General features: G+C 72.5%; 54 protein-coding genes (2 of these 54 running past the window's edge). 29 read left to right on the top strand and 25 right to left on the bottom strand.

Annotated features, from left to right (window positions below):
• The 3 genes in view from ACFY5B_RS06975 to ACFY5B_RS06985 are tightly spaced (at most 55 nt apart) and all read left to right on the top strand, a layout consistent with a single transcriptional unit that may run on beyond the window.
• A protein-coding gene (locus ACFY5B_RS06975; protein WP_389965600.1) for an acyltransferase family protein crosses the window boundary here: on the top strand, positions 1–589 show its 3' portion. 533 nt of this gene lie to the left of the window's left edge; 589 of the gene's 1,122 nt are visible here — the last part of the coding sequence; its start codon lies beyond the left edge, outside the window; it ends in the stop codon at positions 587–589.
• Positions 590–644: 55 nt separating this feature from the next.
• Positions 645–878, top strand: coding sequence for a DUF2945 domain-containing protein (locus ACFY5B_RS06980; protein WP_389965603.1), 234 nt, complete (start codon positions 645–647; stop codon positions 876–878).
• Positions 879–884: 6 nt separating this feature from the next.
• The gene (locus tag ACFY5B_RS06985; protein ID WP_389965605.1) at positions 885–1,220 is read left to right on the top strand and encodes a DUF3140 domain-containing protein; all 336 of its coding nucleotides are present in this window, start codon (positions 885–887) and stop codon (positions 1,218–1,220) included.
• 55 nt (positions 1,221–1,275) lie between these two features.
• Here the strand turns inward: ACFY5B_RS06985 and ACFY5B_RS06990 are convergent, their stop codons facing one another.
• The 5 genes from ACFY5B_RS06990 to ACFY5B_RS07010 form a co-directional block, all read right to left on the bottom strand.
• Positions 1,276–1,446 (bottom strand): hypothetical protein, encoded by a 171-nt coding sequence (locus ACFY5B_RS06990; RefSeq protein ID WP_389965607.1) that lies wholly within the window; start codon positions 1,444–1,446, stop codon positions 1,276–1,278.
• Between the two features lie 233 nt (positions 1,447–1,679).
• Positions 1,680–1,910 (bottom strand): hypothetical protein, encoded by a 231-nt coding sequence (locus ACFY5B_RS06995; protein WP_389965610.1) that lies wholly within the window; start codon positions 1,908–1,910, stop codon positions 1,680–1,682.
• Between the two features lie 389 nt (positions 1,911–2,299).
• Entirely contained in the window at positions 2,300–3,358 is a 1,059-nt protein-coding gene (locus tag ACFY5B_RS07000; protein ID WP_389965613.1) for a hemolysin family protein, read from the bottom strand.
• On the bottom strand, positions 3,355–4,698 hold the full coding sequence (locus ACFY5B_RS07005) for a hemolysin family protein (RefSeq protein WP_389965615.1): 1,344 nt from the start codon (positions 4,696–4,698) through the stop codon (positions 3,355–3,357). The genes ACFY5B_RS07000 and ACFY5B_RS07005 overlap by 4 nt, the downstream gene beginning before the upstream one ends.
• A gap of 215 nt (positions 4,699–4,913) precedes the next feature.
• Positions 4,914–5,417 (bottom strand): MarR family winged helix-turn-helix transcriptional regulator, encoded by a 504-nt coding sequence (locus ACFY5B_RS07010; RefSeq protein WP_389965618.1) that lies wholly within the window; start codon positions 5,415–5,417, stop codon positions 4,914–4,916.
• A 116-nt stretch (positions 5,418–5,533) separates the two neighbouring features.
• Here ACFY5B_RS07010 and ACFY5B_RS07015 point away from each other — a divergent pair, with 116 nt between their 5' ends.
• Complete coding sequence (locus tag ACFY5B_RS07015; RefSeq protein WP_389965620.1) at positions 5,534–6,049, top strand: YceI family protein; 516 nt, start codon at positions 5,534–5,536, stop codon at positions 6,047–6,049.
• Between the two features lie 8 nt (positions 6,050–6,057).
• Here the strand turns inward: ACFY5B_RS07015 and ACFY5B_RS07020 are convergent, their stop codons facing one another.
• Positions 6,058–7,764, bottom strand: coding sequence for a hypothetical protein (locus tag ACFY5B_RS07020; RefSeq protein WP_389966450.1), 1,707 nt, complete (start codon positions 7,762–7,764; stop codon positions 6,058–6,060).
• Positions 7,765–8,004: 240 nt separating this feature from the next.
• A complete protein-coding gene (locus tag ACFY5B_RS07025) occupies positions 8,005–12,024 on the bottom strand; it encodes a molybdopterin-dependent oxidoreductase (protein ID WP_389965623.1) in 4,020 nt (1,339 codons plus the stop codon).
• A gap of 192 nt (positions 12,025–12,216) precedes the next feature.
• Here ACFY5B_RS07025 and ACFY5B_RS07030 point away from each other — a divergent pair, with 192 nt between their 5' ends.
• The 4 genes from ACFY5B_RS07030 (at position 12,217) to ACFY5B_RS07045 (ending at position 14,942) form a co-directional block, all read left to right on the top strand.
• Positions 12,217–12,612, top strand: a complete 396-nt coding sequence (locus ACFY5B_RS07030) for a cell division protein SepF (protein ID WP_030838486.1) — start codon at positions 12,217–12,219, stop codon at positions 12,610–12,612.
• A 72-nt stretch (positions 12,613–12,684) separates the two neighbouring features.
• The gene (locus tag ACFY5B_RS07035; protein ID WP_389965626.1) at positions 12,685–13,923 is read left to right on the top strand and encodes an ATP-binding protein; all 1,239 of its coding nucleotides are present in this window, start codon (positions 12,685–12,687) and stop codon (positions 13,921–13,923) included.
• Positions 13,916–14,275: a nucleotide pyrophosphohydrolase gene (locus ACFY5B_RS07040; RefSeq protein WP_361881789.1), complete on the top strand. Its 360-nt coding sequence runs from the start codon at positions 13,916–13,918 to the stop codon at positions 14,273–14,275. The genes ACFY5B_RS07035 and ACFY5B_RS07040 overlap by 8 nt, the downstream gene beginning before the upstream one ends.
• Before the next feature lie 196 nt (positions 14,276–14,471).
• The gene (locus ACFY5B_RS07045; protein WP_389965629.1) at positions 14,472–14,942 is read left to right on the top strand and encodes a DUF6099 family protein; all 471 of its coding nucleotides are present in this window, start codon (positions 14,472–14,474) and stop codon (positions 14,940–14,942) included.
• Positions 14,943–15,079: 137 nt separating this feature from the next.
• On the opposite strand, the gene ACFY5B_RS07050 is transcribed toward ACFY5B_RS07045, so the two are convergent.
• Positions 15,080–15,250 (bottom strand): hypothetical protein, encoded by a 171-nt coding sequence (locus ACFY5B_RS07050; RefSeq protein WP_389965632.1) that lies wholly within the window; start codon positions 15,248–15,250, stop codon positions 15,080–15,082.
• Between the two features lie 239 nt (positions 15,251–15,489).
• On the opposite strand from ACFY5B_RS07050, the gene ACFY5B_RS07055 reads away from it, so the two are divergent.
• The 3 genes from ACFY5B_RS07055 (at position 15,490) to ACFY5B_RS07065 (ending at position 20,567) form a co-directional block, all read left to right on the top strand.
• A complete protein-coding gene (locus ACFY5B_RS07055; RefSeq protein WP_389965634.1) occupies positions 15,490–16,410 on the top strand; it encodes an LLM class F420-dependent oxidoreductase in 921 nt (306 codons plus the stop codon).
• Between the two features lie 156 nt (positions 16,411–16,566).
• Positions 16,567–18,030, top strand: coding sequence for a 3' terminal RNA ribose 2'-O-methyltransferase Hen1 (locus ACFY5B_RS07060; protein WP_389965637.1), 1,464 nt, complete (start codon positions 16,567–16,569; stop codon positions 18,028–18,030).
• The gene (locus tag ACFY5B_RS07065; protein WP_389965640.1) at positions 18,027–20,567 is read left to right on the top strand and encodes a polynucleotide kinase-phosphatase; all 2,541 of its coding nucleotides are present in this window, start codon (positions 18,027–18,029) and stop codon (positions 20,565–20,567) included. Before ACFY5B_RS07060 ends, ACFY5B_RS07065 begins: the two co-directional genes overlap by 4 nt.
• A 50-nt stretch (positions 20,568–20,617) precedes the next feature.
• Here ACFY5B_RS07065 and ACFY5B_RS07070 read toward each other — a convergent pair whose 3' ends face one another.
• Together ACFY5B_RS07070 and ACFY5B_RS07075 are read right to left on the bottom strand one after the other, a co-directional pair.
• Positions 20,618–21,508: a hypothetical protein gene (locus ACFY5B_RS07070; RefSeq protein WP_389965643.1), complete on the bottom strand. Its 891-nt coding sequence runs from the start codon at positions 21,506–21,508 to the stop codon at positions 20,618–20,620.
• Positions 21,505–22,509 (bottom strand): SPFH domain-containing protein, encoded by a 1,005-nt coding sequence (locus tag ACFY5B_RS07075; protein WP_389965646.1) that lies wholly within the window; start codon positions 22,507–22,509, stop codon positions 21,505–21,507. Before ACFY5B_RS07075 ends, ACFY5B_RS07070 begins: the two co-directional genes overlap by 4 nt.
• Before the next feature lie 122 nt (positions 22,510–22,631).
• Here ACFY5B_RS07075 and ACFY5B_RS07080 point away from each other — a divergent pair, with 122 nt between their 5' ends.
• The gene (locus ACFY5B_RS07080; RefSeq protein ID WP_389965649.1) at positions 22,632–23,855 is read left to right on the top strand and encodes an arginine deiminase; all 1,224 of its coding nucleotides are present in this window, start codon (positions 22,632–22,634) and stop codon (positions 23,853–23,855) included.
• Positions 23,856–24,087: 232 nt separating this feature from the next.
• Complete coding sequence (gene argF / locus ACFY5B_RS07085) at positions 24,088–25,095, top strand: ornithine carbamoyltransferase (protein WP_389965652.1); 1,008 nt, start codon at positions 24,088–24,090, stop codon at positions 25,093–25,095.
• 66 nt (positions 25,096–25,161) lie between these two features.
• On the opposite strand, the gene ACFY5B_RS07090 is transcribed toward argF, so the two are convergent.
• Positions 25,162–25,629 carry an ATP-binding protein gene (locus tag ACFY5B_RS07090; RefSeq protein ID WP_389965655.1) on the bottom strand — a complete coding sequence of 156 codons (468 nt, stop codon included), beginning with the start codon at positions 25,627–25,629 and terminating at the stop codon, positions 25,162–25,164.
• A gap of 308 nt (positions 25,630–25,937) precedes the next feature.
• On the opposite strand from ACFY5B_RS07090, the gene ACFY5B_RS07095 reads away from it, so the two are divergent.
• The 4 genes from ACFY5B_RS07095 (at position 25,938) to ACFY5B_RS07110 (ending at position 31,412) form a co-directional block, all read left to right on the top strand.
• Positions 25,938–26,765: an enoyl-CoA hydratase family protein gene (locus tag ACFY5B_RS07095; RefSeq protein ID WP_389965658.1), complete on the top strand. Its 828-nt coding sequence runs from the start codon at positions 25,938–25,940 to the stop codon at positions 26,763–26,765.
• Positions 26,750–29,125 (top strand): bifunctional salicylyl-CoA 5-hydroxylase/oxidoreductase, encoded by a 2,376-nt coding sequence (locus tag ACFY5B_RS07100; protein WP_389965661.1) that lies wholly within the window; start codon positions 26,750–26,752, stop codon positions 29,123–29,125. Before ACFY5B_RS07095 ends, ACFY5B_RS07100 begins: the two co-directional genes overlap by 16 nt.
• A gap of 10 nt (positions 29,126–29,135) precedes the next feature.
• Entirely contained in the window at positions 29,136–30,086 is a 951-nt protein-coding gene (sigJ, locus tag ACFY5B_RS07105; protein ID WP_389965664.1) for an RNA polymerase sigma factor SigJ, read from the top strand.
• A gap of 114 nt (positions 30,087–30,200) precedes the next feature.
• On the top strand, positions 30,201–31,412 hold the full coding sequence (locus ACFY5B_RS07110) for an NAD(P)/FAD-dependent oxidoreductase (protein WP_389965667.1): 1,212 nt from the start codon (positions 30,201–30,203) through the stop codon (positions 31,410–31,412).
• 21 nt (positions 31,413–31,433) lie between these two features.
• Here the strand turns inward: ACFY5B_RS07110 and ACFY5B_RS07115 are convergent, their stop codons facing one another.
• The 6 genes from ACFY5B_RS07115 to ACFY5B_RS07140 form a co-directional block, all read right to left on the bottom strand.
• Positions 31,434–32,504: an ABC transporter ATP-binding protein gene (locus ACFY5B_RS07115; protein ID WP_389965670.1), complete on the bottom strand. Its 1,071-nt coding sequence runs from the start codon at positions 32,502–32,504 to the stop codon at positions 31,434–31,436.
• Positions 32,501–33,352: an ABC transporter permease gene (locus tag ACFY5B_RS07120; RefSeq protein WP_389965673.1), complete on the bottom strand. Its 852-nt coding sequence runs from the start codon at positions 33,350–33,352 to the stop codon at positions 32,501–32,503. Before ACFY5B_RS07120 ends, ACFY5B_RS07115 begins: the two co-directional genes overlap by 4 nt.
• Positions 33,349–34,164, bottom strand: coding sequence for a molybdate ABC transporter substrate-binding protein (gene modA, locus ACFY5B_RS07125; RefSeq protein ID WP_389965676.1), 816 nt, complete (start codon positions 34,162–34,164; stop codon positions 33,349–33,351). Before modA ends, ACFY5B_RS07120 begins: the two co-directional genes overlap by 4 nt.
• Before the next feature lie 144 nt (positions 34,165–34,308).
• A complete protein-coding gene (locus ACFY5B_RS07130; protein ID WP_389965679.1) occupies positions 34,309–35,100 on the bottom strand; it encodes a ribonuclease BN in 792 nt (263 codons plus the stop codon).
• A gap of 219 nt (positions 35,101–35,319) precedes the next feature.
• Positions 35,320–36,132, bottom strand: a complete 813-nt coding sequence (locus tag ACFY5B_RS07135; RefSeq protein WP_344463095.1) for a PaaX family transcriptional regulator C-terminal domain-containing protein — start codon at positions 36,130–36,132, stop codon at positions 35,320–35,322.
• Between the two features lie 15 nt (positions 36,133–36,147).
• Positions 36,148–37,758, bottom strand: a complete 1,611-nt coding sequence (locus tag ACFY5B_RS07140) for an AMP-binding protein (RefSeq protein WP_389965683.1) — start codon at positions 37,756–37,758, stop codon at positions 36,148–36,150.
• A gap of 127 nt (positions 37,759–37,885) precedes the next feature.
• On the opposite strand from ACFY5B_RS07140, the gene ACFY5B_RS07145 reads away from it, so the two are divergent.
• Entirely contained in the window at positions 37,886–39,382 is a 1,497-nt protein-coding gene (locus ACFY5B_RS07145) for an acyl-CoA dehydrogenase family protein (protein ID WP_389965686.1), read from the top strand.
• Positions 39,379–39,777: a RidA family protein gene (locus ACFY5B_RS07150; RefSeq protein ID WP_389965689.1), complete on the top strand. Its 399-nt coding sequence runs from the start codon at positions 39,379–39,381 to the stop codon at positions 39,775–39,777. Before ACFY5B_RS07145 ends, ACFY5B_RS07150 begins: the two co-directional genes overlap by 4 nt.
• Positions 39,778–39,811: 34 nt before the next feature.
• Here ACFY5B_RS07150 and ACFY5B_RS07155 read toward each other — a convergent pair whose 3' ends face one another.
• Positions 39,812–40,012: a DUF5999 family protein gene (locus tag ACFY5B_RS07155; RefSeq protein ID WP_389965692.1), complete on the bottom strand. Its 201-nt coding sequence runs from the start codon at positions 40,010–40,012 to the stop codon at positions 39,812–39,814.
• A gap of 245 nt (positions 40,013–40,257) precedes the next feature.
• On the opposite strand from ACFY5B_RS07155, the gene ACFY5B_RS07160 reads away from it, so the two are divergent.
• The 6 genes from ACFY5B_RS07160 (at position 40,258) to ACFY5B_RS07185 (ending at position 45,901) form a co-directional block, all read left to right on the top strand.
• Positions 40,258–40,704 (top strand): DUF6299 family protein, encoded by a 447-nt coding sequence (locus ACFY5B_RS07160; protein WP_389965695.1) that lies wholly within the window; start codon positions 40,258–40,260, stop codon positions 40,702–40,704.
• Between the two features lie 100 nt (positions 40,705–40,804).
• Positions 40,805–42,394 (top strand): ABC transporter substrate-binding protein, encoded by a 1,590-nt coding sequence (locus tag ACFY5B_RS07165; RefSeq protein ID WP_389965698.1) that lies wholly within the window; start codon positions 40,805–40,807, stop codon positions 42,392–42,394.
• A 20-nt stretch (positions 42,395–42,414) separates the two neighbouring features.
• Positions 42,415–43,383 (top strand): ABC transporter permease, encoded by a 969-nt coding sequence (locus ACFY5B_RS07170; protein WP_389965701.1) that lies wholly within the window; start codon positions 42,415–42,417, stop codon positions 43,381–43,383.
• Positions 43,373–44,269 (top strand): ABC transporter permease, encoded by an 897-nt coding sequence (locus tag ACFY5B_RS07175; RefSeq protein ID WP_389965704.1) that lies wholly within the window; start codon positions 43,373–43,375, stop codon positions 44,267–44,269. Before ACFY5B_RS07170 ends, ACFY5B_RS07175 begins: the two co-directional genes overlap by 11 nt.
• Positions 44,270–44,277: 8 nt before the next feature.
• Complete coding sequence (locus ACFY5B_RS07180; protein ID WP_389966453.1) at positions 44,278–45,255, top strand: ABC transporter ATP-binding protein; 978 nt, start codon at positions 44,278–44,280, stop codon at positions 45,253–45,255.
• Positions 45,248–45,901 (top strand): ABC transporter ATP-binding protein, encoded by a 654-nt coding sequence (locus ACFY5B_RS07185; protein WP_389965707.1) that lies wholly within the window; start codon positions 45,248–45,250, stop codon positions 45,899–45,901. Before ACFY5B_RS07180 ends, ACFY5B_RS07185 begins: the two co-directional genes overlap by 8 nt.
• Before the next feature lie 4 nt (positions 45,902–45,905).
• Here the strand turns inward: ACFY5B_RS07185 and ACFY5B_RS07190 are convergent, their stop codons facing one another.
• From ACFY5B_RS07190 to ACFY5B_RS07215, 6 genes are all read right to left on the bottom strand, one after another.
• Positions 45,906–46,217 (bottom strand): ArsR/SmtB family transcription factor, encoded by a 312-nt coding sequence (locus ACFY5B_RS07190; RefSeq protein ID WP_389965710.1) that lies wholly within the window; start codon positions 46,215–46,217, stop codon positions 45,906–45,908.
• Between the two features lie 67 nt (positions 46,218–46,284).
• Complete coding sequence (locus ACFY5B_RS07195; protein WP_389965713.1) at positions 46,285–46,584, bottom strand: hypothetical protein; 300 nt, start codon at positions 46,582–46,584, stop codon at positions 46,285–46,287.
• Positions 46,585–46,736: 152 nt separating this feature from the next.
• Positions 46,737–47,498, bottom strand: coding sequence for a class I SAM-dependent methyltransferase (locus ACFY5B_RS07200; RefSeq protein ID WP_389965716.1), 762 nt, complete (start codon positions 47,496–47,498; stop codon positions 46,737–46,739).
• A 90-nt stretch (positions 47,499–47,588) separates the two neighbouring features.
• A complete protein-coding gene (locus ACFY5B_RS07205) occupies positions 47,589–48,785 on the bottom strand; it encodes an aminotransferase class V-fold PLP-dependent enzyme (RefSeq protein WP_389965719.1) in 1,197 nt (398 codons plus the stop codon).
• A gap of 5 nt (positions 48,786–48,790) precedes the next feature.
• Complete coding sequence (locus tag ACFY5B_RS07210; protein ID WP_389965722.1) at positions 48,791–50,110, bottom strand: pyridoxal-phosphate dependent enzyme; 1,320 nt, start codon at positions 50,108–50,110, stop codon at positions 48,791–48,793.
• Positions 50,107–51,600 (bottom strand): alanine racemase, encoded by a 1,494-nt coding sequence (locus tag ACFY5B_RS07215; protein ID WP_389965725.1) that lies wholly within the window; start codon positions 51,598–51,600, stop codon positions 50,107–50,109. The genes ACFY5B_RS07210 and ACFY5B_RS07215 overlap by 4 nt, the downstream gene beginning before the upstream one ends.
• A 297-nt stretch (positions 51,601–51,897) precedes the next feature.
• Between ACFY5B_RS07215 and ACFY5B_RS07220 the strand changes: the two genes are divergently transcribed.
• Together ACFY5B_RS07220 and ACFY5B_RS07225 are read left to right on the top strand one after the other, a co-directional pair.
• Positions 51,898–52,971 carry a type I phosphomannose isomerase catalytic subunit gene (locus tag ACFY5B_RS07220; protein ID WP_389965728.1) on the top strand — a complete coding sequence of 358 codons (1,074 nt, stop codon included), beginning with the start codon at positions 51,898–51,900 and terminating at the stop codon, positions 52,969–52,971.
• Between the two features lie 126 nt (positions 52,972–53,097).
• A complete protein-coding gene (locus ACFY5B_RS07225) occupies positions 53,098–53,730 on the top strand; it encodes a hypothetical protein (protein WP_389965731.1) in 633 nt (210 codons plus the stop codon).
• 4 nt (positions 53,731–53,734) lie between these two features.
• Here the strand turns inward: ACFY5B_RS07225 and ACFY5B_RS07230 are convergent, their stop codons facing one another.
• Positions 53,735–54,280, bottom strand: coding sequence for a DUF488 family protein (locus tag ACFY5B_RS07230; RefSeq protein ID WP_389965734.1), 546 nt, complete (start codon positions 54,278–54,280; stop codon positions 53,735–53,737).
• 527 nt (positions 54,281–54,807) lie between these two features.
• Here ACFY5B_RS07230 and ACFY5B_RS07235 point away from each other — a divergent pair.
• Positions 54,808–55,323, top strand: coding sequence for a hypothetical protein (locus ACFY5B_RS07235; RefSeq protein ID WP_389965737.1), 516 nt, complete (start codon positions 54,808–54,810; stop codon positions 55,321–55,323).
• A gap of 12 nt (positions 55,324–55,335) precedes the next feature.
• On the top strand, positions 55,336–55,909 hold the 5' portion of the coding sequence (locus ACFY5B_RS07240) for a hypothetical protein (protein ID WP_389965740.1). It continues 434 nt past the right edge of the window; the window shows 574 of its 1,008 coding nt (coding positions 1–574); its start codon is at positions 55,336–55,338; its stop codon lies beyond the right edge, outside the window.

Below are 55,909 nucleotides of genomic sequence, written 5' to 3' on the forward strand. Positions count from 1 at the left end.
CGGACACGACCTCGATCTGCAGCGCACCCTGCAGTTCCTGCCGTACTTCGTGTTCGGTCTGCTGCTGGGGCCGGAGCACTTCCGGCTTGCGCGACGGCGCAAGGCGCGGCTCCTCGCCGTGCCGGTGGCCGTCTGCGCCCTGGGCCTGGCGTACTGGGCGGTTCCGCGGATGGACTACGCCTGGTTCTTCCACGCGGACAGCGCCCGGGAGCTGGGGGTCCCCCTCTGGTACGGGCCCCTGATGACACTGGCCGTCTTCGGCTGCTCCCTCGTCCTGGTCGGCTGTTTCCTCGCCTGGGTGCCCGGGCGGCGGACCTGGTTCACGGTGCTGGGCGCCGGCACCCTGTCCGGCTACCTGCTGCACGGTTTCGTCGCGCAGGCCGCGAAGCACTGGGGCTGGTACGAGCCGGCCTGGGTCCGCGGGCCGGCCGGGGTGATCGCCGCCACCCTGGTCGCGGCCGTCGTCGTCACCGCACTGTGCACACCGCCCGTACGGCGCGCCGTCCGCCGTGTGACGGAGCCCCGGATGGCGTGGGCCTTCAACGACACGGCCACCGGGCGGGCGGGCGCCCGCCGAGCTGCGCCCTGACCGCCCAGCCCGCACGCTGGAAGGACATCACACGTCTCGGCGAGGGAGTACCGGCATGGCGAAGGGCCGCAGCGAGGGCGGGAAACCGAAGAAGGGCGACAAGGTCACCTGGAGCAGTCACGGCAGCCGCACCGAGGGCGAGGTGGAGCGGGAGATCACCGAACGGACCGAGGCGTCCGGCCGCACGGTCGACGCCTCGCCGGACGATCCGCAGTACGAAGTGCGCAGCGACAAGTCCGGCAGGACCGCGGTGCACAAGCCGTCCGCGCTCAAGAAGAAGAAGAAGTGAGGCGGCGTGGACAGCGGGGAGCGCGAGGAGACCTGGAACGACTTCCGTGAGCTGGTGAACATGACACCGGCCGGTCTGGAGAAGTGGCTGGAGTCCGACGACTCGCGAAACGCCGGGCAGCACCAGGACGGGGGCGAGTCCACCGGACACGCCTCCGGCCGTCGGATCGTGGCGATCCTGCGGGCCAAGAAGGCCGACCTCACGGACGACGACTACCGGCACATGCGCAAGGTCGTCGGCTACGTCCGCCGTCACCTGGCCCAGCGGCCCTCCGGGGACGTACGGGACTCACGCTGGCGGCACTCCCTGATGAACTGGGGCCACGACCCGCTCGCCGGGTGACGGGCCGGCGGGGGAGCGACCGCACGGATCCCGGGAGGCGCGATGCCCCCCGGGGTCACGCCGCGCCGGTCTCCTGCGGGGCCGGTGCGACCCCGTTCAGCGCCTGGCTCATCTGGTGCTGGGTCTCTTCGGCCACCACACGGGCCTCCTCCACGACGTCGCCGCGTTCGCGTATGAGGCTCTCGTAGATCGGGAGTTCTCCGGTCGAGATCGAGTCGGTCTTCACAGGGGTGTTCCTATCGCTTTGCAGGCGGGATCTGAGGGGTCCGAGTAAGTCTGCGTCACGCCCTCTCGCCGTGTTACTCACCCCCGGGGTGTCCAGATTTCCGTCACGTGTTTCGCAAATCCCTCACGTGTGCCGCCGGCTTCAGGGCGAGGTCCGCTGCCGTGGCCGACACACGGCCCGCATGCGAAAAGGGCCCCGGGAATCGCTTCCCGGGGCCCGCTGCGCGGATGTCGTCAGAGCGACGTCGTGTGGATGCCCGCGTTCGCGCCCGCGGCCGCGCCCTCCGGCGAGACGACCGCCTGCACGGCGGCGCAGGCCTCGCCGGCCAGGGGGCCGACCAGGTTGGCGGAGAGGCCGCCCACGAGGCCCGCGGAGACATCGACGCCGCCCGCGTTGCCGCCGGCGACGGCGTCCAGGTCGGCGTCGGTGAGCTCGGCGGTGTCGACCCGAGGAGTGAGGTTCATGGGGGTGTTTCCCTTCGCGTGAATGTCTCGCAGTGGCGGTGAGCGCGGGTGCTCGCAGGAATCCGGAGTCCACGATTCCGTCCCGGTCGCTCCCGCCGTGCGCAGGATCAAAGCACTCCCCGGAGAAGAGATCCAACCGCCCGCCGACGCCACACGCCTCCTCGCGGCCACCGCCTTCACCGCTGTGACCACCGGGTCACGGGATGCACCCACTCCTTCACACAGCCCGTCGCCCGGCCGGGCGCGGGACGCTTGCGCCCCGATTCCCGAAGCGGGCACTTCACCGCCAAGTCCCCGGGGCGCGGCCGGGACGCGGCGGTGGCCCGGGCACCTGGCGACATCCCGGCGCACGGTGTGCAGATGTGCTGGATGTTCGGGCCCCAGCCCCGTCATGCCCCGGGCCCCGACCTCCGGTCGGGCGCGGGCTCGTCCCGGCCGGCCGGCTGCAGCAGCCGGGCCAGCAGGTCGTCCAGGGTGACCAGGCCCGAGAGCCGGCCGGAGTCGTCGCGGACCACGGCCAGGGACGAGCGGCGGCGGCGCAGCACCTCGATGGCGTCGGCGACCGTGGCGGTCTCCGCCAGCTCGGGCACCGGCCGGGCGAGGTCCCGCGCGGTCGTGGCCCGGCCCCGGGCCCGGGCCACCAATGCGTCCCGGGCGTGCACCGAGCCGAGGACCGTGCCGTTCTCCCGGACCAGCATGCGGGTCCGGTCGTGCTCGGCGGCGAAACGCAGCAGCGCGTCGAGGTCCGCTTCGCCCTCGACCCAGGTGATCTCGGCGGCCGGGATCCGCAGCGCCGCGACCGGGGTCTCCGGCTCGGTCAGCGAGCGGGTCAGCAGCTCCGAGTCGGTCGCGCTGATCAGACCCAGCCGCTCCGACTCCTCCACCAGGTGCGTCAGCTGCTCCCGGTTGTGCACGGAGGCCAGCTCGTCCCGCGGGGCCACCCGGCACAGCCGTACCAGGGCGTTGCTCACCCGGTTGAGCAGCCGGATCAGCGGGCGTACGGCCCGCACCACGGCCCGGAAGGGCGGCGACAGCAGCATCGCCGAACGCTCCGGGTGGGCGATCGCCCACGACTTGGGCGCCATCTCGCCGACCACCATGTGCAGGAACACCACCACGACCATCGCCACGGCGAAGGCCACGCCGTAGCTCACGGAACTGGGCAGGCCCAGGGCGTGCAGCAGCGGGTCGAGTTCGTGCGAGATCGCCGGCTTGGACACCGAACCCAGGCCCAGCGTGCACACGGTGATGCCCAGCTGGGCGCCGGCCAGCATCAGCGACAGCTCGCGCATCCCGGCCAGGGCCGCCCCGGCACCGCGCCGCCCCTCGGCGGCCGCCTTCTCCAGGCGGTGCCGTTTGGCGGCGACGAGGGCGAACTCGGCCGCGACGAAGAATCCGCTGCCGGTCAGCAGCAGCACGGTCACGAAGACCGCCATCGGGAAACTCACGCCATCTCCCCGGCTTCCACGGCCTCCACGAGCAAGGCGATCCGGACGCGGTCGGCCACGTGCCGGTCCAGCGTGCGGACGTCGATCACGGCCCGGCCACCCTCGGGCAGCTCGACCGTGACCCGGTCGCCGACCGTCGGGAAGCGGCCGAGCCGGTCCACGACCAGGCCGGCCACGGTGTCGTAGTCGTCGTCCTCCGGCAGCCGGACCCCGGTCGCCTCGGCCACCTCGTCCACCCGGCGGCCGGCGTCCACCAGCCAGCCGTCCCCGTCCGCGACGGCCAGCAGGATGACCTTGTCGGACTCGTCGGCGATGTCACCGACCAGTTCCTCGGCGATGTCCTCGTACGTGACGACGCCGGCCACGCCGCCGTGCTCGTCCAGGACGACCGCGAACTCGTCGTCGTGCTCCCGCATCCGCGTCACCGCGTCGGGTAGTGCGAGCGTGTCCGGCAGCAGCAGCGGTCGCCGGGCCACCTCACCGGCGCGCGCCCCGGCCAGTCGGGCGGCGGGCAGCGCCATCAGCTCGCGCACGCCCAGCACGCCCACGATGTCGTCCGGGTGGTCGCCGAGCACGGGGTAGTTGGAGTGGCCGTGCCGGGCGATCAGGTCGATCGCCTCCTCCGCGCCGGCGTCCTTGCGGACGAACACGGCGTCGGCGCGCGGCACCATCACCTCGTCGAGGGCACGCTCGGAGAATTCCAGCGCGTGGTCCAGCAGCGCGGCGGTGTCCTCCGGAAGCTCCCCCCGCTCATGGGACTCGCCGATCAGATGGCCCAGCTCCTCCAGCGTGGCGCCGTGGTGCAGTTCCCCGACGGGCTCGATCCCGGTCTTGCGCAGCAGCCGGTCGGCCGCGCCGTCGAAGATCCGAACGACCGGGCCGACGACCCTCAGGTACGCCAGTGTGGACGGGGCCAGCGCCTTCGCCAGCCGCTCGGGCACGGCGATCGCGAGGTTCTTCGGGGCGAGTTCGCCGAGGACCATCTGTACGACCGTGGCCAGCACGAAGGCGAGTGCGACGGCGACGGTGCCGACGGCCGCGTCGGGCAGCCCGAGGCCCGACAGGGTGGGCCTGAGCAGCGCGGACACCGACGGTTCGGCGATGAAGCCGACCACCAGGCCGGTGACGGTGATGCCGAGCTGCGCGCCGGACAGCATGAACGACAGCCGCTCCAGCACCGTGAGGGCACGGGCGGCCTTGCGGTCCCCGGCCTCGGCCTCACGGGCGAGGGTGAGCCGGTCGGCGGAGACGTAGGCGAACTCCTGGGCGACGAAGTAGCCGGTGCCCGCGGTCAGCACGAACACGGCGAGCAGGCCCAGCAGGGCCTCGGCGGCACTCATCGAACACCACCCCGCCGTGTGCCGCGATCAATGGTGCCGTGGCGGGATGGTCGGGGACTGTGCCCCGGAGGGTCCGTCGATCTGGCGGACAAGAACGTGCTCCTCAGTCGTGTGGTGTGGCATCCGGTTCAACGCTCGCCGTCGCGCCGGTGTTCCCGGATTCTACGGCCCTGTAGATGAAGCGATGAGGGGACCGGAGTCCGGCTGGATCCGGCTCACCCCCCGCCTGAGTCCCCCGCCGGATCCGGCACCAGCCCCCGCATCGCCGCACACTGGTCCGGCCCCATGAAGCGCGCCAGGGACTCGGTGACCGTCTCGGCCAGCGGGGCGGAGGCTTCCTTCAGCAGGCGGCGGGCCTTGTCCGTGAGGGCGACCTCGACGCCCCGCTTGTCGCCGCAGACCGATCTGCGGGTGACGAGGCCGGCGTGCTGGAGGCAGGCGATCTGGTAGGTGAGGCGGGTCTTCGGACGGCCGAGGAGCTCCGCGACACGGGTCATGCGCAGGCCGCCCTCGGGCTGCTCCGCGAGCAGGCACAGCACCAGGAACTCGTCGTGTGAGACGTCCAGCCTGTCCTTCACGGCCGCGCGCAGCCGTTGTTCCACCGCTCCCGTCGCGGCCAGCAGCAGCATCCAGGCGCGCAACTCCGGCGGCAGCAGCCCGCCATCGCCGCTGGACGGGCATTCGGGCAGGTCGGTGGGGTGCTCCTCCGGGTCGGACATGCCCTCGAGTCTACCTGTCGTCCAAATTTGGAGAAGAAGGGTTGTTCAAATTTGGATGAGCGGCTAGCGTGCCCAGCAGTCATCCAAATTTGCACTACTTGCCGAGGAGAACGATCATGACCGTCGCCGTGGAAACCGGACAGTGGCAGCTCGACGCGACCGCCTCGACCGTCGGCATCCGGCACAAGACCATGTGGGGCCTGGTCACCGTGAAGGGCACCTTCGGCGCCCTCGGCGGGACGGGCGAGGTCCGGCCCGACGGGTCCGCCGTCGGCACCCTGACCTTCGACGTCGCCTCCCTCGACACCGGCAACGCCAAGCGCGACACCCACCTGAGGTCCGAGCACTTCTTCGACGCCGACCACCACCCCGAGATCACCTTCGCGGCCCGCAGCGCCGAGCTCCGCGACGGGGACCAGGTGCACGTGGTCGGACAGCTCACCGTGCGCGGCATCAGCAGGCCGCTGTCCCTGACCGCGCGCGTGACGGAGAGGGACGCCACGGGCCTCACCCTCGACACCGAGTTCGGCGTGGACCGCGAGCAGTTCGGCATGGGCTGGAACCAGCTGGGCATGATCCGCGGCCGCACGACTGTCACCGCCGGCCTCCGCTTCACCCGGGCCACCGCCTGACACCCGGGTCAGCCCGGGCGCGCGACCTTCTGCACATCCGCGCTCGACAACGTCTGCGGCGACGCCGTGAACGCGCGCAGGCGGATCCGGGCTCCGGGGCGGGGCAGTGGGAAGCGGCCCGCGGGCGGGCGGAGTTCGTAGGGGGCGGTGCCGTGCGCGGACAAGGTGCGCGGGCCCCGGACGACCCGCCAGTACGGGCCCATGCCCTGGCCGGTGGTCAGCATGAAGTGCGGGGTGAGCGCGGTGTCACCGGTGTTGGTGACCTGGAGGGCGAGGCGGGAGACGGTCGCCGCGGTGGGGTGCCGGACCGCCGTGACCCGCATCAGCAAGGGCGGTGTGCCCGTCGCCGCCACGGCCGCGCAGGCCGCCGCCGGCGCCAGCAACAGCACGGTCGCGGCCACACGCGCAGGACGGCCGCGCACTCCCCTCGGCAGGCCCGCACGAGGCTGCCACGCCCGGACGAACGCCGACGCCGGAGCGGTCACCGCCGCCGCCAGCCACAGCGGCGTCATCAGCAGGTAGTAGCCGTCCTGCGACCGGGTCGCCAGGTAGAAGACGCACCAGGGCAGCACGGTCGCCGCCGGCCCCAGCCGACGTACGAACAGCGCGAACAGGGCGAGCAGCCCCGCGAAGAGCAGCAGGCTCGCGTGGGAGTACCAGCCGATCCGGTCGCTGCCGTCCGTGAGGTACAGCGAGATGCCGACCACGCCCTGGCCGTGCAGCACGGCCCCTTGGGTGAGCGGCAGGGCGATCCCCGTGAGCCAGCGCCCCGGCTCGCTCACGACGAAATAGGCGTTGATCAGCAGCCACCCGCCGGCCGCCACCCCGGCGAACCGCAGCACCACCAGCGCCGCCGCCCGGCCGCCCAGCTCACCGCGCCGCACCGCGTAGATCCCGGCCAGCAGGAACGGTGCCAGGAACCAGGGGAGTTGCTGCGCCGCGCACGCCGCACCCAGACACACCGCCCGTCCCAGGCCCGCGGCCCCCAGCCGCCCGCCCTCACCGGTACGGGGCCAGCGCACCACCACCGGCACCAGCAGCGCCAGCGCCACGACCGCCGGGTAGCCGAGCCGCCCGTACGACGGCAGCATCCCGAAGCCCAGACACACCAGGGTCGCCGCCGACCGCCACGGCGCCGGAAGCATCCGCCACAGCACGACCGTCCCGGTGATCAGCGCGCCCGTGCTCACCGCCGTCGCCGGAGTGCCCCCGTGGCCCAGCCACAGCAGCGGCACCGTCAACAGCGGGGCGAGCGGCGGGTAGCCGTAGGTGAAGTCGTAGCCGCCGGTCACCGTCGGGGTGAGGGCCACGCCGTGGCCGAAGAGCCAGGGCCACGGCTGCCCGTACACCGGGCGCCCCGCGGCCAGTTCCCGCGCCGCCTGGGTGGTGAGCAGAGCCTCGTCGGAGCCGTTGTGGAGCATGATCCACGCGCACAGGGTGAGGGTCACGCCCGTCACCAGCACGCACAGATCCACCCTGGCCAGCGACCGGACCCGGCGGACGACCAGGGCCAGCACCCCGCACGTCAGGATCGAGGCGTAGCACAGCGAGATCACGGCGGCCACGGCAGGACGGTGACCGGCCGCCGACGTCCACACCGCCCGCGTGCCGATCAGCAGACCGATGTCGGCGAGCAGGGTCAGGACGCGGTGCCACTGGGCCGGGGGAGCCGGCGGCGTGGAGACCGCCGACTGGGTGCGCGGGCCGGGCACCACCAGCGTCGTTTCTGCCGAGTACACGCCGCAGGACGCTAATCGCCGCCGGTGAGCGGGACCCGGAGGGAGGTGAAGATTCCGGTGTGCTCCGGGTAAGGGGCCTGTTCGGTCAGCGCACGGCTCGGTGCAGTGCACGGGCTCGGTGCAGTGCACGGGCTCGGTGCAGTGCACGTCCCAGCTCAGTCCGTCTCACTTCAGTACACGTCTCACTCCAGTGCACGGCTCGGCTCGATGCACCGCTCAGTACACGTCCCGCACGTACCGCTTGTCCGCCGCGAGCTGCTTCACGTAAGCGGCGGCCTCGGCCTCGCCCAGCCCGCCGTGCGCCACCGCGATGTCCCGCAGCGCCCGGTCCACGTCCTTCGCCATCCGGGAGGCGTCACCGCACACGTAGAAGCGGGCCCCGTCGCGCAGCCAGTGCCACAGCTCCGGCCCGTGCTCGCGCATCCGGTCCTGCACGTACACCTTGTTGCGCTGGTCCCGGGAGAAGGCGGTGTCCAGCCGCGTGAGCCAGCCCTCGTCGAGCAGCGCCGTCAGTTCCTCCTCGTAGTAGAAGTCCGTCGCCCGGTGCTGCTCCCCGAAGAACAGCCAGGAGGGGGCCCGGTGGCCGAGCGCCCGCCGCTCCTCCAGGAAGCCCAGGAAGGGCGCCACACCGGTGCCGGGGCCGACCATGATCATCGGTGTCGAGGCGTCCGCCGGAGGCCGGAAGTGCGGTGAGCGCTGCACGAACACCGGCACCTCCGTGTCCGGGTCGGCGTCCGCGAGGTACGGCGAGCAGACCCCGCCGCGCGCCCGGCCGTGCAGGTTCTCGTACCGCACCACGGACACCGTCAGCGACACCCGGTGGGGGTCGGCCAGCGGGCTGGACGATATGGAGTACAGCCGCGGCTGCAGCCTGCGCAGCACCGCGGCCCACTCCTCGGCGCTCGCCCGCACCGCGTACTCGGCGAGCACGTCCACGGCCTGCCGACCCCAACTCCACTGCGCCAGCCCGTCCTTGTTGTCCGGCCGCAGCAGCCTGCGCAACTCGTGCTTGTCCCGGGCGCGTTCGGCGACGAAGCGGAGCAGATCGGGGGTGATCCGGGTGATGTCGAGATGCCGGTGCAGCGCCTCACCGAACGGCACCTCGCCGACACCGTCGACCGTCACGGCCGCCCCTGCGTCCACCCCGGTCACCGCCAGCCACTCCTCCACCAGCGAGGGCGCGTTGACCGGCCGCACACCGAGCGCGTCCCCGGCCTCGTACGCCAGGTCCGTCCCGCTCGTGTCGAGGGTGAACCGCCGGACCTCCTTGCCCGCCCCGGCCCGGCTGAGCAGCCGGTTGCCGACGAGCCGGGCCGTGGTGACCGGCTTGGACCCGGCCCTGGGCTTCGCGACCGGGGCCGCGGATTTCTCACCCAGCGCCGAGAGCACCTGGTCGAGCCACTGCCCGGCGGACGGCTCGAAGTCCGGCTCGCAGTCCGTGCGCGGGGCCAGCCGCACCCCGCCCAGTTCGTCGAGGCGCGCGTCCAGCCGCCGCCCGTGGCCGCAGAAGTCGTCGTACGAGGAGTCGCCGAAAGCCAGCACCGCGTACCGCACCCCGTCCAGCCGCGGGGCCAGCTCGCCGGAGAGCGCGTCCCAGAAGCCGGAGCCGTTGTCGGGCGCGTCGCCGTCCCCGAAGGTGCTGGTGATGAACAGCAGGTCGGCCGTGCGGGCGAGCGTGCCGACGTCGGCGTCGTCCATGCCGACGAGGGTCGTACGGTGCCCCGTCGAGGTCAGCCGCTCGGCGGTCGCGGTGGCGAACTCCTCCGCGTTCCCGGTCTGCGAGGCCCACAGCACGACGACCTCACGCCCGGGCCGGTCCTGCGGCGCCGCCGCCCCGGTGCGTGAGTACATCCCGGCCAGGACCCCGTTGACCCACAGCGCGTGCTCGGGCGAGAAGGGCGCGTCGGGCGGCAGCACCGGCACCCCGGGGGCGCCCGAGCCGAGGCCCGCGAGAAATCCGGTGAGGTACTGCCGCTCCTGGGCGGAGAGCACCGGGGGAGGGGAAGGGTCCAGTCCGAAGGGGTTCGCGGTGCCCGGCGTCACGGCCGTGGGCGTCAGGGCCGGGGCCTGCGGCGCGGGCGCCGCCACCTTCGCCAGCGACACCGCGCACGCCTTGAACTCCGGCTGGAACGACAGCGGATCCACCGCGTCGCTCGTCACCGCGTTGACGCTCAGGTACTCGCCGAACAGGTCGTTCCAGTGGAACGGCGCGAAGCAGCACCCCGGCCGCACCCGGTCCGTCACCACGGCCGGCAGCACGGCCCGCCCGCGGCGGGAGGCCACCTCCACGAGGTCGTCCTCGTCGACCCCGAGCGCCGCGGCGTCCTCCGGGTGCAGCTCCACGAACGGCCCGGGATTCAGCTTGTTGAGCTTGGCGACCTTCCCGGTCTTGGTGAGGGTGTGCCACTGGTGCTGCACCCGCCCGGTGTTGAGCACGAACGGATAGTCGTCGTCCGGCAGTTCGGCGGCGGGCAGATGCGGCCGCGCGAAGAACACGGCCCGTCCGGAAGCCGTGGGGAAGCGCAGCCCCTCGTCACCCGCGTACCGGATCGGATTGCGCTCCGGCCCGTCCTCCCGCGCGGCCGGCCACTGCACGGGCGTCTGGCGCAGCCGCGCGTAGGAGACCCCACGCAGATCCCAGCCGGTCTTCGGGTTCCAGAACCGCCGGATCTCCTCGAAGACCTGCTCGGCGCTGTCGTACGAGAACCCCTTCTCGTAGCCCATCGCACACGCCACCTCGGCGATGATCCGCCAGTCGGCCATCGCCTCCCCGGGCGGGTCCGCCGCCTGCTGGGTCAGCGTGAGGTTGCGCTCGCTGTTGACGAACACCCCCTCGGCCTCGGTCCACATCGCGCCGGGCAGGACGACATCGGCGTACGCGTTCGTCTCGGTGTCCGCGAACACGTCCTGCGTGACGACGAACTCGGCGGCTTCCAGACCCTCGATGACCGTACGGCGATTGGCGACCGAGGCGACCGGGTTGGTGCAGATGATCCAGCAGGCCTTGATCTCCCCGTCGGTCATCCGCCGGAACATGTCGACGGTGCCCTGCCCGGCCCCGTCGGCGCGCAGCGTGCCCGGCGGCAGCTCCCACACCTCCTCGGTGAAGGCCCGCTCCTCGTCCACGAGCACCGACCGCTGCCCCGGCAGCCCCGGCCCCATGTAGCCCATCTCACGCCCGCCCATGGCGTTGGGCTGCCCGGTCAGGGAGAACGGCCCGGCGCCGGGACGGCAGATCGCTCCCGTCGCCAGATGCAGATTGACCAGGGCGTTGGTGTTCCAGGTGCCGTGCGTGGACTGGTTCAGCCCCATGGTCCAGCAGCTCATCCACCGCTTGCCCGCCGCACCGATGATCCGGGCCGCCTCGCGCAGGTCGTCCTCGTCGACGCCGGTGATCCCGGCGACGGCGGCCGGGTGGTAGTCGGCGAGGAAATCGGGCAGGGCTTCCCAGCCCTCGGTGTGGGCCGACACGAACTCCGGGTCGGTATGCCCTCCCTCATGCAGCAGATGCAGCAGGCCGTTCAGCAACGCGAGATCGGTCCCCGGCCTGACCTGCAGGAACAGATCCGCCTTGGCGGCCGTCGCGGTCCGCCGGGGGTCGACGACGATCAGCTTGGCGCCCGCTTTGACCCGCTCCATCATCCGCAGGAACAGGATCGGATGGCAGTCGGCCATGTTGGACCCGATGACGAGAAAGGCGTCCGCCCGGTCGAAGTCCTCGTACGACCCCGGCGGCCCGTCCGCGCCCAGCGACAGCTTGTAGCCGGTGCCGGCGCTCGCCATGCACAGCCGTGAGTTCGACTCGATCCGGTTCGTGCCCACGAACCCCTTGGCCAGCTTGTTCGCCAGATACTGCGCCTCCAGGCTCATCTGCCCGGACACGTAGAAGGCGACCGCGTCCGGCCCGTGCTCGTCGACGATCGCCCGCAGCCGCGCCGCCGTCTCGGCGATCGCGTCGGCGACGGGCGCCGGGACCGCCTCCTCGCCCCGGACGTCCCGCACCAGGGCGCCGGTCAGCCGCCCGGGCGCGGCGAGCAGGTCGGCCGTGGTGGCGCCCTTCGTGCACAGCCGCCCCGCGTTCGCCGGATGCGCCTTGTCACCGGACGCCTTCAGCACCGTGCGCCGCCCGTCCGGGCCCGCCCCCACATCGAGCACGAGGCCGCAGCCGACACCGCAGTACGAGCAGACGGTGCGCACCTGCCGTGTGTCCGGCCGGTCTCCGGGGGTCGTGGTCATGCCTCGACGGTACGAATCGCCCGTTACGCCTCTGTCACACGGCTTGATCATCGGGAGTTACGCCCGTCACACAGCCGCCTTCCGGCCGTTGTGAGGTGCATTGAGGTCGCGGAGCGTGTCGCATTGGGCCGAACGGGTGACTCTGCGCAAGAATTGCCCGATGCAGACAGCGAGCGCGAGCCAGGACGGAGCATGCCGGTGAACAGCCACGATGTCACCGACGAACAGTGGGAGGGGCTCGCCCAGGTCGTGCCGCTGCGGGGCCGGGACGCCTGGCCGTCCGCCGTCGGCCACCGGTCCATACCGGAGGCCGAGACCGAGACCCGCCGCCGTTTCGTCGTCCTGCGCGTGAACGTCTTCGCCGATGCCCGGGACGTCGCCGAGCGGCTGATGGCGGGCGTTCCCGTCCTCCTCGACCTCACCGGCGCGGAGACGGAGGTCGCCAAGCGGGTCCTCGACTTCAGCACGGGCGTGGTCTTCGGCCTGGCCAGCGGAATGCACCGGGTGGACCGCAACGTGTTCCTGCTGACGCCGGCGGGGACCGAGGTGACGGGGCTGATGGAAGGGGCGGGCCTCCCAGGGGTGTGACCGTAGCTCGTTCGTAGGAAGCCCTCGACGACGGAACGGTTCGTCCCGCCGACGGAGCCCTACCGTCCGGACATGACCCAGCCCGCTCGTCCGGACATGACCCCACCCGCTCTCCCCGACCGGCCCGCGCCCCCTGACCGGCCGGCCCTCCGCGACCGGTCCGCCGCACCCGTCCCACCCGCTCTCCCCGTCCACCCCGACCGCCCCCGCGTCACCGAACTGCGCCTGGCCGCCTTCACCACCCACCGGCGCGCCGCGTTCCCGCTCGGGCCCCTCACCCTGCTCGCCGGTCGCAGCGGCTGCGGCAAGACCAGCGCGCTGCGGGCGTACGAGGCCCTCGCCCGGCTCGGGGGCGGCGCCGAGCTCGGTGAGGCGTTCCCCGACCCGGTCGCCTGTGTGCCGGAGCGGGCCCGGCCCGACGCGCAGCGCCGCCGCGGCTTCCGCATCGGCTGCACGGCCGACGGCCCCGCCGGCCCGGTCCGTCTCGACGTGGCCGTGCAGGCCGAGCCCGAACTGCGTGTCGTGGGTGAGCGGTTGACGGCCGACGGGCTGGTCCTCCTGGAGACCGCCCTGCGCGACCCGGGCAAGCGCGCCGTGCAGGCCGCGTGGCACACGGCCGGGCCGACGCCCGTGACCCGCGGCCCGCTCCCGGACGACCGGCTCGGCACCGCCCTGCTGCCCCTGCGCGTCGCCGGCAAGACACCGGGGCAGCGCAGGGTGCTGGCGGCGGCCGAGCAGATGGTCGTCGCCCTGCGCTCCGCCTTCGCCTGCGACCCCGAACCCGCCCGTATGCGCGACCCCGTGGTGGCCGGCTCCGGCCGCCTCCGGGGTGGCTGCGGCAACCTCGCGGACGTGCTGTGGCGCACCCGGGCCGAGTGCGGGCGGCGGCACGCGCAGCTCGTGGCGGCGGTGCGGGCCGGATGCGGCGGGCCGGTGGAGGACGTGCTCGCCCGGCTGAACGGCAACGGAACGGTCGCCGCAGCCGTCGACCGGGGCGACGGCTTCCACACGGACCTCGGCCGGCTCGGCCACGGTGAACTCCGCTACCTCGCCTTCGCGTTGGTTCTCCTCACCGGACCCGGTGTGCTGGAGGTCGACCCGGTCGGCGAGGTGCCCGCCGCCCTGCAGTCGCTCACGATCCTCGCCGACGGTTTCGACCGGGGTCTGGACCCACGGCAACGACGCGAGTTGCTGGGCCTCGCGGCCCGGATGTGCGAGCGGGGGCACATCCGGCTCGTCGGCGCGGTCAGCGACGGTTCGTGGGCCGCCGGGACGGCGGGGGCCACGGTGGTACACCTGGACCGTGACTGATCCACTGGACGCATCGCAGCCCGGCCCCCACGGCGAGCCCCTCGACGTGGCGACACTGCAACGCCGGCTGGCCGAGTTCGCCGCCGCGCGGAACTGGCAGCCGTACCACACCCCCAAGAACCTGGCCACGGCCCTCAGCGTCGAGGCGTCCGAACTGGTCGAGATCTTCCAGTGGTTGACGCCCGAGGAGTCGGCCCGGGTCATGGCCGACCCGGACACCGCGCACCGCGTCACCGACGAGGTCGCCGACGTGCTCGCGTATCTGCTCCAGCTGTGCGAGGTGCTCGGCGTCGACCCGCTGGCGGCGCTGGACGCGAAGATCGACCGGAACGAGCGGAGGTTCCCGATCTGACGGACGCCCCGTCGCCTGGAACAAAGAAATCCAGTTGTACTCTGCGTAATTGAAAAGCGGCCCGCATCCGAATCGTTGTCCGCAATTTTCCGCCTTCCTCTGGCTTTTCGTCTCACACCCCTTCACTCTGGGTAGTGAACAAGGGAGTGCGGGCAGACGGACGCGCGCAGCGCGTCGGACAAGACGGGGGCAGCGCATGGACGCGGTGCGGCTCATCGTGACGAGCAGGCGGTCCCTGACGGCGGGCAAGGACGCGCGGGAGACCCTGGCCGAGGTGTGGCAGGCGCAGGCCCTCGCGCAGGCCATAGGCAGCCGCCTCGCGGTCGCCGGACCACCCGAACTGCGCGGCGAGGCACTGGGGTTGACGGAGCTGGCGGGCCGGGGCTGCGGTGTCCTCGACCCGCCGGTGCTGGCCCCCGGTGAGCTGCGGGCGGGCCAGCTCACCGAGTTGGGCGACGCCCGCCACACCCTGATGCACCTCGGCGGCCTCCTCGGCGAGGTCGGCATCGCCCTGGTCGCCCTGGCCAGCGCCGCCGACGACGAGGGCACGTACTGGCAGTGCATGGAGGCCATCGACGCGGCGGACGAGTCCCGCGACCGCGTCCTGGAGATGCTCCGCAGACTCGCGGACCGGGAACAGGCGTTGCCGGAGCGAGAAGCGGGGTAGGGCGCGGGGCAGGGAGGCGCAAAACCCTTTCGAGCCGAAGCAGGCGCGGGTCCTGAGCCGAGTGGGAGGAGGCGGGGGTCCTGAGCCGAGTGGGAGGAGGCGCGACCCGCTCGGCCGGCCGTGCGGTCCCCGGCCCCCTAGCCCGCTTGTCCCTCCTCGACGACCCTCCGTTCCACATCCCCCACCTGAAGGTCCGCGTCCAACGCCGACAGATCCGCGTTCAACGCCGCCATCAGCTCCTCCATCTGCTGCAACAGCCCTTTCGGCTGCCCGGTCCCGCCCTGCTGCGGCACGGTCTCTTCGGACATGACGGCCTCCTCGGCCCCCGGCCCCCGGGGAGGCCGACGCGGGTGACGCCCCGGCGGTCCACCCCCCGGTGCGGAAGCCGGGGGCTCCGGCTCCGCCCGAGCCAACGATCACCATCGGGGCCGGTCACTGGCCCGGTCGCCAGGGCCCCGCGGTATTGACGTAATTTCACCCGACCGGGGACCGGACGGTACGGGGGACCGACCGCGTGATCGCACACCCCGGCGTGCAGGATGGAAGCATGGATCTGCGCATCTTCACCGAGCCCCAGCAGGGGGCCACCTACGACACTCTGCTCACCGTCGCCAAGGCCACCGAGGATCTCGGCTTCGACGCCTTCTTCCGTTCCGATCACTATCTCCGCATGGGCAACGTGGACGGCCTGCCCGGCCCCACCGACGCCTGGATCACCCTGGCCGGACTCGCCCGCGAGACCAAGCGCATCCGGCTCGGCACCCTGATGACCGCCGGCACGTTCCGGCTCCCCGGCGTGCTCGCCATCCAGGTCGCCCAGGTCGACCAGATGTCCGGCGGCCGGGTCGAACTCGGCCTCGGCGCCGGCTGGTTCGAGGAGGAGCACAAGGCCTACGGCATCCCCTTCCCGAAGGAGAAGTTCGCCCGCCTCGAGGAGCAGCTGGAGGTCGTCACCGGCCTGTGGGGGACGGACCCCGGCAAGACCTTCGACTTCCACGGCACCTACTACGACCTCACGGACTCTCCCGCCCTGCCCAAGCCGGCCCAGCGGAAGATCCCCGTGCTCGTCGGCGGCCACGGCCCGTCCCGCACCCCGCGGCTGGCCGCCAAGTACGCCGACGAGTTCAACATGCCCTTCGGCTCCGTCGAGGACAGCGAGCGCCAGTTCGGCCGGGTCCGCGCCGCCGCGGAGGAAGCGGGCCGCGGCGACGAGCTGACGTACTCCAACGCCCTCGTGGTCTGCGTGGGCCGGGACGACGCGGAGGTCGCCCGCCGGGCCGCCGCGATCGGCCGTGAGGTCGACGAGCTGAAGCTCAACGGCCTGGCCGGCTCCCCGGCCGAGGTCGTCGACAAGATCGGCCGCTACGCCGAGATCGGCTCCCGCCGCATCTACCTCCAGGTCCTCGACCTCGACGACCTCGACCACCTGGAGCTGATCTCCGCGCAGGTGCAGTCGCAGCTCTCGTAGAGGGCCCGCCCGACCGCCCTCGATAAACGAAGGCGCTGGTGGGCACAGGTGTGCGAAGCTGTGGACGTCGTCCTGCCGAGCCCCCAGGATCACCCTTCCTGGGGGCTCTCGCGCGTACGGCACCGAAAACATCCACCAGCCGGAGAGGCCCTCCGCATGTTCCTGACCATCACCACCACCGGCACTCCCGAACGCCCCGCCACCGACCTCGGCTACCTGCTGCACAAGCATCCCGACAACGCGCAGGCGTTCTCCACCTCTTACGGCACGGCCCACGTCCTCTACCCCGAGGCCGAGGCCGGGCGCTGCACGGCGGCGCTGCTGCTGGAAGTGGACGCGGTGGCACTGGTCAGGCGCGGCAAGGGCAAGGGCCGCGGCGGCGCCCCGGACGCGGCCCTCGCGCAGTACGTCAACGACCGCCCCTACGCGGCCTCCTCCCTGCTCGCCGTGGCGCTGAGCAGCGTCTTCTCCAGCGCGATGAAGGGCGTCTGCAACGCCCGGCCGGAGCTGCCCGGCCAGGCCAGGCCACTGCGCGTCGAGGTGCCCGCCCTGCCCGCCCGTGGCGGCCCCGACCTCGTACGCAAGCTCTTCGAGCCGCTCGGCTGGACCGTCACCGTCGAACCGGTGCCGCTGGACAGCGAGTTCCCCGACTGGGGCGACTCGCGGTACGTGAGCCTGGTCCTGGAGTCGGACGCGCTCACCCTCGCCGAGGCCCTGCGGCATCTCTACGTCCTGCTCCCCGTCCTCGACGACGCCAAGCACTACTGGGTCGCCCCCGACGAGGTCGACAAGCTGCTGCGCGTCGGTGAGGGCTGGCTGCCCGCACACCCGGAGCAGCGGCTGATCACCAGCCGCTACCTGTCGCGCCGCTGGTCGCTGACCCGGCAGGCCACCGAGCGCCTGGAGCTGGTGCGGCTCGCCGAGGCCGACGACAGCGAGGTCGAGGAGATCGACAACGCGGTCGAGGCGGAGACCGAGGCCGAGGAGAAACCGACCCCGCTGGCCGTGCAGCGCCGCGAGGCGATCGTCACGGCGCTCCGGCAGTCCGGCGCCGCCCGCGTCCTCGACCTCGGCTGCGGGCAGGGCCAGTTGGTGCAGACCCTGCTCAAGGACCCGGCGTTCACCGAGATCGTGGGTGTCGACGTGTCGATGCGCGCCCTCACCATCGCCTCCCGGCGGCTCAAGCTGGACCGCATGGGCGAGCGGCAGGCCTCCCGCGTCCGGCTCTTCCAGGGCTCCCTCGCCTACACCGACGTCCGGCTCAAGGGCTACGACGCCGCCGTGCTCAGCGAGGTCGTCGAGCACCTCGACCTGCCCCGGCTGCCCGCCCTGGAGTACGCGGTGTTCGGCTCGGCCCGGCCGAGGACGGTCCTCGTGACCACCCCCAACGTCGAGTACAACGTGCGCTGGGAGTCCCTCCCGGCCGGCCACGTCCGGCACGGCGACCACCGCTTCGAATGGACCCGCGCGGAGTTCCGCGCCTGGGCGGAGGCGGTCGCCGAACGGCACGGCTACGGCGTCGAGTTCGTCGCCGTCGGCCCCGACGACCCCGAGGTGGGGCCGCCCACCCAGATGGCCGTGTTCACGATGACCAGCCCGAAGGAGGCGAAGGCGGCATGACCGACACACAGCAGGGGCGCGTGCTGCCCGTCACCGACCTGTCCCTGGTGGTGCTGGTCGGGGCCACCGGCTCCGGCAAGTCCACCTTCGCCCGCAGGCACTTCAAGCCCACCGAGGTCATCTCCTCCGACTTCTGCCGCGGCCTCGTCTCGGACGACGAGAACGACCAGAGCGCCACCAAGGACGCCTTCGACGTCCTGCACTACATCGCGGGCAAGCGCCTGGCCGCCGGCCGCCGCACCGTCGTGGACGCGACCAGCGTGCAGTCCGACGCCCGCCGCCAGCTCATCGACCTGGCCAAGCAGTACGACGTGCTGCCCATCGCGATCGTGCTCGACGTGCCCGAGGAGGTGTGCGCCGAACGCAACGCGGCCCGCACCGACCGCGCCGACATGCCCCGCCGGGTCATCCACCGCCACACCCGCGAACTGCGCCGCTCGCTGCGGCACCTGGAGCGCGAGGGCTTCCGCAAGGTGCACATCCTGCGGGGCGTAGAGGAGGTCGAGCACGCCACGGTCGTCACCGAGAAGCGTTTCAACGACCTCACCCACCTCACCGGCCCGTTCGACATCATCGGCGACATCCACGGCTGCGCCGCCGAACTGGAGGCGCTGCTCGGCAAGCTGGGCTACGTCGACGGCGTCCACCCGGAGGGCCGTACGGCCGTCTTCGTCGGCGACCTGGTCGACCGCGGCCCGGACAGCCCCGGCGTGCTGCGCCGCGTGATGGCGATGGTGAAGTCCGGCAACGCCCTGTGCGTGCCCGGCAACCACGAGAACAAGTACGGCCGTTACCTGCGCGGCCGCAAGGTCCAGCACACCCACGGCCTCGCCGAGACCATCGAGCAGATGGCGGGCGAGAGCGAGGAGTTCCTCGCCGAGGTACGGGAGTTCCTCGACGGCCTCGTCAGCCACTACGTCCTCGACGGCGGCCGGCTGGTCGTCTGCCACGCCGGTCTGCCCGAGAAGTACCACGGCCGCACCTCCGGGCGCGTCCGCAGCCACGCCCTGTACGGCGACACCACCGGGGAGACCGACGAGTTCGGCCTGCCCGTGCGCTACCCGTGGGCGGAGGACTACCGGGGCCGGGCCGCGGTCGTCTACGGCCACACCCCGGTGCCGGAGGCGACCTGGCTCAACAACACCATCTGCCTGGACACCGGCGCGGTCTTCGGCGGCAAGCTCACCGCCCTGCGCTGGCCGGAGCGCGAGCTGGCCGAGGTCCCGGCGGAGCAGGTCTGGTACGAGCCGACGAAGCCGCTGCGCTCCGAGGCGCCGGGCGGGCAGGACGGCCGTCCGCTGGACCTGGCGGACGTGCGGGGCCGCCGGGTCGTCGAGACCCGGCACCAGGGACGCGTCGCGATCCGCGAGGAGAACGCGGCGGCGGCCCTGGAGGTCATGAGCCGCTTCGCGGTGGACCCGCGGCTGCTTCCGTACCTCCCGCCGACCATGGCCCCGACGGCCACGAGTCACGTCGAGGGCTACCTGGAGCACCCCGAGGAGGCCTTCGCCCAGTACAAGGACGACGGTGTCGCGCGGGTCGTGTGCGAGGAGAAGCACATGGGCTCGCGGGCGGTGGCCCTGGTGTGCCGCGACGCGGAGGCGGCCCGCAAGCGGTTCGGCGTGGACGGGCCCACCGGAGCCCTCTACACCCGCACCGGACGGCCCTTCCTCGACGACGACGGCCTCACCGAAGAGATCCTCGACCGGGTGCGCAAGGCGGCCGACGAGGCCGGCCTCTGGGACGCGCTGGAGACGGACTGGCTGCTGCTGGACGCCGAGCTGATGCCCTGGTCGCTGAAGGCGTCCGGACTGCTGCGCTCGCAGTACGCCGCCGTGGGCGCCGCGTCCGGCGCGGTGCTCCCGCAGGCGCTGGCCGCCCTCCAGGGCGCGGCGGCACGCGGCGTGGACGTGGCCGGTCTGCTGACCCGCACCGGCGAACGCGCCACCGACGCCGCCGCGTTCACCGAGGCGTACCGCCGCTACTGCTGGACCACGGACGGCCTGGACGGCGTGCGCCTGGCACCGTTCCAGATGCTCGCGGTCCAGGGACGCAGCCTCGCCGGCCTGCCGCACGACGAGCAGCTCGCCCTGCTCGACCGGCTCGTGGAGCACGACGGCAGCGGCCTGCTCCAGACCACCCGTCGCCTCTACGTCGACACCGCCGACCCGGAGTCGGTGCAGGCCGGCGTCGACTGGTGGCTGGAGATGACCGGCCGCGGCGGCGAGGGCATGGTCGTCAAGCCGGTCGGCGCGGTGGTCCGCGACGGCCAGGGCCGCCTGGTGCAGCCCGGCATCAAGTGCCGCGGCCGCGAGTACCTGCGGATCATCTACGGCCCGGAGTACACCCGCCCGGAGAACCTCGCCCGCCTGCGCTCGCGGTTCCTCAACCACAAGCGGTCCCTGGCGATCCGCGAATACGCCCTGGGCCTGGAGGCCCTGGACCGCCTGGCCGAGGGCGAGCCGCTGTGGCGGGTGCACGAGGCGGTGTTCGGGGTGCTGGCGCTGGAGTCGGAGCCGGTGGACCCGCGGCTGTGAGCCCTGGGCCCGGGCGTGCGGGGTGAGGGGGTGACCCACCGGCCACCCCCTCACCCCACCAGCCGCAACCGCTCCCGGCAGACTCCCACCTCCACCGTCTGCCCCCACGTCAGCTCCACCGCGTCGCTCTCCATCCCGTCCCCGAAGGCGATCAGCCGTTCGGACTCGACGGTGAGACGGAGGCGGGCGGGGGCGGGGAGTTCGCCGGCGGTCAGGGAGGTGCCGGTGGCCGGGGAGGGCCAGGCCTCGCGGACGAACCAGAGCAGGCGGTTCTCCGTCGGGGCCGGCAGCCGCAGGGCACCGCCCCGCTCCTGCCACAAGGACCGGAGCCAGCCCGTGGCCCCGGTCCCCGTCCCCACCAGCACCCCGGAGGAGGCCTGGGCCTCGACGACACCCCCGTCGCCCTCCAGGCCCAGGCGGTATCTGGCTGTCTGGTGGCCCGCGGCGCCCAGGTAGATCTCGTTGAGGGCGACCAGCCGCTGGGTGTCGTCCGCGACGGCCTCGACCATCGTCAGCTCGTCGACGCTCGCGCCGGCCACCGCCAGCAGCTCCGCCGTGTCCCGCGGGCGGTGCCGTACCAGGACACCGGGGTTGCGGCCGGGCTCGGTGTCGATGCCTAGCACCGGTTGACCGGACAGGTACTTGGCCGCGTTCGCCACCAGTCCGTCCTGGCCGACCACGATCACCACGTCCTCGGGAGCGAACAGGAAACGGTCCAGGTCGGCCCGCTCCACCCGGGCCTGACGCCAGGTCAGCGGAATCGCGGAGGTCACCTCGGCGAGCGCCCGGCGGGTGCGCTCATGGCGTTCGGCGACCTCCCCGATGTCCCGGCCCCGGGAGGCGAGGAAGAAGGCGGCCTGGCCGTGGGTGCCGTGGTGGGCCACCAACTCCTCGTACTCCGTGGTGCGATGGACCAGAACGGCCCGCGGCGCGAGACTCACTCCGGCTCCCGTGCGCCCAGCTTGGCCAGGAGCCCCGTCAGCACGTCCGGGGAGATCGTCAGGCTGTCGATGTTCGGCAGGTTCTCCGCGAGCCGGGTTCCGGTGAGGGCGTGCAGCGTGGCGACCTCGACGTCCTCGTGCACCTTCAGCCAGGCGGCCTGGGCCTGCGCCTTCGCGTCGCCGACCGCGCGCACTCCCTCGGCCTCCGCGCGGGCCAGCCGTACCGAACGTGTCGCCTCCGCCTCGGCCCGTACGGCGTCCGCGGCCGCGTGCTCCTCCGCCTCCCGGCGGGCGTTGGTGCCCCGCTGCTCGACCAACTGCTCCTCGCGGCGGGCGAGTTCGATCTGGCTGGCCAGTTCGTTCTCGGCGATGGTCCGCTCGCGCTCCACGGCGACGGCCCGCCGTTCGTAGGTCGCCCGGTCGGCCTCCTGCTGGATCTGTTCGCGGGCCGGGGTGCGCATGGCCCGTTCCACCTCCGGTTCGGGTCTCAGTGCCATCACGCGGACGGCGACCACCTCGATGCCGGTGGCCGGCAGCCGGGGCTCGGCGTCCAGGCCCGCCGCGACCCGCTCGCGCACCGCCGTCACCCCGTCGACCAGGGCGGAGGACAGGGGGGTGCGGGCCAGTACGTCGAGCGCGTGCTGCTGGGCCGTCTCGGTGAGCAGTGTGCCCAGTTGCTCCAGGGGCGCGCCCCGCCAGACCCCGGTGTCCGGGTCGATCGAGAAGTCCATGCGGGCGGCGGCGAGGGCCGGGTCACCGATCCGGTAGGTCACGGTCGCCTGCACCGCCACGTCCTGGAAGTCGGACGTACGGGCACGGAAGGTCATGGCCAACTCGCGGTCGTCCATCGGGACTTCGGAAAGCGCGGCCGTCAGCGCGCGGAACCAGAAGCTGAGCCCCGGACCGTCGTGCAGCAGCTTGCCGCCGCGGTGGTGCCGGATGTGCGCCGTGGGCGCCCCGCGCAGATGGCGCCAGCCGAGGCGCCGGGTGATGTCGGCCATCGAACCCCCTCTTTTCGTCTGCTAGACGATAACCGGAGGGCGGGATTGTCGTCAAGGGGACGAGAACAGAATGCCGGGCGGGCGGAGGGGTCAAGAGGCGCCCCGTTGGTCAGGATGGAGGCATGGCATACCACGTCCACTCCGAGGCCGGGCGGCTGCGCCGCGTCATCCTGCACCGGCCCGATCTCGAGCTCAAAAGGCTCACCCCCAGCAACAAGACCTCGCTGCTCTTCGACGACGTGCTGTGGGTGCGCAGGGCCCGCGCGGAGCACGACGGATTCGCCGACGTGCTGCGCGACCGGGGCGTCGCCGTCCATCTCTTCGGCGACCTGCTGGCCGAGACCCTTGAGGTCCCGGCGGCCAGATCCCTCGTCCTGGACCGGGTCTTCGACGAGAAGGAGTACGGCCCGCTGGCCACCGACCCGCTCAGAGCCGCCTTCGAGAACATGCCCGCGCGGGACCTGGCCGAGGTCCTGATCGGCGGCATGACGAAACGCGAGTTCCTCGACGTGCACCCGGAGCCGACCTCCGTGCGCTTCCACGTCATGGAGCTGGACGGCTTCCTGCTGGGCCCGCTGCCCAACCACCTCTTCACCCGCGACACCTCCGCCTGGATCTACGACGGCGTGTCCATCAACGCCATGCGCTGGCCCGCCCGGCAGCGCGAGACCGTGCACTTCGAGGCGATCTACCGGCACCACCCGCTGTTCCGCGACGAGACGTTCCACGAGTGGTCGAAGGGGCAGGCCGACTACCCGTCGACCATCGAGGGCGGGGACGTGCTGGTCATCGGCAACGGAGCCGTGCTCATCGGCATGAGCGAGCGCACCACCCCGCAGGCCGTGGAGATGCTCGCCCACAAGTTGTTCGCCGCCGGGTCCGCCGAGACGATCGTGGCCCTCGACATGCCCAAGCGGCGTGCCTTCATGCACCTCGACACCGTGATGACGATGGTCGACGGCGACACCTTCACCCAGTACGCGGGCCTCGGCATGCTCCGCTCGTACACCATCGAGCCCGGCGTCGGCGAGAAGGAGCTGAAGGTCACCGACCATCCGCCGGAGCACATGCACCGCGCGATCGCCGCCGCCCTCGGCCTGAACGAGATCCGCGTGCTGACCGCCACCCAGGACGTGCACGCGGCCGAACGCGAGCAGTGGGACGACGGCTGCAACGTCCTCGCCGTCGAACCCGGGGTCGTGGTCGCCTACGAGCGGAACTCCACCACCAACACCCACCTGCGCAAACAGGGCATCGAGGTGATAGAGATCCCGGGCAGCGAGCTGGGCCGGGGCCGGGGCGGGCCGCGATGCATGAGCTGCCCGGTCGAACGTGATCCGGTGTAGGAGGCCCCTGATGCCCCTGATGCCCCTGATGCCTCTGAGGGCGGCCCGATGAGCCCTCAGACCCTGAGACCCCCATGACCCTTGAGACGCCCATGAGCTCTGAGGCCCCTGCAACCCCTGTCCCTGCCACCCCTGTCCCTGCCACCCCCGTCCCGAGAGGCTCTCGTATATACATGCCGAGGTTCGTATAGTATTTCAGCAGTTAGTGTCCCCGTATCCCTGGAGCGCCCTCATGGCGACTGTCCCGACCGCCCTCGCCGGCCGCCATCTCCTCAAAGAGCTGGACTTCACCGCGGAGGAGTTCCGCGGTCTGGTCGAGCTGGCCGCCGACCTGAAGGCCGCCAAGAAGGGCGGGATCGAACCGCGCTACCTCCAGGGCCGGAACATCGCGCTGATCTTCGAGAAGACCTCCACCCGCACCCGCTGCGCGTTCGAGGTCGCGGCCGCCGACCAGGGCGCCTCGACCACGTACCTCGACCCCTTCGGCTCCCAGATCGGGCACAAGGAGTCGGTCAAGGACACCGCGCGGGTGCTGGGCCGGATGTACGACGCGATCGAGTACCGGGGCGACAGCCAGCAGAAGGTGGAGGAGCTGGCGGCGCACGCCGGTGTCCCCGTCTACAACGGGCTCACCGACGACTGGCACCCCACCCAGATGCTCGCCGACGTGCTGACCATGACCGAGCACTGCGCCAAGCCGCTGAGTGAGGTCTCCTTCGCCTACCTCGGGGACGCCCGCTTCAACATGGGCAACTCCTACCTGGTCACCGGCGCCCTGCTCGGGATGGACGTACGGCTCGTCGCGCCCAAGGAGTACTGGCCGGCCGAGGAGATCGTCGACCGGGCCCGTGCGCTCGCCGTGACCAGCGGCGCCCGCATCACGCTCACCGAGACCGTGGACGAGGGCGTCCGCGGGGCCGACTTCGTCGCCACGGACGTCTGGGTCTCCATGGGCGAGCCGAAGGAGGTCTGGGCCGAGCGCATCACCGCCCTCGCCCCGTACGCCGTGACCATGGACGTCCTGCGCGCCACCGGCAACCCGGACGTGAAGTTCCTGCACTGCCTGCCCGCCTTCCACGACCTCGGCACCAGGGTCGGCCAGGAGATCCACGCGGCGTACGGCCTGGAGTACCTGGAGGTCTCCGACGAGGTCTTCGAGTCGGCCCACTCGGTCGTCTTCGACGAGGCGGAGAACCGGATGCACACCATCAAGGCGGTCATGGTGGCGACCCTGGCCTGATCAGGCCCTGCCGCGCGGCCGGTCCCTGTGGCCTTCAGGGGCGCCGGGCCTCCCGGCTCGCCCCGGTCACACCGGCCGGCGCCGCTGAGCCGGTACCGCCGACAGCCTGAACCAGACCGCCTTGCCCGACTCGGTCGGCCGGTGCCCGCAGGAGGAGCTCAGGGCGCGGATCAGCAGCAGCCCGCGTCCGTGCTCCTGCCAGGGGTCGGGCGGTCCGCCGGCCGGACAGGTGAGGTCGCCGGGCGGAGCCGGGTCGGTGTCGTGCACCTCCACCTGGCAGCCCGACGGCATCAGCTCCACGACCAGCTCTATCGGTGTCTCGCCCGTGGTGTGCTCCACCGCGTTGGCCACCAGCTCCGCCGTCAGCAGCTCCGCGGTGTCGCAGTCCGCCCCGTGGTCGAGCTCGGCCAGCGCCGTACGGACCAGGGCGCGGGCCACGGGCACCGCCGCTGCGGTGTGCGGCAGCGCGATGCGCCAGGAGGCGGGGGCTGAGGGCAGTTCGTACACGGCGGGTCCGTTCATGGAGCAGGACATCCTGCTTTCAACCTGATGAATGGTACGGCGCCGCTCTTCGGAGGCGTCCGAGGGGCACCGTCGGAGGCGCCCTTGCCCCCTTGCCGGACGGCTTACCCAGGTGAACGCGCCGCCGCGCACAGCTGCTCCCGCCGTTACGCCGGTGTGGACGATCTGTGACGGATGTAACCGGGCCAGGTCACGCCGGGCCCGCACCGAAGTCCTACCCGCACGGTCTATCGCGCACTCATGACGACAGTCACGGATGAGTGATAGCTTCGAGGGGTAGAGCTCAGTGAGGCAGTGCCCGCCCGAGGAGGCCGCACGTCATGAGTCCCTTCACCGGCTCCGCCGCCCGCACCCCCGGCTGGGAGCATCTGCGCGTCGACGTCGCCGACGGCGTCGCGACCGTCACCCTCGCCCGCCCCGAGAAACTCAACGCGCTCACCTTCGGCGCCTACGCCGACCTGCGCGATCTGCTCGCGGAGCTGTCCCGGGAGCGGTCCGTACGGGCCCTGGTGCTGGCCGGCGAGGGCCGCGGCTTCTGCTCCGGCGGCGACGTCGACGAGATCATCGGCGCGACGCTCGGCATGGACACCGCACAGCTGCTGGACTTCAACCGGATGACCGGCCAGGTGGTCCGCGCCGTCCGGGAGTGCCCGTTCCCGGTGATCGCCGCCCTGCACGGCGTGGCGGCGGGCGCCGGAGCGGTCCTCGCCCTGGCCGCGGACTTCCGCGTCGCCGACCCCACCGCACGCTTCGCCTTCCTCTTCACGCGCGTCGGCCTCTCCGGCGGCGACATGGGCGCGGCCTACCTGCTGCCCCGGGTCGTCGGACTGGGCCACGCGACCCGCCTGCTGATGCTGGGCGACCCGGTCCGCGCCGTCGAGGCGGAGCGCATCGGTCTCATCAGCGAACTGACGGAGGAAGGCCGGGCGGACGAGACCGCACAGCGACTGGCCCACCGCCTGGCGGAGGGCCCGGCCCTGGCCTACGCCCAGACCAAGGCCCTGCTGACAGCAGAGCTGGACATGCCTCTCGCAGCTTCAGTGGAATTGGATGCTTCCACCCAGGCACTACTGATGAACAGCGCGGACTACGCGGAATTCCACGCCGCTTTCACGGAGAAGCGCCCTCCCAAATGGAGCGGACGGTGACCGCAACCCCTCCAGGGGCGCGGGGAACTGCGCGACCAGCCCCAACGCACCCGCAGCCGCACCACGACAACGGCCACCCACTACGCGTGGCAATCATCGGCGGCGGCCCCGGTGGCCTGTACGCCGCAGCCCTGCTGAAACGCCTCGACCCGTCCCGCGACATCACCGTCTGGGAACGCAACGCCCCCGACGACACCTTCGGCTTCGGCGTGGTCCTCTCGGACGAAACCCTCGGCGGCATAGAGCACGCCGACCCGGAGGTCTACGAGGCCCTCCAGCAGCACTTCACCCGCTGGGACGACATCGACATCGTCCACCGCGGCACCCGCCACACCTCCGGAGGCCACGGCTTCGCGGCCCTGGGCCGCCAACGCCTCCTGGAAATCCTCCACGCCCGCTGCCGCGACCTCGGGGTCGACCTCCGCTTCCACACCGAGGCCCCCGAAGACCTGCCGCACACCCACGACCTGGTCATCGCGGCGGACGGCATCCACAGCATCACCCGCGAGACCCACGCGGACGTCTTCCGCCCGCGGGTGACGACCCACCGGTGCCGCTACATCTGGCTCGCCGCCGACTTCCCCTTCGACTCCTTCCGCTTCGAGATCGCCGAGACCGAACACGGCGTCATGCAGCTCCACGGCTACCCCTACGCCCCCGACGCCTCCACGGTGATCATCGAGATGCGCGAAGAGGTCTGGCACGCGGCCGGTTTCGACGAGCTCGGGGAAGCGGAGTCGATCGAGCGCTGCGCCAAGATCTTCGCGGAGGCGCTCCGCAGCCGCCCCCTGCAGTCGAACAACTCCACGTGGACGACGTTCCGCACAGTGGTCAACGACCGCTGGTCGCACGGCAACGTCGTCCTCCTCGGGGACGCGGCCCACACCGCGCACTTCTCCATCGGCTCCGGCACCAAGCTCGCCGTCGAGGACGCGCTCGCCCTGGCCGCCTGTCTGGAGGAGCGGGACACCCTGCCCGAGGCCCTGGCCGCCTACGAGGCGGAGCGGCGACCGGTCGTCGCCTCCACCCAGCGTGCGGCCCGGGCCAGCCTGGAGTGGTTCGAGAACCTCCCCCTGTACCTGGACCAGCCGCCCCGCCAGTTCGCCTTCAACCTCCTCACCCGCAGCCGTCGCGTCACGCACGGCAACCTGCGGCTGCGCGACGCCCACTTCACACAGAAGATGGAGCGCGAGTTCGGCTGCCCGCCCGGCACACCCCCGATGTTCACGCCGTTCCGGCTGCGCGGACTGACCCTGCGCAACCGGGTCGTCGTCTCGCCCATGGACATGTACTCGGCCGTCGACGGTGTCCCCGGCGACTTCCACCTCGTCCATCTGGGCGCCCGGGCGCTGGGCGGGGCCGGGCTGGTGATGACCGAGATGGTGTGCGTCAGCGAGGAGGGCCGCATCACGCCCGGCTGCACCGGCCTCTACACCGGACGGCAGGCCGAGGCCTGGAAGCGGATCACGAACTTCGTGCACACCCGGGCGCCCGGCACCGCCATCGGCGTGCAGCTCGGCCACAGTGGCCGCAAAGGCTCCACGAAACTGATGTGGGAGGGCATGGACGAACCGCTGGAGGAGGGCAACTGGCCGCTCGTGGCCCCCTCGGCGCTCCCGTACAAGCCGTTCAGTCAGACACCTCGCGAGCTGTCCCGCGCGCAACTGACCGACATCCGAGAGCAGTTCACGGCGTCCGCGGTCCGCGCCGCCCGGGCCGGCTTCGACCTGCTCGAACTGCACTGCGCGCACGGCTACCTGCTGTCCGGCTTCCTCTCCCCGCTGACCAACCGGCGCACCGACGCCTACGGCGGCTCCCTGGAGAAGCGGCTGCGTTTCCCGCTGGAGGTCTTCGACGCCGTACGGAACGTGTGGCCGGGGGAGCGGCCCATGACCGTCCGCGTCTCCGCCACCGACTGGGCCGAGGGAGGGACGAGTGCCGAGGACGCCGTCGAGATCGCCCGGGCCTTCGCCGCGCACGGCGCCGACGCGATCGACGTCTCGACGGGCCAGGTCGTCGCGGACGAACGGCCGGAGTACGGGCGGTCCTACCAGACGCCGTTCGCGGACCGGATCCGCCACACCACCGGCATCCCCGTGATCGCCGTCGGCGCGATCTCCTCCTGGGACGACGTCAATTCCCTGATCCTCGCGGGCCGCACCGACCTCTGCGCCCTCGCCCGCCCCCACCTCTACGACCCCCACTGGACCCTGCACGCGGCGGCCGAGCAGGGCTACACGGGCCCGGGCGCGCCCTGGCCGGCCCCGTACCGCGCGGGCAGCCGCCGTCCCCAGACGGGCCGCCTGGACGCCCCCAAACCGCGACTGGATCTCGGAGGCGCCGACGCCCGGGGACGTTAGGATCCGTGGCATGCCCCTGACCCTGGACGACGTGGACCGGTTCGAAGCCTCCCGACCGCGCCTGGAGGCCGTGGCCTATCGGCTGCTCGGGTCGGCGAGCGAGGCCGAGGACGCCGTTCAGGAGACGTTCCTGCGCTGGCAGGGCGCCGACCCCGACCGCATCGAGGTCCCCGAGGCCTGGCTGACGAAGGTGCTCACCAACCTGTGCCTGAACCAGCTCACCTCGGCCCGTGCCCGGCGTGAGACCTATGTGGGGCAGTGGCTGCCCGAGCCGCTGCTCGCCGGGGACCCGATGCTGGGGCCCGCCGACACCGCCGAGCAGCGGGAATCGGTCTCGTACGCGGTGCTCGTCCTGCTGGAGCGCCTCTCCCCGAACGAGCGGGCCGTGTACGTCCTGCGGGAGGCCTTCGACTATCCGCACCGGGAGATCGCCGAGATCCTCGACATCACCGAGGCCTCCAGCCAGCAGATCTTCCACCGCGCGAAGAAGCGCGTCGCGGACGGCAGGGCCCGCACCCGCACCGAGATCGACGAGACCGCCGCCCGGCGGATCATCGACGAGTTCCTCGCGGCCGCTTCCAGCGGCAGGACCGAGCCGCTCGTGCAGCTGCTCACCGGGGACGCCGTCGCGATCGGCGACGGCGGCGGGAAGGTCCCGGCCCGCGCCAGGGCGTTCGAGGGCGCCCTCGCGGTCGCCAAGTTCATGCGGGGCCTGTTCAAGCCCAGCGCGGCCAAGCGCGCCCTGGTCGGCGGCTCGCCCGAGGTCTACGCCTGGACCGCCAACGGCGACCCCGCCCTCGTGGTGGTCGTCGATGGCCGGGTCATCGGCGTCATGTGCCTGGAGGTCGCCGCGGACGGCATCGCCGCGTTCCGCAACCAGGTCAACCCCGACAAGCTCGAACGCGCGACCCGGCTGTGGGCCGCAGGCGACCACGGAGAACCCCTGCTCACGGTCTTCTGACCCGACCGACCATGGTGTGACGTGCATCACGCCACGTTCCTGTCAGGAAACGGCGGGCCGCCCGGTTCAAGAGGCGAACCCGCTGAAGACAGCCGTCATGACAGGAGCCACGCCATGCAGCACCGCATCGTCGTCCTCGGGGCCGGCTACACCGGAGCCACCGCCGCCGGGCGCCTCGCCAAGCGACTGCACCGCGAAGACGTCGCCATCACCCTCGTCAACGCCGAGCGCGACTTCGTCGAGCGTGTCCGGATGCACCAGCTCGCAACCGGGCAGGACCTCGCATCCCGGCCCTTCGACGAGATGTTCGAGGGCACCGGCGTCGCGCTGAAGCAGGGGAAGGTCACCGCCGTCGACGTGGACCGCCGGACCGTCACCGTCGCCGCTCCCGAAGGCGCGGGGCAGGGGGCGGACGAGGTCCTGCCGTACGACACCCTCGTGTACGCCCTCGGCAGCGGCTGGAACGACCAGGGCGTGCCCGGTACGGCCGAGCACGCCCACGAGATCGCCGGCCGCCCCGGAGCGCTCCGGCTGCGCGAGCGTCTGGCCGGCCTGGCCGCCGGGGAGTCCGTGGTCGTGGTCGGCGGCGGCCTCACCGGGGTGGAGGCGGCGACCGAGATCGCCGAGGCCCGGCCGGACCTCGACGTCGCCCTCGCCGTCCGCGGCGGATTCGGCGACTGGCTCTCGCCCAAGGGCACCGGGCACCTGCGGAAGACCTTCGACCGGCTCGGCATCACCGTCCACGAGCACACCGCCGTCACCGCCGTCGACGCCGACCGCGTCACCACCGCCGACGGCACGACCCTCCCGGCCGCGGTCACCGTGTGGACCACGGGCTTCGCCGTCCACCCGATCGCACAGGCCACCACCCTGGAGGTCTCCGGCACCGGACAGATCGTGGTCGACGAGACCATGCGCTCGGTGTCCCACCCGGACGTGTACGCCGTCGGCGACGCGGCCCTGGCGATGGGCCCCGGAGACAAGCCGCTGCGGATGTCGTGCGCCTCGGGCGTCCCCACCGCCTGGCAGGCCGCCGACGCCATCGCGGCCCGCCTGACCGGCGGGAAGGTCCCGACCGTGCCGGTGCGCTACTTCAACCAGTGCATCTCCCTGGGCCGCAAGGACGGCCTGATCCAGTACGTCACCGCCGACGACCGCGCGAAGTCCGCGGCCCTGACCGGCCGGCTCGCCGCGCTCTACAAGGAGATCATCTGCAAGGGCGCGGCCTGGGGCGTCGCCCACCCGACGCTCCTGCCGGTCCGGCGCCGCCGCGTCGTGCAGGGGACCGTCGTCCCGGAGGGCGCGCCGGTCGGGACGGCGGCCTGACCCGTGGGGACGCCGAGCGCCTCAGACCGGGTAGGCGTGGGTCTGCGTGGCCTTCACCGTCGCCCAGACCTCCGCCCCCGGGTGGAGATCGAGCTCGGCCGCTGCGACCGTCGTGAGGTCGGCGGCGAGCGGGAGTTCACCGGTGAGGTCGGCCCGGATCTGGTCGCCGTGGGTCTCCAGGCCCGCCACCTCGCAACGCCACAGGTTGCGGGCGCTGGAGCCGGTGGGCCGCTCACGGTGAAGGGTGACCGCGCTCGGCGGGAACGCCACGAAGACCGGGCCGGACAGCACCTCGGTGGTGGTGAGGGACGGGCCGTCCGTGAGCCGGACGGCGTGGCCGTCGGCCTCGCCCCGGTAGAGGTTCAGGCCCACCAGCTGTGCGATGTAGTCCGTGCGGGGGTGGCGGGCGATGTCGGCCGGGGTGCCCTCCTGCACGACCCGGCCGTGCTCCACGACGACCAGCCGGTCGGCCAGCACCATCGCGTCGAGCGGATCGTGGGTGACGAGCACGGCCACCGCCTCGAAGTCGGCCAGGTGGCGCCGCAGCCGGGCGCGCACCTCCAGCCGGGTGCGGGCGTCCAGGGCCGCCAGCGGCTCGTCGAGCAGCAACAGCCGGGGCCGGGTCGCCAGGGCCCGGGCGAGGGCGACGCGCTGGGCCTGGCCGCCGGACAGCCTGCGCGGTTTGGCGCCGGTGTGCGCCGCGAGGCCCAGGCGGTCGAGCCATTCCGCGGCCTGCGCCCGGGCCTCGGCCTTGGTCGCGCCCTGGCAGCGGGGGCCGAAGGCGACGTTGTCGAGGGCCGTGAGGTGGGGGAAGAGCAGATAGTCCTGGAAGACGACACCGACGGGACGGGCCTCCGGCGGCGTACGGTCCAGCTCGGCGCCGTCCAGCCGCAGATGGCCGCCGGAGAGCGGCGTCAGACCGGCCAGGGCCCGCAGCGCGGTGGTCTTGCCGGCGCCGTTCGGCCCGAGCAGGGCGACGACCTCGCCGGGCGCGACGGTCAGCGCCACGTCGAGGCGGAAGCCGCCCCGGTCCACGACGAGATGGGCGTCGAGCCCGTCGATGGAGGTGCCGGCGGCGGGGGTCGGGGTCATCCGGCGCTCATCCATCGGTCGCGCAACCCGGCGAGCACCGCGATCGACACCGCCAGCAGCACCAGGCTGAGGGCGATCGCGGCCTCCGGGTCGCTCTGCAGGGCCAGGTAGACGGCCAGGGGCATGGTCTGGGTGCGGCCGGGGAAATTGCCGGCGAAGGTGATCGTCGCGCCGAACTCGCCGAGCGCCCGGGCCCAGGCGAGGACCGCGCCCGCCGCGATGCCGGGTGCGATGAGGGGCAGTGTGACGCGGCGGAACGCCGTGAAGCGGGAGGCACCCAGGGTGGCGGCCGCCTCCTCGTAGCGCGGGTCGGCGGCCCGCAGGGTGCCTTCGACGCTGATGACGAGGAAGGGCATCGCCACGAACGCCTCCGCGATCACGACCCCGGCCGTGGTGAAGGGCAGCGTGACCCCGAACCACGCGTCGAGCCAGTGCCCGACGATGCCGTTGCGGCCGAGTGCCATCAGCAGCGCCACACCGCCGACGACCGGGGGCAGGACGAGGGGCAGGGTGACGAGGGCGCGTACGAGGCCGCGGCCGGGGAAGTCGACGCGGGCCAGCAGCCAGGCCAGCGGCACGCCGATGACCAGGCTCACGCCGGTGGCAAGGGTCGCGCAGATCAGGGAGAGCTTGAGAGCCTGCCAGACGTCCGGGCTGGTCAGCTGCGCGGGCAGGCTGTGCCACGGGGTCCGCACGAGCAGGGCGATCAGCGGCACGATCAGGAAGGCCAGCCCGATCAGCGCGGGGATCAGCAGAGGCAGCGGAACCCCCGTGCGGACGCGCCGGCGCCGCGGACCGCCCCGGAGGGTGTCGGTCGCGGCGCGAGGCTGGTCGGTCGGGAGCGTCACGGCTTGAGGAACCCGGCCCCGCTCAGGACCTTCTGGCCCTCGGCGGACCGCACCAGCGCCATGAACGCCTTGGCCGCCTCGGCGTTCCGCGCGTCCTTGAGCAGGACGATCGGGTAGTCGTTGACGGCGTCGGCCGACTCGGGGAACTCCACGCCCTCCACCTTGTCACCCGCCGCGCGCACATCCGTCTGGTAGACGACGGCGGCGTCGGCCTCCTTCAGCTCGACCTTCGTCAACGCGGCCTTGACGTCCTGCTCGTACGACACCGGCGTCAGCTTCAGACTGCTCGCGTCGAGGGCCTTCTGCGCCGCGGCGCCGCACGGCACCTCCTTGTCGCAGAGCACGACCTTCAGGCCCGCCTCGGTGAGATCCGCGAGCGAGGAGATCTTGCCGGGGTTGCCCGGCAGGGTGGCGATCTCCAGCCTGTTGCGGACGAAGGTCGCGGGCGCGCCCGAGGCGTCCCCCGCGTCCGTGACGATCTTCATCGTCTTGGGGCTGGCCGCGGCGAACACGTCGGCCGGGGCGCCGCCCGTGATGCTCGCGGCGAGGGAGTCGCTGCCGCCGAAGCTGAAGGTGACCTTCGTGCCCGGGTGGTCCTTCTCGAACCGCTCGCCCAGCGTCGTGAAGCTCTCCTTCAGCGAGGCCGCGGCGAACACGGTCACCTCGCCGGAGAGCCTGCCCGGCCCGGAGGAGTCCGGTTTCGCCGAGGAATCCGAGCCGGACGACGAGCAGGCACTCAGGGCCAGCAGGGCGGCGGCTCCCACGGCGGCCGCCTGGAGCGGGCGGCGGGTCCGGCGCACGGTACGGGTCATCACGGGGCTTCTCCCTCTGCTGGGTATGCGCCGATGATAATGCCGCAGATGCGAGGGAAAGGCCCCCTGTTGATTCGCATGAGCCGGGATTGAGGGCCCCGGGGGTGGCATGTGCGTTCGTACAGAAGGGGGACGGGGCCGGCTCTACCCGGTGCGGTTCCGCTGCCCGTGGTGCTCCAGGGCCCAGCGGCCGAGGAGCGCACCGCCGTAGACGACGTAGCCCACGCCGATGAGCCAGGACTCCACGACGAGGACGACGCCGACCGCTCCGTAGCTGATCGCGTTGGTGACGATGAGGGGCGTGAAGACGAAGTAGGAGAACATGCGCAGGCCGCCCAGCCCCAGCATGGTGGCCAGCGCCCCCGGGAGCAGACAGCGCCAGGGGACCTGCCCGCCCAGCAGGAAGCGCTGCCCCCACCAGAAGAACAGCACGCCGGACGCCGAGCTCAGCGCGATCCGCTCCGGCCCCGAGACGAGGCCGCGCGTCTGCACCTCCTGGTACAGGTACGCGGTCATCGCGATCATCCACACCGCCTGCCGCCAGACACGGTGCCACGGGCCCGAGGGCAGGCCCCAGATCCGCTCGTAGCCGTTCTGCACGCTCCCGCCGAAGGCGACACCGAAGACGGCCAGCGCGACCCCGCCCAGCACGCTCGTGGTGCCGATGACCTTGCGCGGCGGGCTGATGATGTCCGTCAGCACCCGCGCGGACCGCCCGGACAGCCCCATGCCGTCGGCCAGCCACGAGGCGAACCCGCCCCGCCCCAGAGGGTCGGCGGCGGCGACCACGATCAGCAGGGGTGCCAGCGTGACGAGCGCGAGCGTGGCGAACCCCATGGCCCGGTGCATCAACTCCACCTCGCGGCCCTGCCGCACGAGGGTGTGGGCCCCGGCCCGCCGCCACCCGCCGTGCACCGAGCGTCCCAGCCGCCTCACGGGAGCCGGTCCGCGTCGGCGCCCGCCGCTCTCGGGAGCCGGTCCGCGCATTGGCCCGCCGTCCTCCAGAGCCGGTCCGCGCGGGCGCCCGCCGTCCTCGGTGGTGTGGTGACGGTCATCCCTCGGTCCGCCTCCCGCCGCATGCTCCGTCCACTCACGGACATCGTCGACCGTTCCACAGCGGAGCAGACGCGGCAATCCGGGCGGCGCCCGCGGGTGTCAGAGCCCCACGAACCCCGCCCCCGCGTCCCGCAGCCGCTCGTGCAGCCCCCGGAACACGGCCGACGAGCGGACCCCCGGCCAGTCGGCGGGAAGCAGCTCGGACGGCAGGCCCGGGTCGGTGTAGGGGAGGTGGCGCCAGGAGTCCAGCGCGAGGAGGTAGTCCCGGTAGGCCTCTTCGGCCGGGGTGTCCTCGCGCTTCTCCCAGTCGCGCAGCACCCGCGCGTGGCGGTCGAGGAACGCCTCGTGCTCCTTGGCGATGGCCGCCAGGTCCCACCACCGGGCGACGGCCTCGGCGGTCGGGGCGAACCCGAGGTGGTCACCGCGGAAGAAGTCGACGTACCCGTCGAGCCGCAGCCGCTGGAGCGTGTGCCGGGTCTCCTCGTACAGTCGCGCCGGCGCGATCCACACCCCCGGAGCGGCCGTGCCGAAACCGAGCCCGGCCAGCCGGGAGCGCAGCACGTGCCGCTTCTGCCGCTCCGACTCCGGCACGGAGAACACCGCGAGCACCCAGCCCTCGTCCTCGGGCGGGGCCGAGGCGTAGATGCGGCGGTCGCCGTCGTCGAGCAACTGGCGGGCGTCCGGGGACAGTTCGTAACCGGCCGCGCCCTGGGCGGTGCGGGCCGGAACGAGCAGTCCGCGTCTCTTCAGCCGCGACACCGAGGAGCGTACGGACGGGGCGTCCACGCCGGCCGCGGCCAGCAGCCGGATCAGTTCGGCTACCGGCACGGGGCCCGGCACGAAGCGGCCGTACGCGCCGTAGAGCGTGACGATGAGAGACCGTGGTGCATGCTGGTCGGACACGTTGATCATCTTAGGTCGTACGGATCATTCCCGGTCGCGTTCCGGTACCCCCGGGGCGCGCAGTCTGAACCGCTGGAGCTTGCCGGTGGCCGTGCGCGGCAGCGCGTCCAGGAAGACGATCTCCCGCGGGCACTTGTACGGCGCCAGCTCGCTCTTCACGAAGGCGCGCAGCGCCTCGGCGTCCCGTTCCGCGCCCTCCTTGAGGACGGCGAAGGCCAGCACGACCTGCCCGCGGGCCTCGTCGGGACGGCCGACCACCGCCGCCTCCACCACGTCCGGGTGCCGCAGCAGCGCGTCCTCCACCTCGGGGCCGGCGATGTTGTACCCGGCCGAGATGATCATGTCGTCGGCGCGGGCGACGTAGCGGAAGTAGCCGTCGGGATCGCGGACGTAGGTGTCGCCGGTGACGTTCCAGCCGCCGCGCACGTAGTCCCGCTGCCGTGGGTCGGCGAGGTAGCGGCAGCCGACCGGGCCGCGCACGGCGAGCAGGCCCGGCTGCCCGTCGGGCACGGGTTCGCCGTCGGCGTCCTGCACGCGCGCGTGCCAGCCGGGCACGGGCACGCCCGTGGTCCCGGGCCGGATCCGGTCGTCGGCCGCGGAGATGAAGATGTGCAGTAGCTCGGTGGCGCCGATGCCGTTGATGACGCGCAGGCCGGTGCGCTCGTGCCAGGCCTGCCAGGTCACCGCGGGGAGGTTCTCGCCGGCCGAGACGCAGCGGCGCAGGGAGGAGAGGTCGTGCCCGTCGAGTTCGTCGAGCATCGCGCGGTACGCCGTGGGGGCGGTGAACAGCACGGAGGCCCGGTGCCGGGCGATGGCGGGCAGCAGCTGCCGGGGCCCGGCCTGTTCGAGGAGCAGCGCGCTGGCCCCGGCCCGCAGCGGGAAGACCACCAGGCCGCCGAGGCCGAAGGTGAAGCCGAGCGGGGGGCTGCCCGTGAACACGTCGTCGGGGCCGGGCTTCAGCACGTGCCGCGAGAAGGTGTCGGCGATCGCCAGCACGTCCCGGTGGACGTGCATGCAGCCCTTGGGACGGCCGGTGGTGCCGGAGGTGAAGGCGATCAGCGCCACGTCGTCGGCCGCCGTCGCCACGGCCGCGTACGGTGTGCCGGGCGCCGGGCGGTTCAGGAGGTCGTCCGGGGCGTCACCGCCGTAGGTCGTGATCCGCAGGCCCGGTACCTCGGCCTTGGCGAGGTCGTCGACGGCCCGGATGTCGCACAGGGCGTGCCGCACGCGGGCGATCTCGCACATCGTGCTCAGCTCGTGCGGGCGCTGCTGGGCGAGCACCGTCACCGCCACGGCCCCCGCCTTCAGCACCGCCAGCCAGCAGGCCGCGAGCCACGGGGTGGTGGGGCCGCGCAGCAGCACCCGGTTGCCGGGGACGACGCCGAGTTCGCCGGTGAGCACGTGGGCGACGCGGTCGACGCGGGCGCGCAGATCGCCGTAGGTCCACCGCTCGCCGGTGACGGTGAGGAACGCCGGGCGGTCGTCGGGCGGGCCGTTCAGCAGTTCGGCGGCGCAGTTGAGCCGTTCGGGGTAGTGCAGCTCCGGCAAGTCGAAGCGGAGCTCGGGCCATTGGTCCGGGGGTGGCAGATGGTCCCGGGCGAAGGTGTCGACATGGGCCGTGCCCCGTGGATTCATACGGTTCGCCCCCTTGGCGTGGTGGGCTCGCCCCTGGAGCGTATCGTGTTGGTGACGACAGTCAACGGTCCGCGATAGCCTCGGAGTGGCCCAGCCGGAACGCAGGGTGGCGGAGAAGGGATCGGCGATGACCGCATTCTCACTCGAACCGGCACAACTCGCCTGGTGCGCCGAACTGCGTGCCCTGGCCGCGGAGCGGCTCCGTCCGCTGGCCGACAAGGGCGAACCGGGGCGGGTGAACCGCGCCCTGGTGGCCGAACTGGGCAGCCTCGGGCTGCTCGGACGCCTGTTCACCTCGGGCGCGCTCGACCTGTGCCTGATGCGCGAGTCCCTGGCCTACGCCTGCACGGAGGCCGAGACGGCCCTGGCCCTCCAGGGCCTCGGCGCCCACCCGGTCCACGCGTACGGCACACGGGCCCAACGCGACCACTGGCTCCCCCGGGTGACCGCCGGCACGGCGATCGCGGCCTTCGCCCTGAGCGAGCCCGGCGCGGGATCGGACGCGGCGGCACTGGAGCTCCGGGCGGAGACGGACGGCGGCCTGGGTGGCGGCCGGTCGCCGCAGGCGGCGGAGCGGGCGCTGCGGGTGGAGGAGACGGGCGGGGACCGGCAGGGTGGCCGGTCGTCGGACGCGGTGGCGCAGGGCCTGCGGGCGGAGGCGGACGGCGGCCTGCGGTGCGGCCTTGCATCGGACGCGCCGGGGCGGGCGCTGCGGGTGGAACGGACGGGCGGGGAGCGGCAGGGTGGCCGGTCGTCGGACGCGGCGCCGCGGGCGGATGCGGATACCGACCTGCGGGGTGGCCCGGCACCGGACGCGCCGGGGCGGGCGCTGCGGGCAGGGAAGCACGACGCCTCGCGGGACGGCCGCCCCCCGGAGAGTACCGCCCTCACCGCCGCCCCCGACGGCCCCGCCCGCTGGCGGCTCACCGGTGAGAAGTGCTGGATCTCCAACGCCCCCGAGGCCGACTTCTACACCGTCTTCGCCCGCACCACCCCGGGTGCCGGGGCCCGGGGCGTCACGGCCTTCCTCGTGCCCGCCGACCGTCCGGGCCTGACCGGCCGCGGTCTCGACATGCTCTCGCCGCACCCGATCGGCGCGCTCGACTTCGACGCCGTGCCGGTGACGGCCGACGACGTGCTCGGCCAGGCCGACCGCGGCTTCCGGGTCGCCATGGGAACGCTCAACCTGTTCCGCCCCAGCGTCGGCGCGTTCGCCATCGGCATGGCGCAGGCGGCCCTCGACGCGACTCTCACCCACACCGCCGGACGGGACGCCTTCGGGGGCAGACTGAAGGACCTGCAGGCCGTCGCCCACCAGGTCGCCGAGATGGCCCTGCGTACCGAGGCGGCCCGGCTCATGGTCCACGCGGCGGCATCGGCGTACGACGCGGACGACCCGGACGTGCCCCGGCGCTCCGCCATGGCGAAACTGCTCGCCACCGAAACCGCCCAGTACGTCGTCGACGCGGCCGTCCAGCTGCACGGGGCCCGGGCCCTGCAACGCGGCCATCTGCTCGAACACCTCTACCGCGAGGTGCGCGCCCCGCGCATCTACGAGGGGGCCAGCGAGGTGCAACGCGGCATCATCGCCAAGGAGTTGTACGCCCGCCAGGAGGCCCGGTGAGTACCGAGCGCGTCAACCCGCCCGAGCTGTCCCCGCCGGCCGGCTTCTCCCACGCCGTGGTGGCCTCCGGGTCGCGGGTGGTGTTCCTGGCCGGTCAGACCGCCCTCGACGCCGACGGCAAGCTGGTCGGCCGCACCCTGCCCGAGCAGTTCGAAAGGGCCCTCGCCAATCTGCTGGCCGCCCTCACCGCGGCCGGCGGCACACCGTCCGACCTGGCGCGTGTCACCGTCTACGCCACGGATGTCGAGGCGTACCGCGCGCACGCTCCCGAACTCGGACGACTGTGGCGTGCGGCGGCCGGTCGCGACTACCCCGCCATGGCGGTCGTCCAGGTCGTCCGGCTGTGGGACGCGGAGGCGATGGTGGAACTGGACGGCTTCGCGGTCCTGCCGTAGCGGGACCGTCGTGCCGCCGTGAAGCGGCCTCGGGTCAGGCCGCGACGGCCAGGCCCTGCGCCGTCACCCGGCGGGGCTGCACCACGCGTCCGTCGGGGAGCAGCTCGCCGGTGTCGTCGAAGACGACCGTCCCGTCGCACAGCAGGCTCCAGCCCTGCTCGGGGCGGGACGCCACGATGTGCGCGGCGGGGGAGGGGGAGTCGGTCGCGGGGCACTGGGGCTGGTGGGCACACATGGCGCACCTCCACGTCGGTAGGGCCATCCGAAGGGTTCGTCTGACTCGTACAGACAGACCATCCTCCCGTCCCGGGCTCATCGGAACGGCCCGGCGGGAAGCGTGACACGCCCCGGACATTCCCGGGACGGTTCCACGACGGCCGGCGCGGTCGAGCCACCGAAGGGTGAGGATGACGGGCGCCGGGCCCGTGGGGCGGGTACGAGTGGAAGCCGCAATCCAACCCTTTTCGGGAGGTTTCCTTCATGCGTGTACGTCCACTTCTCGGCACGGCGGCCGGTGCCGCGCTGCTCCTGCTCGCGGGCGCGGCGCCCGCCACCGCGTCCACCCTCGCCCCCACCGGCTCCGTGAAGGTCGACGCCGTGGGCCGGATCGCCGCCGACGGCACCGTCACCCTGTCGGGCACCTACCGCTGCGCCGGCTCCAGCGGCCCGGTCTTCGTCGGCTCCTCCGTGAGTCAGGGCGCCTCCACGACCCGTTACGGCATCGGCGGCACCCGGGCCGTGTGCGACGGCGCCGAGCACCGCTGGGTGAACTCGGGCCGTACCGGATCCAGCGCGCTGGTGGCCGGGGCTGCCCACGTCCAGGCCACCGTGGTGGAGCTGCGCAGCTTCGGCGTCCTGCCGCTGCCCGTCTTCCTCGCGGTCCAGGACCAGGACGTCACGCTGACGCAGGCCCGAGCCCGGCGGTGAACCGTTCGGCGGGCGTTCGATTCCGGGGCGCCCGCCGATCCTGTTTAATTGCGAGGTCTTTGCAACAACAGGATCAGGGCAACAAAGGGTGTGAGGTCACATGTCGACCCGTCGGATACGAGGGGCCGCCGTCACGGCGGCGCTGGCCGCGGCGGTCACCGCCTGCTCGGCCCCCGGTGGCGGCGGCTCGGGCGACGGCAAGTCCGCAGGATCGGTCGTGCTCGGGGTGGCCTCCGAACCCGACACCCTCAGCCCGCTGCTCGGCTACGGCAAGGACGGCAACTCCAAGATCTTCGACGGGCTCCTCGCCCACGACGCCGACCTGAAGCTGAAGCCCGCGCTGGCGGCCGAACTGCCCGAGATCACCGACGGCGGCCGCACGTACACCTACACCCTGCGCGACGGCGTCGAGTTCAGCGACGGCGAACCGCTGACCGCCGCCGACGTCGTCTACACGTACCGGACGGCCCTCGACCCGAAGACCAACAACACCTTCAAGAGCGAGCTGGACGCCGTCAAGAAGGTCGAGGCGAGCGGCGACGACAAGGTCGTCTTCACGCTCAAGTACCCCTACGCCCCCTTCGCCGCCCGCACGGTCCTGCCCATCGTCCCCGAGCACATCGCGGGTGAGCAGGACCCCAACACCGGCTCCTTCAACACGAAGCCGGTCGGCACCGGACCGTACGTCCTCGCCAAGTGGAGCAAGGGCGAGAAGCTCACCTTCAAGGCCAACCCCCGCTACTGGGGCGGCGAGCCGAAGGTGAAGACCTTCACCATGGCGGTCATCGGCGACGACAACGTGCGCGCCACCCGCCTGCGCTCCGGCGACCTCGACGGCGCGGTCCTCCCGCCCAACCTCGCCGCCACGTTCAAGGGCGACGACGCCAAGCGCACCTACGAGGCCCGGTCCTACGACTTCCGGGCCGTCACCCTCCCCACCGGGAACAAGGTCACCGGCGACCGCGCGATCCGCCGGGCCCTCGACGCCGCCGTGGACCGCGAGGCCATGGTCGACAAGATCCTGGACGGTGCCGGCCGCCCGGCCTACGGACCGCTGCCCGTCGACGACCCCGCCTTCACCGAGGACATCGAGCGCGCCCAGGACCTCGGCAAGGCCGGCAAGATCCTGGACGAGGCCGGCTGGAAGCCCGGCGAGGGCGGCATCCGCACCCGGGACGGACAGCGGGCCGCCTTCACCCTCCTCTACCCCTCCGGCGACAAGGTCCGCCAGGACCACGCCCTCGCCTACGCCTCCGACGCCAAGAAGGCCGGCATCGAGGTGAAGGTGGAGAGCGCCACCTGGGAGGTCATCGAGCCCCGCATGAAGGACACGGCCGTCCTCGCGGGCTTCGGCAGCACCGGCGACCCCGACTTCGGCCTCTACACCCTGTTGCACTCCTCCCTCGCCGGCGACGGCTTCAACAACATGGCGCGCTACGACAACCCGGCCGTGGACCGCGCCCTCGACAACGGCCGCCGCAGCCAGGACCCGGCCGAGCGCACGTCCGCCTACGACAAGCTCCAGCGCGCCCTGGTGCAGGACCCCGGCTACACCTTCCTCACCCACATCGACCACCTCTACGTGCTGGCCGACCGCTGGGAGAACCTGAACACCCAGCTGGAGCCGCACGAGCACGGCTTCGCCAGCGGACCCTGGTGGAACATCGAGGACTGGCAGCCGAAGAAGTGACCCGCCTCCCCTGGGGAGCGATGGCACGACTGGCGGGACGGCGGGCCCTGTTCGCCGTCCCGGTCCTGCTCGTCGTCACCTTCGGCGTGTTCGCCATCGCCGCCGCCTCCCCCTTCGACCCCGTCAAGGCCTACGCCGGCACCGCCGCGCTCGGCGCCGACCAGCAGACCCTGGACCGGCTGCGCGAGAACCTCGGCGTGGACCGGCCCTTCGCCGCCCGCTGGTGGCACTGGCTGACCTCCGCCCTCACCGGCGACCTCGGCCACTCCAGCGTCATGCGGCAGCCGGTCGCCCAGGTCATCGGCGAACGGCTCGTGTGGTCCGCGCTGCTCTGCGCGCTCGCCTTCGCCGCCGCCGTACTGGTGGGCACGGTCCTCGGCGTGCTCGCCGCCCGCCGCCCCGGCTCGCTCACCGACCGGACCGTCACCTCCCTCGCCTACACCCTGGAGGCGGCACCGGTCTTCTGGATCGCACTGCTCGCCGTCTGGCTGTTCGCCCTCCAGTGGGACGTCCTCCCGGCGGGCGGCCTGACCGACACCGGCAGTGAACAGGTCACGCCGGGCCAGGTCGCGAGCCATGTCCTGCTGCCCGCCGGTGTCCTCGCCGTGTCCCAGCTGCCCTGGTTCACCCTGTACGTACGCCAGGGCGTCGGCGACGCCCTGGCGGAGGACCCCGTACGCGGCGCCCGCGCCCGCGGCCTGAGCGAAGGCACCGTCCTGCTCGGCCACGCCCTGCGCTCCGGGCTCCTCCCGGTGCTCACGCTCATCGGCTCCCGCGTGCCCGAACTCATCACCGGCGCGCTGCTGGTGGAGAGCGTCTTCAGCTGGCCGGGCATCGCCGCGGCCACCGTCGAGGCGGCCACCGCCGTCGACTTCCCGCTGCTCGCCGCCCTGACGACCCTGGCCACCGCGGCGGTGCTCGCCGGGAACCTGCTCGCCGACCTGCTCTACGGACTGTTCGACCCGAGGGTGAAGCTCAGTGACATGTGACGCCCCGGCGCCCGCCGCCCCGGAGCGGACCGAGTGGCGCTCGCACGGGCCCCGGCGCCGCTCGACCCGCGCCCTGCGCGTGCGCACCTCCGCCGCGCTGGTGGCCGCGACCGTCCTCGCCGTGCTGCTCGTGCCGCCGCTGGTCCAGCTCGACCAGCAGGCCGTCGACCTCGCCGCCAAGCTGCAACCGCCCTCCTGGGCCCACCCGTTCGGCACCGACGACGTCGGCCGCGACCTGCTGCTGCGCTGCGTCTACGGACTGCGCGTCTCGCTGCTCGTCGGCGTGGCTGCGGCGCTGACCGCGACCGTCGTCGGCACGGCCGTGGGCGCCGCGGCCGGGGCCCTGGGCGGCTGGGCCGACCGGGCCCTGATGCGGGTGGTCGACACGTTCTCGTCCGTGCCGCATCTGCTGCTCGGCATCTTCATCGTCGCCATGTTCCGCCCCGGGGTGTGGCCCGTGGTCATCTCGGTCGCACTGACCCACTGGCTGTCCACGGCCCGGATCGTCCGTGCCGAGGTGCTGTCCCTGCGGTCCAGGCCCTACATCGACGCCGCCGTCTCCGGCGGGGCCTCCCGGTGGCGGGTGACCGTACGGCACCTGCTGCCCGCCGTCCTCCCGCAGGCCGCGCTCGCCGCCGTGCTGATGGTGCCGCACGCCATGTGGCACGAGTCGGCGCTGTCCTTCCTCGGGCTCGGGCTGCCCACGCACACGGCGAGCCTCGGCACCCTCATCCAGACCGCCCGCGGCTCCCTCCTCGCCGGCCAGTGGTGGCCGACCCTCTTCCCGGGGCTCTTCCTCATCGTCCCCACCCTCGCCATCGCCGGACTCGCCGGGGCCTGGCGCGAGCGGATCAACCCCCGCCACCGATCGGAGCTGATGCTGTGAGCGCCGGTATGGACTCCATGGCCCCCGTGCTGTCGGTGCGCGGCCTGTCCGTGCGGTTCCTCATGCCCGGCGGGCGCCGCGTCGCCGCCGTCACCGACGCGCGGTTCGACGTGGCACCCGGCGAGTGCCTGGCCCTGATCGGGGAGAGCGGCTGCGGCAAGTCCGTACTGGCCTCCGCCCTGCTCGGACTGCTCCCCGGCAACGCCCAGACCGCCGGTTCGGCCCTCCTCGGTGACCTCGACCTGCTCACGGCCGGCGAGCGGACCCTCGCCCGCACCGTACGAGGGCGGCTCATCGGTCTCGTACCGCAGAGCCCGGCCGCCCACCTCACCCCGGTCCGCACCGTCCGCTCCCAACTGGAGGAGACGGTCGCCGCCCTGACCGCGACCCGGGGGCGCGCCGCCCTGCGGGCCGCCGCCGAGGCCGCCGCCGAACGGGCCGCGTTCCCCGCGGACCACCTCGACCGCCACCCCCACCAGCTCTCCGGCGGTCTCGCCCAGCGCGCCGCCACCGCCCTGGCCCTGGTGGGCGACGCGCCCCTGCTGCTCGCCGACGAACCCACCACCGGACTCGACCGCGACCTGGTGGACCGTACGGCCGACGAACTGCGCCGGCACGTCGACGACCCGGGCGAGGGCGGCCGCGGACGCGCCCTGCTGATGATCACCCACGATCTGGCGGCCGCCGAGCGCATCGCGGACCGGGTCGCGGTCATGTACGCCGGACGGATCGTCGAACTCGCCGACGCCACCGCGTTCTTCGGCTCACCCGGGCCCCGCCACCCCTACAGCCGCGGCCTCCTCCAGGCCCTGCCCGACCGCGCCTTCACTCCCATCCCCGGCATGCCGCCCGAACTCGGCGACCTCCCGGCCGGCTGCGCCTTCGCCGCCCGCTGCGACCGGGCCACCGACACCTGCGCCACCGAGCCGCCCCCCGGCACGGTCGCCTGCCACCACCCGCACGTGCCGGAGGACGTCCGTGCTTGAACTGCGCTCCATCACCGCCGGATACGTCAGGAACGCCCCGGTGGTCAGGGACGTATCCCTGACCGTCGCGTCGGGCGAGTCCGTCGGCCTGCTCGGCCCGAGCGGCTGCGGCAAGTCCACCCTGGCGCGGGTCGCGGCCCTGCTGCACCGCCCCGACTCCGGCACCCTGCTCCTCGACGGCGAGCCCGTACGGCGCTGGCGCCACCGCGCCCCCCGAGAGCGGCGCACCGCCTTCGGGGTCGTCTTCCAGCAGGCCAGGCTCTCCGCGGACCCGCGGCTGCCGCTCACCGACCTGATCGCCGAGCCCCTGCGGGCCACCGGTCGCGGCGCGGAAGCCCCGGGCCGCATCGCGGAGTTGGCCCCCGTCGTCGGTCTCACCCCCGACCTGCTGACCCGGCGGCCGCACGAGGTCAGCGACGGCCAGCTGCAACGCGCCTGCCTCGCCCGGGCCCTGGTGCTGCGCCCCCGCCTGCTGGTGTGCGACGAGATGACGGCGATGCTCGACGCCTCCACCGCCGCCGCTCTGGTCGCGGCCGTCGAGGACTACCGGGCCGCCACCGGCGCCGCCCTGCTGGCCGTCGGCCACGACCGCACCCTGCTGGAGCGCTGGTGCGACCGCACGGTCCAGTGGGACGGCTTGACCTGAGGCGCTACTCCCCTGCGTGCCGGATGGCGTCCAGCACGATGTGCGCCACATGGTCGTCGGTGAGGCTGTACCGCGTCTCGCGGGCCTGACGCCGGGCGGTGACGATCCGGGAGGTGCGCAGCACCCGCAGGTGCTGGGAGACCAGCGGCTGGCTCACGCCCAGTGCGGTCACCAGTTCATGGACGTACTTCCCCCCACCGGACAGCTCCCGCACGATGCCCAGCCGTACGGGCGAGGCCAGGGCACGCAGCAGCTCGGCGGCGGCCTGCAGGGTCGGGTCCGGCTCGTCCGTCGGGGGAGAGGGCGTCGTTGTCATATGCATATATTAGCATATGACAACGATTCTCAGTTCGCCCTCCGCCTCTCCGGGGGTGCGAGCGGGATCAGTGGTCGTCCCAGTGTCCCTCGTGGGCGGCGTGGCGGTGGCCGTCGTGCACATAGTCCGTGTGGTCGTCGTGCCGCACGGCCAGATGGCCGCAGTTGTCGCCGTGCTGGTGGTCGTGGTTCTGGTGCACCGTGTGGTCGTCGCTCGTGCACTCGTCGGTGTGGCCCTCGTGCGTCCGGTGGATGTGGCCGTCGTGGGCGTAGTCGGTGTGGTCGTCGTGGGGGAAGGCGAGGTGCCCGCAGTCGTCGCCGTGGGTGTGCGCGTGGTCCTCGTGGGTGATGTGCTGGGCGGTGGCCATGGGGGAGCTCCTTGCGTGTGCTGGGGGCGGGCCGCGGCGTATCGGGCCGGGTCCGGTATGCCGACATTAACATATAGCGATCCCTGCATGTATTGTCCGCGGCCCCGCCGCCGCCCGCCACCTGACGTGTGACGCACGAGTGAATCGCCTGGCTAGCGCACCGCCACGACCACGCAGCTGTCGCCGTACTGCCACACCGGACCGGCCTTGTCGAAGCCGGCCTGCCGGAGCAGCTCCACGTGGGCGGAGACCGGGAGTTCCGCGGGGCGGCCGGTGTCGGGTGCCGCGCGGCGGCGGCGCTCCGCGAGCAGGTCGGTCAGCTCCGGGTCGTCGCCGGCCGCCGCCCACCAGGAGCCCCAGTCCTCATGGGTGAACACGCGCTGCCGGCCGGCCCGGCACCGCCCGACGTGGGCGGCGATCCCGGCCGGGCCCGTCTCGCCCTGGGGGAGGTGGTCGCCGTTGACGAGGACCCCCCCGGGGCGCAGCAGCACGGCGAGCTGCCGGTAGGTCGCGAGCAGGGTGTCGCGGTCGAGGTAGTGCAGGGCCGTGGTGGAGACCGCCGCGTCCAGGGGCCGGTCCAGATCCAGGGCCCACGTCCAGCCGGGCGCTCCGATCTCTGCGTCGACGTAGCGGGCCGCGTCCGGGTGGTGGGTGCGGCCCAGCTCCAGCAGGAGGGGGTCCCGGTCCACGGCCACGATCTCCGCGTCCGGCAGCCGCCGGATCAGCCGGGCGGCGAGGGAGCCGGGCCCGCAGCCGAGGTCCACGATGAGGGGCGCGGTCGCACACCCCGCCGTGGCGTGCTCCACGACATCGGCGATCACCGTGAACCGCTCCTCGCGGTCGACGGCGTACCGCTGCTGTTGGAGCTCCCAGCGCTCCACCCATCGCTCCGCCGTCGCCAGACTCAGCCCCATCCGGTCGCGCCACCTCGCCGTATCGCACCTGACTCCTGCCGGTCAGAGCCTACAGCTGGAAACGGTTCCCATTACGCATAATCGGCGGTGTCATGAGAGTGAGGCGAGCACCGACAGCAGCCGGTCGATCTCCTCAACGGTGTTGTACACGTGCAGACTCACCCGCACCGAACCGGTCTTCTCGCCCGCGTCGCCCTGGCAGTGGTGGTCCGAGCGGACCATGAACCCGTGGCTGAACAGGATGAACCCCAGGTCGCCCGAGTCGATGGCGTGGTGCCGCAGGGTCACGATGCCCCGGCGGCGCTGCACGGTCGTGCCGGCCGCCAGACTGAGCGGGCAGCCGAGGATCTCGTAGGCGTCCAGCCGGCGCAGACCCTCCGTCAGGCGGGTCGCGAGATCGGCCGTCCAGCGCTCGATCCGGTCGACACCGGCCGCCTCCAGCCAGTCCAGGGCCGCTTCGAGAGAGGCGATGCCCACGGTGTTGGGGGTGCCGCTCCAGCCCCCGGGCGCGAACGTGGGCCCGCGCGCCTGCCGGGCCCACACCGCCCCGGAGCCGGGCAGCGCCAGCGCCTTGTGGCCCGAGAACACGACGAAGTCCACGTCCAACTCGCCCACCGAAACAGGCAGATGGCCGACGCTCTGCGCGGCGTCCAGGCAGATGACCGCGTCCGGGCCGACGGCCTCGCGGATGCGCTGCACGTTCATGTCACCGCCGTACACGTGGTGCACATGGGTCGTGGCGACGAACCGGGTGCGTGGGCCCGCCCGTTCGGCCAGCGCCCGGTGGTCGTAGTCGCCGGAGCCGCTCTGGTACGGCATCGGCACCACCCGGACCCGCACGCCCTCGCGAGCGAGCAGCCGCTGCGCCTCCAGCCACGGCACGATGTTGGCCTGGTGGTCGGCGTCCGGGACGACGATCTCGTCGCCGTCGCGCAGGAAACCCGGCAGCCAGTCGCGGGCGACGGTCCGCAGCCCTTCGGTGGTGCCGCCGGTGAAGTGGACGGCGGAGCGCTCCGGCCGCGCGTCCCCGAGAAACCGGGCGACGCGCTCACGGGTCCGCTCCACCAGCTCCGTGGTCCGGTTGGCCCAGGTGTAAGTACCCCGCGCGGAATTGGCGTTGGACGTCGTCAGGTACGTCTGTACGGCGTCCAGCACGGCCTGCGGCTTCTGCGCCGTGGCAGCGCTGTCCAGGTAGGCCAGCTCCGGATGCCCGGTGACGATGGGGAACTGGGCGCGCAGCTTCTGCTGCCACGGGCGCAGATCCTCGCGGGTGATCGGTGCGCTCATGCCGGTCAGTCCCGCACCAGGGGCGCGCCCGCGTCCCGCCAGGCGATGACGCCGCCGGCCAGGCTGCGCACGTCGGGGTGGCCCATCCGGGTCAGCAGTGCCGCGTAGCGCGCGGACTGCTCACCGACCGGGCAGGCCAGCAGCACCGACCGGCGTTTGCTGAACGGCAGGCCGCCCCGGACGAGTTCGGCGAACAGTTCGTCGACGATGTTGACCGACCCGTCGATGTGCAGCGCCGCGTACGCGTACGGGCTGCGCAGGTCGACCACGAGCGGCCGGTCGGTGTCGATCCAGCGCCGGGCGTCGGCCACGCCGATCGACGGCGCCCGGCCGACCTCCGCGTCGGACAGGTCGGCGGGCGAGTTCTTCCTCGGCGGCCGGCCCAGCAGATCGGGGCGCCGCTGCCGGACATAGCTCAGATAGCTCTCCACCCGGTCGCAGACGATGAACACCGCGGTCCGCCGTTCCTCCGACTCCTCGTCCAGCGCCCGCAGATGACGGACCGCGCCGAAGTAGGCCGCCCCTGCGGTGGGCCCGCCGAGGATGCCGCAGCGGCGGTTCAGGGTCAGCATCCCCTCGATCGCCTCATCGGCGCTGACCGACGCCATCGTGTCGTACGTGTCCGGGTCGAACAGGCCGACCTCCTGCACCTCGTCGATGGTGCGGATCCCCGGGATGAAGTCGGACTTGGCTGCGACGAGCCCGACCACCCGTACCGACGGGTCCTCCTCGCGCAGGGCGCGGGCGACCCCCGTGGAGGAACCGGCGGTGCCCACACAGGCGACGAACCAGTCCGGGACCCGGCCGTCAAGGTCCTTGACGATCTCCGGCCCGGTGCCGGTGAGATGGGCCTCGGTGTTGCGCGGGTTGAAGTACTGGTCGGTGTGCAGATAGGCGCTGCCGGAGGCGGACAGCGTCCGGTGGAACAGGGTCAGCGGATCGTCCGTGGCGGTCGGGTCGAGGCACTCGCTCTGCCCCGGCAATTCCTCGATCTCCGCGCCGAGCAGCAGCAGGAGGTCCTTGATCTCCGGCACCCGCATCCGGTTGGTGACGCTCTTGAAGCCCAGACCGTGCATGCCCGCGATGACCGCGAGGGCCTTGGCGGTGTTGCCGCTGGACAACTCGACCACCTGGCTGCCGTGTTCGGCCGCCTCCGGCAGCAGGGGCCCCGCCATGCTCCAGGCGGCCCGGTCCTTGACCGAGCCGAACGGGTTGAGCATCTCCAGCTTGGCGTACAGGTCGATGTTGCGCAGGCCGTGCACGGCCGGGTCTATCCGCACCAGAGGGGTGTTGCCTATCGCCTCGGTGATGCTGTCGTACCTCACTGAGCTCCCCTCGAGGGCGTGATCGGCCAGAACTGGTCGTCCAGGCACCAGCGCCAGGCGTCGCCGTCCTGCCAGGCCGCGACCTTGCGGGCGGCGGGCTGGTGCTGGGCGCGCGTGGCGTGGAAGTCCATGGCGTAGCCCGCGGTGTTGGCGAAGGCCAGCAGGTCGCCCGGTTCGGGGCGGCGCGGCAGGAACACCGTGCGCCGGGTGATCAGGTCGCTCTCCAGGCAGAGACTGCCGAAGAGGTGCACGGAGACGGGCCCCCCGCCCGGCCCGTCTCCGCCGCGGGGGAGGACGACCGGGTCCATCAGCACGCCGTGGTCCTCCAGGGCGATGTCGTCCGCCTTGGCGGCCAGCCGTACGAGCAGCGGCCCACCGGCCTCCTGGCCACGGACCTCCAGGACCCGCGCCAGCGAGAGTCCGCACTGGTCCAGCAGCGCCCGGCCGGGCTCGGTGTGCAGGTCGTACAGGTGCTCCAGCAGCAGTGCGGCCAGCGGGCGTCCGCCGAGTGAGGCGGCGGGCTGGGCCAGCACCTCGTCCAGGTAGGCGGCTCCCGCGACGGGCCGGTGGGCCGGGTAGAGGCCGAGTGTGCCGCGCAGGGTGCCCGACTCGTTGCGCAGCCCGTAGCCGTGCCCGCCCCACGTCAGCGGCGGACGTCGGCCGAGCACGGCCGCGGTGAGCCCGCTCGTGTACGCCTCCCACTGCTCCCGCTCGGCGAGATAGCTGACGCCGAACCCGCCGCCGACGTCCACGGCCCGCGGCCGCAACCCCCGGCTCCGGCACAACTCCAGCGCGGCCAGGCATCCTTCGAGGGCGATCGCCTTCTCCGCGACGCTCGTCGTGTCCAGATGGAAGGCCACCCCCGCGGGATCGACGGCGTCGGCATGCCGCTCGACCGCCTCCAGCAGCAGCTCCAACTCCCCTACCGGCGTGCCGAAGCGGCTGCGCCGGCTCAGCACCTTCACCCCCGACGTCTCGAAGCCCGACAGCCGCAGCAGCACCCGCACCGGCCCGAGCGCGTGCTTGCGCACCAGGGCGGCGAGCTGGTCCAGTTCGGCGGCGGCGTCGACGCTGACCGTGACCCCAGCACGGGCCGCCAGCCACAGGAACTCGGGGTTCTTCGGGCCCGTGGCCGTGATCCGGCCGGCGTCGAACCCGGAACCCAGCGCGTGCTGCAGTTCGCCCAGCGACGCCACGTCCACGCCCGCGTCCGTCGCGGCCAGCCGCCGCAGCAGCGCACTGGACCGGTTGGCCTTGTGGGCGTAGAAGACCTGTCCGGACAGATGGTGCGCCCGGTACACGGACCGGAACCGCTCCAGGTTCTCGGCGATCTGGTCCGGCACCACGACGTGCAGAGGGGAGCCGAGCGCGTCGACGAGCGAGTGCAGCGTGCCGTGCGCCGCCATGAGCGACTCCAGCCGGGGCTCCAGCCGCGGTTCGAGGTACAAGGGTTCCGGCTGCGGTCCGACGTGCAAGGGCCGGCCGTCCATGCGCGCTCCCTCCCCTGAAGCCGCTGCACCCGGCATCCGGGCACGTCGGACACTCCTCGCGTATCGCCGTATGACCCATATCCATTCTTCGGTCGCTTTACGCCCTGTAAGGCCCGGGCCCGGGCCCGGGGCGGTGTGAAGCGGATCACGGTCGGGCGAGCGGCGCGCGCCGGGCGCGAGGCGCGGCATCCGCGAGTCCGCGGCTCGTCACGGGCCCGCCGGATGCCGCACGCATGTGCTCCTCGACCCGGGGGTACTCCGGGGCGAGACCGGCAACCGACCCGTCCGAGGAGGGACGTGGACTGGCATCCGCTGCGGCTCACCACCCCCGTCAAGCAGCACGTCTTCGGCGGCCGGGCCATCGCCGAGCGGCTGGGCCGCACCGGGCTGCCCGACGGGCCGGTCGCCGAGACATGGGAAGTCAGCGACGTCGAGGGCGATGCCTCGACCGTGCTGGACGGCCCCCTCGCCGGGCGCACTCTCAGGCAGGTCATGGCCGAGCACCCGGTCGAACTGCTCGGCTCCCGGCTCCCGCCCGGCCCCCGTTTCCCGCTGCTCACCAAGTTCATCGACGGCCGCGGGGCGCTCCCGGTGCATCTGCACGCCGACGACGTCACCGCCCGGCGCCTGGAGGGCGAACCCCACGGCAAGACGGAGGCCTGGCACGTCCTGGACGCCGCTCCGGGAGCCACCGCCCTGGTCGGAGTACGCCCCGGCGTGGACCGCGACACCCTGCACCGGGCGCTGCTGGCGCAGGACTTCGACGCGGTCATGCGCCGCCTGCCGGTCCACGCGGGACAGACCGTCTACGTCCCCGGCGGCACCCTGCACAGCTTCGGCCCGGACACCCTCGTGTACGAGATCGAGCAGACGTCCGACATCCAGCAGCACGCCATGCGCCGCCGTATGGAGGACGGCTCACCCGTCCCCGACGACGAGTGGCACGCCAACCTCGACCGTCTCCTCGACGAGTGGCGCCCCGGCCCCCGACCCGAGTTCCACCCCGGCCTCAGCGTTCACCAGGACGACGGCGTCGTACGCACCGTGCTCTGCGCCGGCCCGCACTTCGCCCTCGAACGCTGGTCCGCCGGCACGGCGACGCCCTGGTCGTACCGCTTCTCCACCGTGCGGATCCTCACCAACGCGGGCGCCCCCGTCACCGTCACCGCCGGCTCCTGGACGGGCCCGCTGGACCGGGCCCGCACCCTCCTCCTGCCCGCCGTCCTCGGAGAGGTCCGTATCCAGGGCCCCGCCGACGTTCTGATCGGCTACGTCCCCGAACCGGAGCGCGACATCCGCGGCCCCCTCCTCGCCGCCGGCCACGGCCCGGCCGCCGTCGCCGCCCTCGGCGAGCGGCTCGGTCCGCAGTAGCGGGCCGGTGACAATCGGGACGGATCCGTAGCAGGTCCACAGGGCAACGGATACGGCCGGTGCCGGGTCGTACAGGGGGCAAGGGCAGAAGCCCGCGCACCCGACCGGGAAAGCCGGGGGAAACCAATGGGGGAGACCATGAAGATCCGTACCCGAGGCATCCGTACCGCCGTGGCCGCGCTGGCGGCCGTCGCCGGTGTCGCCGCAGCCGCCGTGCCGGCCGTCGCGGCCACCGCGCCGGACTCCGACACGCCCCGGTTCCTGGAGCCGGCCGAGCTGCCGCCGCACCCGGCCTCGCCCTGGTACGCCGGTCCGGTCACCGCCGGCCAGCCCGACCCGCTGCCGATGTGCGTGGGCGACGCGCTGCCGTCCATCACCACGCACCGGGACTACTGGACGGAGTACGACACGAACGCCCAGCAGCTCACGGTCGAGGGGCGCAGCGAGCAGTGGGCGAAGGAGTTCGCGGCGCTGCTGCGCAAGGACCTGGCCGGCTGCGCGAAGAAGCTGATGCAGCAGGACCCCGACATCACCGCGACGCAGAAGTACTACGGCCGGCTGAACGTCGAGGAGGGCGCCGACGTCTACGGCATCCACACCGCCTCGGCCTGGGGCTCCTCCGACATCGGCCTCTTCTCGGTCGGCCGCGACGGCGCGACCGTGACGATCGTCCGGTGGGGCCAGATGGGCACTTTCCAGCACGCCCAGGTGGCGGACTTCAAGGCCACGACGGTGACGGCGGTGAACAAGCTGTACTGACGGCTCAGCCCCGCGTCGGCCCGGTGGGGGCGTCGTACACGAGGAGCCCGTCGTCGCGCAGACGGGCTCCCGGTGTCGGCGTATGGGCACTCAGACGCCCGTCGTGCATGAGGTGCTGGGCAGGGACAGCGCGGGCCAGCATCGCGAAGTCGGCGATCAGCCGGCGGTGGCAGCGCCACCAGACCGCCTCGCTGCACATCACGGCGGTACGCGTGTGCGCCGCCTCTCGCAGCACCCGGTCCATGGCCGCGACGAACTCGGGGGAGCGGGTGTGGGCGGCGTACCCGCGGAAGGACTCGTTGCGCCACACGACGTCCGGACTGTCCGCGGGCGGCGGACGGAACCCGCCGAGGGCGGGTTCCCACTGGTAGGAGATGCCGGCCGCCGGCATCCACTCGGCGAGCCGCTCCCGCAGCAGATCGGGATCCCGGCGGCTGCCGGGAGCGGTCCGCACGTCCACGACGGCCGTCACACCGGCATCGCGCAGCAGCTCGCCGATCCGGTCCCGGCCGGCGGTGCTGTGCCCGAAGGTCAGCAGGAGCGCGTCCACACGGCCGGACTTTCCCGTTTCGGCGGGCCCACACCTGAGGACGCGCCCCCTTCGGACGTCCGGCAAAGGACCAGCGGGCGCTGTGACCTGCGGCGCTCCGCCGACCTGAGCCTCTGACCTGCGCGAATGCGCTGTCCGTTTATTCACCGTCGTGCCCGTTGCACCGCTTCGCCGACCGGGCACGGGCCTGCCCGAGTGGGAGGGGGGCGCCTCCCGTGTGAAGGGCTCCTCGACGCCCCGCCCCGCGATCAGCCGTTCCGGCGGCCACGTCCTGCGCGTGGAGCACCATGCGGCCACGTTCGACGCGGAGTCCTCGTCGAGCGTGGAAAGAGCCGCCGCCCCATCACGCGTCACCCGAACCAGAACTCTTGACAATTGCTCATCGAATTCTTGTGCCTTCCTTTACGCAGGGGGGTGATAGCTTCTCGCCCGTCCGCGGATATTGCACGGTGCGAAAAAGCCCGTGCAGGCGGTAACTGACACCGTGTCACCGACGCCGTCCGGCGCCGGTCGGGGGGAGGGTGATCATGGCAGTCAAGTCTGCCCGCACCAAGCTGGCTGCGGCCGGAACCGTCCTTGCTGCGAGTGCGGCGCTATTGTTCGGCGCCGCACCCGCCCAGGCGGCCACCTACAACGTCAGCGACAACTGCGACGTTCCCTGGATCACCTGCTCGTACGGTGATTTGTGGCTGTTCTACAACTCGAAGGACATCGCCATCCAGGATGGCTACATCAAGTCGGCGTACACCACGTTCTACAGCAACGTGTCCGACCACTGGGGTACAAGTCAGTACGAGGGCTCGTCACTGACGACCTACCGGTACGTCTTCGGCAACGGAGGCAACGGCAACGGCCAGTACATGAAGAACAATGCGGCGTCCGTGCAGAACTGCGCCGAGGACGACAACTACCGCGTGTATTACAACTCAGGCTACGGCGGCACCTCTCAGTACTTCGCGAAGAACGGCCCTTACGGAGACTGCAACATCACCGACCTGATCTCCGCCCTGAAGAACAACAACGCATCCTCCCACTTCGCGTAAGAAGGAACTCCCGTGCAGAACCTCAAGCGGACCGCCACCGCCGTAGCCCTGACCGCTTCAGCTCTCCTGGTCAGCGCCTGCTCAGCCGGCACGAGCGCGCACACCACGCAGAACGCGGCCGACGGCAGACCGATCGTGAACAAGGAGAACTGGCCCGAGAAGATCCCCACCAGTGGCCTGACCAAGGATCTGACCCTTCCACTGGAGGCATACATGGCCTCCTACGAGGACCAGGTCACCGTCGAGCAGGCCGCCGACGATCTTCAGCAGTCCTGCATGAAGGACTACGGCATCGACCTGACGCTGCCGCGAGCCGGCGCCAACCCGCCCCCCAGCGACAACGATGCCAACATCGAACGCCGCTATGGCATCACCGACCGGGGTGAGGCCGAGAAGTACGGCTACGAGCTCCCTCCGGCCCTGCAGGAGCACACCACGCAGCCCATGCGTGATCTGTCCGGTGCCGAGGTCGAGGTCCTGACCGGCCATACCAAGCCCGAACCGCCCAACGCGGTCAAGGCGGGAGGACCGGTGGCCGCCCCGAACCGGGGCACGAAGCCGGCTCGGGCGGAGTACAACGGGAAGA

Source organism: Streptomyces sp. NPDC013187, from assembly GCF_042899705.1.
In the GTDB taxonomy this organism is placed as follows: domain Bacteria; phylum Actinomycetota; class Actinomycetes; order Streptomycetales; family Streptomycetaceae; genus Streptomyces; species Streptomyces hawaiiensis_A.

Excerpts from the sequence above, each read along its gene's own strand:
- ACFY5B_RS07200 (WP_389965716.1), bottom strand. The coding sequence starts at position 47,498 with ATGGGGCTGAGTCTGGCGACGGCGGAGCGATGGGTGGAGCGCTGGGAG.
- ACFY5B_RS07090 (WP_389965655.1), bottom strand. The coding sequence starts at position 25,629 with ATGTCCTGCTCCATGAACGGACCCGCCGTGTACGAACTGCCCTCAGCC.
- ACFY5B_RS07190 (WP_389965710.1), bottom strand. The coding sequence starts at position 46,217 with ATGACAACGACGCCCTCTCCCCCGACGGACGAGCCGGACCCGACCCTG.
- ACFY5B_RS07170 (WP_389965701.1), top strand. The coding sequence starts at position 42,415 with ATGGCACGACTGGCGGGACGGCGGGCCCTGTTCGCCGTCCCGGTCCTG.
- ACFY5B_RS07195 (WP_389965713.1), bottom strand. The coding sequence starts at position 46,584 with ATGGCCACCGCCCAGCACATCACCCACGAGGACCACGCGCACACCCAC.
- ACFY5B_RS07045 (WP_389965629.1), top strand. The coding sequence starts at position 14,472 with ATGGACGCGGTGCGGCTCATCGTGACGAGCAGGCGGTCCCTGACGGCG.
- ACFY5B_RS06980 (WP_389965603.1), top strand. The coding sequence starts at position 645 with ATGGCGAAGGGCCGCAGCGAGGGCGGGAAACCGAAGAAGGGCGACAAG.
- ACFY5B_RS07025 (WP_389965623.1), bottom strand. The coding sequence starts at position 12,024 with ATGACCACGACCCCCGGAGACCGGCCGGACACACGGCAGGTGCGCACC.
- ACFY5B_RS07005 (WP_389965615.1), bottom strand. The coding sequence starts at position 4,698 with ATGAGTGCCGCCGAGGCCCTGCTGGGCCTGCTCGCCGTGTTCGTGCTG.
- ACFY5B_RS07165 (WP_389965698.1), top strand. The coding sequence starts at position 40,805 with ATGTCGACCCGTCGGATACGAGGGGCCGCCGTCACGGCGGCGCTGGCC.
- ACFY5B_RS07180 (WP_389966453.1), top strand. The coding sequence starts at position 44,278 with ATGGACTCCATGGCCCCCGTGCTGTCGGTGCGCGGCCTGTCCGTGCGG.
- ACFY5B_RS07145 (WP_389965686.1), top strand. The coding sequence starts at position 37,886 with ATGACCGCATTCTCACTCGAACCGGCACAACTCGCCTGGTGCGCCGAA.
- ACFY5B_RS07110 (WP_389965667.1), top strand. The coding sequence starts at position 30,201 with ATGCAGCACCGCATCGTCGTCCTCGGGGCCGGCTACACCGGAGCCACC.
- modA (WP_389965676.1), bottom strand. The coding sequence starts at position 34,164 with ATGACCCGTACCGTGCGCCGGACCCGCCGCCCGCTCCAGGCGGCCGCC.
- ACFY5B_RS07030 (WP_030838486.1), top strand. The coding sequence starts at position 12,217 with ATGCCGGTGAACAGCCACGATGTCACCGACGAACAGTGGGAGGGGCTC.
- ACFY5B_RS07160 (WP_389965695.1), top strand. The coding sequence starts at position 40,258 with ATGCGTGTACGTCCACTTCTCGGCACGGCGGCCGGTGCCGCGCTGCTC.
- ACFY5B_RS07095 (WP_389965658.1), top strand. The coding sequence starts at position 25,938 with ATGAGTCCCTTCACCGGCTCCGCCGCCCGCACCCCCGGCTGGGAGCAT.
- ACFY5B_RS07015 (WP_389965620.1), top strand. The coding sequence starts at position 5,534 with ATGACCGTCGCCGTGGAAACCGGACAGTGGCAGCTCGACGCGACCGCC.
- ACFY5B_RS07205 (WP_389965719.1), bottom strand. The coding sequence starts at position 48,785 with ATGAGCGCACCGATCACCCGCGAGGATCTGCGCCCGTGGCAGCAGAAG.
- ACFY5B_RS07010 (WP_389965618.1), bottom strand. The coding sequence starts at position 5,417 with ATGTCCGACCCGGAGGAGCACCCCACCGACCTGCCCGAATGCCCGTCC.
- ACFY5B_RS07065 (WP_389965640.1), top strand. The coding sequence starts at position 18,027 with ATGACCGACACACAGCAGGGGCGCGTGCTGCCCGTCACCGACCTGTCC.
- ACFY5B_RS07140 (WP_389965683.1), bottom strand. The coding sequence starts at position 37,758 with ATGAATCCACGGGGCACGGCCCATGTCGACACCTTCGCCCGGGACCAT.
- ACFY5B_RS07060 (WP_389965637.1), top strand. The coding sequence starts at position 16,567 with ATGTTCCTGACCATCACCACCACCGGCACTCCCGAACGCCCCGCCACC.
- ACFY5B_RS07100 (WP_389965661.1), top strand. The coding sequence starts at position 26,750 with ATGGAGCGGACGGTGACCGCAACCCCTCCAGGGGCGCGGGGAACTGCG.
- ACFY5B_RS07055 (WP_389965634.1), top strand. The coding sequence starts at position 15,490 with ATGGATCTGCGCATCTTCACCGAGCCCCAGCAGGGGGCCACCTACGAC.
- ACFY5B_RS07235 (WP_389965737.1), top strand. The coding sequence starts at position 54,808 with ATGGCAGTCAAGTCTGCCCGCACCAAGCTGGCTGCGGCCGGAACCGTC.
- ACFY5B_RS07050 (WP_389965632.1), bottom strand. The coding sequence starts at position 15,250 with ATGTCCGAAGAGACCGTGCCGCAGCAGGGCGGGACCGGGCAGCCGAAA.
- sigJ (WP_389965664.1), top strand. The coding sequence starts at position 29,136 with ATGCCCCTGACCCTGGACGACGTGGACCGGTTCGAAGCCTCCCGACCG.
- argF (WP_389965652.1), top strand. The coding sequence starts at position 24,088 with ATGGCGACTGTCCCGACCGCCCTCGCCGGCCGCCATCTCCTCAAAGAG.
- ACFY5B_RS07155 (WP_389965692.1), bottom strand. The coding sequence starts at position 40,012 with ATGTGTGCCCACCAGCCCCAGTGCCCCGCGACCGACTCCCCCTCCCCC.
- ACFY5B_RS07225 (WP_389965731.1), top strand. The coding sequence starts at position 53,098 with ATGGGGGAGACCATGAAGATCCGTACCCGAGGCATCCGTACCGCCGTG.
- ACFY5B_RS07115 (WP_389965670.1), bottom strand. The coding sequence starts at position 32,504 with ATGACCCCGACCCCCGCCGCCGGCACCTCCATCGACGGGCTCGACGCC.
- ACFY5B_RS07215 (WP_389965725.1), bottom strand. The coding sequence starts at position 51,600 with ATGGACGGCCGGCCCTTGCACGTCGGACCGCAGCCGGAACCCTTGTAC.
- ACFY5B_RS07075 (WP_389965646.1), bottom strand. The coding sequence starts at position 22,509 with ATGGCCGACATCACCCGGCGCCTCGGCTGGCGCCATCTGCGCGGGGCG.
- ACFY5B_RS07135 (WP_344463095.1), bottom strand. The coding sequence starts at position 36,132 with ATGATCAACGTGTCCGACCAGCATGCACCACGGTCTCTCATCGTCACG.
- ACFY5B_RS07080 (WP_389965649.1), top strand. The coding sequence starts at position 22,632 with ATGGCATACCACGTCCACTCCGAGGCCGGGCGGCTGCGCCGCGTCATC.
- ACFY5B_RS07035 (WP_389965626.1), top strand. The coding sequence starts at position 12,685 with ATGACCCAGCCCGCTCGTCCGGACATGACCCCACCCGCTCTCCCCGAC.
- ACFY5B_RS06995 (WP_389965610.1), bottom strand. The coding sequence starts at position 1,910 with ATGAACCTCACTCCTCGGGTCGACACCGCCGAGCTCACCGACGCCGAC.